Below are 44,361 nucleotides of genomic sequence, written 5' to 3'. Positions count from 1 at the left end.
CCAACCCCTCTCGCTCAGATGGCGATTGCGGCAGCTCAGAGTTTATTTTGAGTTAAATGATTTTAGTTGGGACTATGTCGAAAAGAGATTCTCAGTTATTAACTGAGAATCTCTTTTGTAAAGCAGGAAAAGCCCACACAGTGTGTCGCTGAAGGGATATATCAGATAGGCCAATTATAAAAATGGACCTATCTGATATATCCTGAGGTTTAGGTTATAATCGGGCAAAGGAGCTGTCTAATTTTTGTGGAGAATAAACAATCTCTAGGTAAATCCGGCGAAGAATTAGCAGTACGTTTAGCAGTAGAATCTGGTTTGAATATTGTTGCACGAAATTATCGATGTCCCAAAGGGGAAATGGATATTATTGCTCGTGATGGAGAAGTACTAGTATTTATAGAGGTACGCACCCGCCGATCAGCTTATAGAGGGTGGGGCGAAGAAAGCATTACGCATCATAAGGCACAACGATTACAAGCGATTGCATCTTATTATGTAATGCAACAGGGATATTTGAACTGGCCAAGCCTAAGGTTTGATGTAATTGCAATTCGTTGGGTTGGAAAGCAACCAGAAGTGAATTGGATTAAAGCTGCTTTATAAATCATAGTTTAATCACACAATATTCACGAATAGATGTTAAACTTTAATATAAAGACAATGAATTATAATTGTTAATCGGTAGCCCCAAAAGGAGCGTTTGTAAATTGGATCCGATTTTAATCGTTGATGATGAAGAGAAAATTAGAAGTTTGGTAAGGTTATATCTTGAACGAGAAGGCTTTACTGTTGAAGAGGCAGAGGACGGTCGCGTCGCGTTGGAAAAGTTTCGAGCAGGCCAATTTTCATTATTAATTGTAGACCTTATGATGCCAGATATTGACGGATGGCGTGTTTGCCGTGAAGTTCGGGAGATTTCTGCACTCCCCATCATCATGCTGACTGCTCGCGGGGAAGAGTTTGACCGTGTCCTAGGCCTTGAACTGGGTGCAGATGATTATCTGGTTAAGCCATTTAGCACTAAAGAATTGGTTGCAAGGGTCAAAGCCCTCTTGCGTCGATCTAGAGGTCAACTCCAGCCTGTGTCTTCAGAAATAACGGTGGGTTTGCTAAGTATTAACAAAGAACGCCATAAGGTTAGCATTGGCGAGGACTCTATTAATCTAACCCCTCTAGAATTTGATTTGCTTTATTTCTTAGCGAAAAATCGAGGGCGGGTTTTCTCACGTGAACAGCTTATGGAGACCGTATGGGGATATGATTTCTATGGAGATGCCCGTACAGTTGATACTCATGTCAAAAAACTGAGAGAGAAGCTGTCCCATCCCAGTGTAAAAGGGATGTTAGTTACAGTATGGGGTGTGGGATATAAATTTGATCCTGATCAGGTACATTAAATGGTAATAAAAACACAACGTTCATGGTCGATTTCTATGAAACTTTGGTTTGCTATGACTATTCTAATCCTTGCAGTTTTAGGGGGATTAGGGTTTACACTTACATGGCTTTTTGGGGATTTTTACCTGCAACAGAAGTTGAATTCCCTTCGATCTGAAGCCATTGAGATTTCTGCGCAACTAGCCACTGAGCCTAGCTGGAGTGGACGATTAAACCTGTTAGAATCCCTGAAATTAACTTCTGGAGCGCAATTGGTATTGCTAGATCCACAAGGCAATCTGGTGGTCATGGCAGGATCGATTACCCAGCAAGGGTCACAAAATAGTATAGAATGGTTTCCTAAAGGATTATCAGGCAGCTCAATAAGCGGATGGTCTCGAGATTTACAACCTTCTGATTTTTTTACCGAGGGATATTTAGAACAGGTTTTGTCCGGTCAAACTATTTCAATCAAGGCCTTGCCGGTTAATGGAGGGGCACAAGCAATGTTGCTGGCAGCTACCCCAGTAGGTATAAACCCTGTAAGAGGAGTTGTGTTATTGGGGAGTTCTCCAATCCCAATTCAGGAGAGCATTGCGACCTTTCGTCGCTTAATCCTCTATGCTTCTTTGATTGCTGTTTTCTTGGCCACAGTTATTAGTCTTATTTTTGCGCAGCATGTAACTCGTCCTCTTGGCTTGATGCAGCGGGGAGCAACGCGAATGGCTAAAGGCGACTTTTTGCCCATTCAAGGTGTGACCAGCAAAGATGAAATCGGAAAACTAGCTGAGGTCTTGAATTCGATGGGTGAAAGCTTAAAGAACCATATGGCGTGGCTTTCCCAAGAAAAAAACTTACTTCAAGGAATTGTCGAAAGTATTAGTGATGCAGTAGTTATGATGAGTTGCAATGGCTCAATTCTCTATGCAAATGACTCAGCTAAAGCCTTATGGCAAGAAAATGACATAGAGGTTACCGAACGCAAGACCCAAATTGTAACCATCCTTCAAACTATGGCCCAACGGGAAGATCAGGCCGAAAATTTTGAAATGGCTACTATAGGAATTCAAGTGTTGCAGATCGTTATGGCTCCAATGGCAGAGAACGATGGAATACGCGGGCATGTAGCTGTTTTGCGTGATGTCACTGCTTCTTTGCGGGCTGAAAAGTCTCGACGTGAGTTCTTGGCCAGCGTTACACATGAACTTAGGACTCCACTGCATTTAATCCAAGGGTATTTGGAGGCAATCCAAGATGAAGTTATACCAAAAGACCAGAACGAAGAATATATTGACTTAGTCTTGGAAGAAGCCAAACGTCTGGCCCGCTTAGTGCAAGAGTTACAAGAAATTAACTGGCTCGAACGGGGACAGGTTATTCAACCTGTTGCTATCGATCTGGAGAATTTTATGGTAGATATTGACCAGCGCTTTCAAGGCAGGGCGCAAGAGTTGGGCGTGAATCTGGAAATTTGTAAGGGCTCTGGACAACTGTTAGCAGACCCTGATCGTCTCCTACAAGTATTTATTAATCTTTTAGACAATGCTTTGGGTCATACCCCACGTGGAAAGACGGTTAGGGTATTAATGGTGGAGGAGGAGCAAAATGAGATATCTTTGGCAGTTCAGGATGAAGGGGAAGGAATCCCCAAAGAAGCTTTACCCTATATCTTTGATCGCTTCTTTAGAGTGAATAAAGCACGGTCCCGAAAAGATGGAGGTATGGGATTAGGACTAGCGATTGTGCGCCAAATTGTGGAAGCACATGGAGGTAATGTCCGTGTAGAAAGTGACATGGGAAAAGGAACGACCTTTTGGATTTCCCTTCCGCGGTAGTAACTTATTATAAAAGGTTCATCGTCCCCTTCTACTTTAAAATTGTGGGAGGGGACTTTTTCATTTAATAAACGAGAGAATGTTCAAAATAACTAACAATCTTTGATTAATATGGAAGGAATAAATAAAACTAACGAGAACTTTCTATCTTTAAGGAGGGATCGCATGTTCGCTGCAGTATATGGAATGACTGTCCTCGGCTTGCAAGCGCACTTAATTCGAGTGGAAGTTGACGTGGCAAATGGATTGCCAAGTTTTGACATAGTTGGCCTTGCAACTACGTCTGTAAGAGAGGCACGAGATCGAGTAAGATCAGCAATACGAAATTCAGGCTATCAGTTCCCTTTACAAAGGGTCACGGTAAACTTAGCTCCTGCAGATTTACGTAAAGAAGGATCAGGTCTAGATCTGCCGATAGCGATAGGGATACTTGCTGCAACAGGACAATGCTTGTCATCATCACTTGAACAATATGTTTTTTCTGGCGAATTGTCTTTGGAAGGTACACTTCGTCCAGTTCCAGGGATACTTACAATGGCTATTTCATTAGAGCGAGAAAACCAATCCTTTATTCTAATCGTCCCACCGGAAAATTTAGCGGAAGCTCGTTTGGTGGCAGATTTAGAAACCCATAGTTCAGCTTCTCTGGATCAGATTATTAAGGCAATTTCTAAGATGGGTGACTTCGAAGATGCTATTTTATCTAGAGTAACTCAACCTGAATTAAGCGGGACTAAGGTTGACTGGTCAGATATTCATGGGCAACAACAGGCAAAACGGGCTTTAGAGATTGCTGCAGCAGGTGGGCATAATGTAGTGTTGCAAGGGCCTCCAGGGTCTGGGAAAACTCTTCTGGCAAAAGCTTATTCGGGGATACTTCCCTTATTGAGTGATCAAGAAAGCATTGAGGTCACACAACTTTACAGTGTTTCAGGGATGCTAAGTTACAACGGATCGTTAGTGCAAGAACGCCCCTTTCGAAATCCTCATCATACCGTGACCAAGGTCGGAATGATTGGCGGGGGGAGGAATTTACGCCCGGGTGAGCTTAGCTTTGCAAATCACGGTGTTCTATTCTTAGATGAATTTCCGGAGTTTGCACGCGAAGTCTTGGAGTGTTTGCGGCAACCACTGGAAGATCGAGAGTTGACAATTACGCGGCAGGCAGGGAGTATCACCTATCCTGCCCAAGTAAGTGTTATAGCCAGTATGAATCCCTGTCCCTGCGGTTATTATGGTGATCAAGGCCGCGTGTGTTCGTGTACACCGATGCAAATCCAAAATTATCGCGGGAGGCTCTCCGGGCCCCTGTTGGACAGGTTTGACATGCATGTTGAAGTACCAAGGCTGAATTACTCTGAATTAAAGAATAACATTGATAATGAGTCTTCGATTGTGGTTAGGGAGCGAGTGATGGCAGTCCGTCAAATACAATGGGTCCGTCTGGGGTCTGTAAAAACCAATGCGGAGATGACGGCAAAGGAAACTAAAGAATTCGGCAAGTTGACTCCGAGTGGGGAGTCTCTCTTACAAAAGGTTTTCGACAGTCAACATCTAAGTGCCCGCGCTCATGATCGGATTTTAAGGGTTGCTCGCACGATTGCTGACCTAGGTGGATCTTCAAATATTCTTCCGGAACATTTAGCTGAGGCAATACAGTTTCGTGCTTTATAAACAGTCATGAACATGGAATTCATCTACTTGATACAATAGCGCTTGGCCTTGTCTATTAATTCTCAACCTAGTTGAGTAAATGCGAAAGCCATATCTCTCTAATCTAACCAAATTAAGCAGTGCACTAAGTTATATGGTTTTATAGTATTATGAAGTTGTAATAGTCGCTTTTCATCATTGTCTAAGTATGTTTTTTAGCGAGCTTTATTTTTCTGGAAGTCTTTGAAGGTGCCGGGATTGCTCACCATGGGAATGAAATTTTCGGGATGAACGGTTTTAGTAAAAAATTTCACTTGTAGATAAGGAGAAGTTTATGATAAACTTATTGGTAATAGTTGGCTATATAAAAGATGGAATATAGTGGAGGAGGAAAAATCATGATTGCTGAAGTAGACAAAGAAGAGTGCATTGGGTGTGAATCATGCCCTGAATTCTGCCCTGAGGTATTTAAGATGGAGGCCGATGGCCTAGCGGTAGCTTATACAAATCCTGTTCCCACTGAGTTTGAGGAAGCCGCTAAAGAAGCTGCCGAGGGTTGCCCGGCACATTGTATCAGCCTTACGTAAATGATCGGATAGCTTAAAAATGCAAGAAGAGGACGTAACGAGAGTTTTTCGTTACGTCCTCTTCTTGCATTTTTAGTGGATAACAGGTTTATACCAAATTGTAAGAACCCACTCGATAATGGGAGTGCGCTTCATAGTAGGAGACAGCTATGCATTGTGATTATTTGTATAAATGATCAAATTATTGATTTTAAGGCGAAATATAAAGAAATATCTTGTCTAAGTTAGAGGTGAAAAGAAGGATATGTTGAATAAGCTAACTGATAAAGTGATAAGTGTTTTTGTTGGAGTGAAGAAACAAGCTTCCTGCAAATGCAATAAGCTTATGAAAATGGAGTAAACATCTCAAAATTACCACATTAATAAGGAATGGAGATTGTTTTCAAGTTGAAGTAAGCTCTTTAAATTTTGAAACTATAAATTATTACGCGTTACATAGAGACGCTGGGGGGAGATGAATTTGTCATCCTTCTCCCAAAGACTAATAACGAAGACGTCGAAGGGAATTGTAAAAAGAATAAGAGAACAATTTTCCAATATCGTAGTAAATACTATTCGTGTCAGCATATCATTTGGGTGGGAGACAAAAACAGATGAGGACATAATAAAAGTTCTCAAAAGTGCTGAAGATGCTGTACCAACATAAAATGATTGAGAACGAAGGTATAAGGGATAATACTATTAATACCATTATTAATACCTTGCATGAAAAAATCCGAGGGAAGAACAACGCTCAAAGAGAGAGTTAGCCAAATATGTCAGGACATAGGAAGTGCGATAGGTTTACTCGAAATTGAAGTAAACTTGTAGGTTTGTTGCATAATATGGGAAAAATCGGCTATTGCAGAACATATACAAGCTTTGCAAGAGACACTAAAAGGTTCTGGTACACAGTTCGATCCTACAATTGCAAGAGTTTTTACAGAAAAGCTGTTAGAGAAATGATGAGGTAAAATAAAGAGAGCGAATCCAACTAGAATGTTTTTGGATAGTTGCTTTTTTTCTTTGCTTAATGGGTTTTTATATGTCCGAATAGCTATGGTAAAGCTAACTTAAAAATATTTGCATTTCACAGAATTGAACATGTCCAAATCTGTTGTCGTTTCATATATTAATAGTGAGAGTGAAGCTTAAATATTTGTAACTCTACTCTAACTTAATTGAGGAGGATGAAAATGGCTCTCTTAAACTACAACAGAAGTATTCTAACAAATCAAACGAACACGTCCGCTATTGTGCTTACTGGGATAGATCAACTAATTTTGGAATTCGGTCTGTTTGTATCTCAAGCACTAAACTTTGTAGAATTGCTAACAACGGTCGGTTGGACAGTGACAGACCCAAGTCCTTTGGAACCGGATCAACCAATTATTGAGCTTACGATTCAACAAGATGGTGTTGTAGTTGCATCAATCAACCAAGAGTCGATTGAAAATGGATCAGATACGCCACTAGAGAATTTGTCTACGTTCCAAGCTGTACTGACCAATGTTCCTGCTGGTCATCACGTTTATCAATTATTTGCTCGCAACCTTCAGACTGTTCAAGGGACTATAACTATCATTGGGCCAGCCAATATTTCTGGTAAAGTAATCAGTTAACCCAAACTATAAGAAGCAAGGAGATTCGCTCTTGCTTCTTATAATATATAGAATGAATACCAAAACAATTTCTAAGACATGGGATATTGAAGAGATCTAGTCTTAAGGATTAAATGATGATGCATCAATCGTACTTAGCAGGGATAATCCATAATCGAACAGCGTATCCTAAGCAGTAAACAAACAAAGAGGTGATAGGAATGTCATTAATCTCTAATGAGCCATACCGCATGTTAGATCCTTTTTGGAATGAGATGGATCGGGTTTTAAAGCGTGGAAAAGAAAGCTTTACGGATGGGTTGTATCGTATAGATATAGAAGAAACTCAGAAAAAGGTTATCGTGACAGCAGAAATTCCGGGCATCGAAAAACCTGAAGATCTCAGAATTACCTTAAACGAAAATCAACTGATGATTCAAGGCGAAATTCGAAAAATAACACACGAAGAGGATGATGAAAGCGTCTCGCGTCATTCTGAAAGGTATTTCGGGAAATTCTCAAGAGTGCTGACACTCCCTGCTTTGGTTAAAACTAATGGAGCTCACGCAAGTTACCGGAATGGCCTGTTAAAACTTAGCTTTTTAAAAGACGCTCATCCAGCGGCACGTCGTATAGAAGTTGATTTTCACTAATCGTTTCTAGAATCAGGGGTTACTTAATCTTTAGTAAAGACTCCAGTTTATAAAAAGTAGAGCCGAGCATTAAATGCTCGGCTCCGGGTATTACTAATTTTGAACTGACAAAAGAATGGAGTTTCTAATTATTAAGTCATGTTCTTTCCGGGCAGATTACGTTCGGCCATTTCAATAGCCATTTTCACCATATTGCCGCAATTCCTTGAAGAAACTCCTCCAAATCCCTCTTGGTGAAGGGTTCCCGCAAAACCTAACTCTTGAGAAATTTGTTCTTTCAATGCGTCAGACATGATGCTACTACGTCGTCTTGACATAAAGGAAACCTCCTTTCAAATTGGGGTCAGTTTCTTTCAACAACGATATGATGAAAGTATTATTAGTATAGCTTTTTTTCAAGACAGTATGTAGTTAACTCTTGAATCTTATTGGGAATTTAGGAATGAATTTGCATTTTGCTTCTTGCGAGTTCATTGGCTTTTTAGTAGAAAAAGGATATAATGTGAGAAAAAATAGCAATGGAGTGAACCTTATTGCCATTATTGTTTGGAACCGCTGGTGTCCCGCTTTCCTCGAAGGATCGTTCCAGTGAAGGAGGGGTACGCCGTATACGGGAGTTAAATCTCGGAGCCTTAGAAATAGAGTTTGTCCAAGGCGTTCGAATGGGTGAAGAGAAAGCAAGAAAAGTTGGTATAGTTGCCAAAGAGGATAACATCGTTTTAAGTTGTCATGCCCCTTACTATATAAATCTCAACTCCCGTGAGCCAGAGAAAATTACTGCAAGCAGGGATCGAATAATACATACCGCACGTATTTCGCAGATTCTTGGTGTTCGGAGCGTAGTTTTTCATCCAGCCTTTAATCATGACAATCCGTCCGAGGTGGTCTTAGAACGGGTGGTCAGAGAACTTTTACTTGTACGGGAAACCCTCGATGCAGAGGGGAACGATGTCGTCCTTCGTCCAGAAACAACAGGTAAAGGGACTCAATTCGGGGATCTTATCGAAACTGTCAAAATTGCTAAAGAAGTTCCAGGGGTATTGCCCTGTATCGACTTTAGCCATCTTCACGCGCGAACTAATGGAAGGTACAATTCATATGATGAATTTTGTGAGATATTAGATGTGACTGCAGAGAGTCTAGGGGATCAATGGGTGAAAAATGTTCATTTTCATATATCAGGAATCGAATATGGACTCAAAGGTGAGAAACGCCACCTTGTTTTGAAGGAATCTGATTTGCGCTTTGAAGAATTGATGAAAGCGTGTCATAGTTTTGGGGTGGAAGGATTAGCAATTTGCGAAAGCCCGAACTTGGAAAAAGATGCATTGCTCTTACAGCAGACCTATCGGGCACTTGGGTAGAATAGTAAAAAGTTCTGTTTGTCAAAGTATCGGTCTTTTGTTGTAGCTTAGTGACTGCAAAATAAAACCTCATAAGAAGGGGTTAGGAGTAAAGGAGTAGGAGGAGATAGGATGAATTATTCTGCAGCTCATGAGGTGGCGCTTGAAAAGTTTCGTGCTTGTTCCTTAGAAGATATGGCACGTTGCTCTGGCTATTCTATTGAGGATGATGCCTTAATTATTGAATTCTTGGGACACCATTTTAAGATTGACTATCCCAGCGGGAACTTTGTGCCTATTCAAGCTTCAGACGGTGAATTGCCGATTGCTACTCAAATATTGATTCTGCATTACATTACAAATCTCGGTAAGCCCTTCGAAGTGGGGACACTCATTTCTTATAAAGAATTACCGGGGGGAGCAATTTATATAAAACCTTTTAACGGTCGGGCCATTGATCCGCTTGTCCGAACTTTTGGTTCTGATCCGGATAGCCTGCTTAAAGTAGTATCACATTTGGGCGGGAAATCTAATGGGCTTGGGGATGTAGGGGTCACATATCGAGTGTTCCCGCGCATTCCTTTAGCCTTGATTCTCTGGAGAGCTGATGATGAATTTCCTGCGTCTGGCAATATTCTGTTCGATGCCTCTGCCCCTTCAATTCTGCCTACTGAGGATTTTGCAGTCTTAGCCAGTATGGTTGTTTTTGGACTTAAGAGGATTAAAGCGACGTTATCGGAGGGCATAGCCTAAGAGACTTCCCCCTAACGATTATTTAAATCTATTGCTAATATTATTTGCATACGGAAACTTAGAAACCCCCTAAAATCCGAGCAAGATTTTAGGGGGTTTTTCTCCCAGATTATAAAATTATACTCTATTGAGATTGGGAGGCATGTCATGGATAAGATTGTTTTGGACAACGTCAAAGAAACATTATTTATTTGACTAGCAATTCACTTTACACTGTAGGGGCTTCCATGCCAAATTGGCCCCAATCTTCTCGAGATGGTCCCATAATTCCAGGTACCCTAAGTCCCGCCTGTCTCATAAGGACAGTCATTTGCCCCCGATGATGGATCTGATGATTAATAAGGACATTTAATGTAGTTCCGATAGTCCATGATTCTCCGTACATATCCCGTTCTTCTAAAAGAGTCTGATCATTCCAATGCGTTTTAATTTCCGTAAGCATGGCCTTATTGACTTCTCTGTATGAAAAGGCAATTGTTTTTGCAGTATTTGGTACTGGGGCATTCTCTTTAATATCTCCAAATACTAGACCAGTTTTCTCGAGCATTTCAGGGATTGTTGTCACAATATGCCAAGCGATGCGTCCTAATGTACGATCGTCTATGGTAACAGATTGATTAAGGGAGTCGTCGGTTAAACTATCTAGAATTTTTGAGGTTGATTCCGATTCCTTTTCCCAACTAAGCAGAAAAGTGGCTAAAGAGGTAAACATATACATATTCCTCCTAAATTAAATTACCTTAATATTACCAGTATCCACCTAATGCGTCAATAAATTTAAGACTGTGTAATGACAACAGGGCTAATAGTATCATAATTGTCCGAACTTACAAATGAAGAGTAACGATCTTGGCGAATAGAACTCTTCGAGAAAGTTTCGCGAGGAGTGAATTGGAATTGAATAACGAGAGATTTTATCGCAGATCACTGCTTTGCATGATTTCAGGGTTGGTCAGGAAAAAGTAAATTAAGAGGTTAAGGAAGAATTATTGAATTTGAATAAAATTGGGAAAAATTCAGATGGAAACAGCTCACCTTAGAATAGTAAAGAAAAACTAAGTTCGATTTTGAACTTTGTCTATATGAGACAAAGTTTTTTTGATTAATATAAATTTTTTTAAAAGAGTTTTTTGCTGCTCTTTTAAATAGCAATCTTTTTACTACGTGATTGCATTATTACTTCCTCAGATGTTCACACTAAGTCAGGGAGGAATGTTATATGCATACATTATGGAAAGGATCCATTAGTTTCGGCTTAGTTAATGTTCCTGTAAAAATGCATGCAGCTACAGAATCACAAGAGTTTAAGTTTAATTATCTGCATGAAGACTGTAAGAGTCGCATACGCTCGATCAAAAAATGCCCTGCCTGTGATATAGAGGTTAGTACAGGTGATTTGGTAAAAGGATTTGAATATGAAAAGGATCGGTATGTTGTTTTAAGCGAGAATGACGTGGCATCGTTGGAACAACCTATGAGTCGTTCGATCGATATTCTAGATTTTATTAACCTTACGGAGATTGATCCGATTTATTATCAAAAATCGTATTATCTTTCACCAGAAGAGACTGCCATGAAAGCCTATAAATTACTGTGTCAATCAATGGAGGAAAGCGGGAAGGTCGCGTTAGCTCGGGTAACTATGCGTTCCAAACAGCATTTAGCCTGTCTGCGGGTTTTTGAAAAAGGTCTTGTTATGGAAACAATGCATTACCCGAAGGAAATTCGTCATATGGACGTTGTTTGGGACAGTGTGGTCCCGACAGAAGCAGAATTGACCATGGCAAGACAATTAATCGAGAACCTGGTGCGTCCGTTTGAACCCGAGAAATATCATGATGAATTGCATGAACAAATGGTTGAGCTAATTGAAAGCAAAATAGTCGGAGAAACCTATCAAGTAGATATGCCGGCTAAGGGTGGAAAAGTTGTCGATCTTATGGAGGCTTTGCGAGCAAGCATTGATCTTACAGAAAATGGAAATGATCAATTAAAGGCCGCGGACAACGAAGAAGAGCCTGTTGAACCTCTTAAGTCTAAAAAACGGGTTCAGGCTGAAAAACCAATAAAAGCAGTTGAATCCAAAGAGTTAGCTGCATGTGTAGAAAAAGGTGAAGAATCAGAGATTGAAAAACTAACAGATCAAGATAAATCCACAAAAAAGCCAAAATCTACGTTGACCCCGCGAAAAAGAACAACTCGACGTGCGAAGGAAGCATAGAAATGGTCAAACCAATAGGTAAATCAAACAAAGTGAAAGAGGTCCCGTTCGAAGATGGCCTAGACATAAATGAACAAAAGGATATTCTGGAATTCCCGTTAAAGTAATGGAACCAAAGCGTGTTGAGGCTATGCCACCAGGGGATTTTATATATCAGTTAAATGGAATGAGATGGATTGTTTATAAAATCTAAAAAAGAAACTCTGTTTCAGATGGTGATTAATGATGAATTGCATTATGTAGGCTCGGTTTCGAGCGGGGTAAGCTGCATATTGTGCAGTGAGGTTGAAGAATCAATGCAAGAAAGGGCATCTAGCTGGATTAAACATGGGCTTGGTCCTTTCTGTCCGAGATGAAACAATTCGCTGGGTTGAGCCTACCCTGCTTCTTAAAAAGCGGTTTTTAGAATGGACCGATGAAGGGAAATTGCGATATGCCCAAATTACTGATTATTTTGCATAAAGATGGAAGATGCGACAATATTCTGCGCAGGAGAAGTATTCCCTTGTCCCGAAAAGGAGGCTAAGGAGGATACACGTACTATGGGGATAGAAAAGGAAAAAACAGTTAGAGCAGCATTTCGTGCAATTAATGGCGTTGGAAGCCAGCGATTGAGACACCTTATAGCCTGCTTTGGCAGTGCGGTTAAGGCTTGGGAGGCTTCCGCGAGTAAATATCTTCAATTGCCTAATCAGGAAAAATGGATTAAAGAAGTATTGAAGGCAAGGCTGTCAATCGATCCTCAGAGGATTGGAGAAACACTGCTAAAACAGGGGATTTTGATTATTACCCCAAATGAGCCTGATTATCCATGCTTACTAGCGGAGTTGGCTGATGCTCCGCCGCTTCTGTATTATCGTGGGCACCTAAGAGGAAATATGGAAGGCCTGGCGATTGTAGGATCTCGAAAAGCAACCGCTTATGGTAAAGCAGTTGCTAAGATGCTTGCCCGGGATGCTGCTTCTAAAGGTATGGTCGTTGCCAGCGGACTGGCTAGGGGAATTGATACTGCTGCGCATCAAGGGACCCTGGAAGCAGAAGGGATAACTTGGGCCTTTCTTGGATGCGGTCTTGACCAAATATATCCGCAAGAAAATAAGAGACTAGCGGAAGAAATATTAAAAAAGGGTGCATTAATAAGTGAATTTGCACCTGGCTCTCCACCGATTGCAGCTCATTTTCCGGCTCGTAATCGCTTAATCAGCGGATGTTCCCGAGGGGTTGTGGTCGTGGAAGCAGCGGAAAGAAGCGGGGCCCTGATTACAGTTGATTTTGCGCTGGAACAAGGAAGAGAAGTATTTGCAGTTCCGGGACCGATTTTTAGCGAGGTGAGTCGAGGGTCTCATCACCTAATTCGCCAAGGAGCAAAAATTGTTGAAGGGATCGAAGATATTTGTAATGAGCTGCCTGCATGGTCAAACTATGCGGGTCAAATTACGTTGTTCAAAGGAGCTTTGCCTCAGGGAGTTGAAAGTTCTGACGCTGGGGAAAGCGCTTCAGAACATGAGACAATCTTGAGGCAGTTAAGTGATGTGCCCCTTCATATTGACCAAATCACAATGAACTCTCCGCTGACGGTATCGGCCATTTCACTGGCCTTATTAGAGCTTCAATTAGCTGGAAAAGTCACACAATTGCCGGGTCAACATTATGTATTAGCTAGAGAACGCTAGACATACTACTAAAAAGGCGTTAAGATAGGGCTTAGTTTTACCAAATGTTCACCAAAGTACTGAGAATAATCCAATCTGGATATAAGTGAAGTATAAGAATAATTTAAATGGTCCTAATTCTAGAGTTATTATTTAAGAAAACAATTCGAGTTCGAACTTCCGCAGCTTGTTACGATTTTCGGAGAAATGATAATTAAGAGTTTTCTAAAGTTTATTTGAGGTGAAATAATGTCAAAAACGCTTGTAATTGTTGAGTCCCCCGCCAAGGCAAAGTCAATCAGCAAATTTTTAGGAAGCCGTTATACTGTCAAAGCCTCAATGGGGCATTTGCGTGATTTACCTAAAAGTCAGTTGGGTGTGGATTTAGAAAATGACTTTGAACCAAAATATATTGCTATACGCGGACGAGGCGATTTAATTAAAGATTTGCGTGCTGCGGCTAAAGGGGCAGATAAAGTCTTCTTAGCTTCTGACCCTGATCGCGAGGGGGAAGCGATTGCCTGGCATCTTTCTCATCTGTTGGGACTCAACCAAAGTGATAAAAATCGGATTGAGTTTCATGAAATTACTAAACAAGCTATACAGTCTGCAATTAAACATTCTCGTCAGATCGATCAAGATCGAGTGGATGCCCAGCAAGCCCGCCGGGTATTAGATCGCTTAGTAGGCTATCAATTAAGTCCTTTGCTTTGGCGGAAAATCAAGAAAGGATTAAGCGCCGGTCGGGTCCAATCCGTGGCGGTCCGTTTGGTTGATGATCGGGAAGAGGAAATACGGGCATTTGTATCGGAAGAGTACTGGAGTTTAATGGCAAATCTTCAATCTGCCGGAGGAAAATTTCTAGCAAAGCTGTTGAAGAAGTCGGGAAAAAAAATCTCTATTTCCAGCAAAGCTGAGATGGAGGCTATCTTAGCCGATTTAGCAAAGAAAGAGTTTCAAGTTTCCGATGTCCGTACGAGAGAAAAGAAAAGGCTTCCTGCGCCACCTTTTATTACGAGTAGCTTACAACAGGAAGCTCACCGTAAATTGGGCTTTTCACCAAAGCGTACGATGATGTTGGCACAGCAATTGTATGAGGGTCTTGACTTGGGCAAAGAAGGTACCGTTGGTTTGATTACATACATGCGTACAGACTCTGTCAAAATTGCTGAAGTAGCACAAGAAGAGGCAAAAGAATGGATTCTGACTAACTGTGGAAACGAGTATTATCCTCCGGAACCGCGTCAGTTCGCCAATAAGGGGCGGGCTCAAGAAGCACATGAAGCAATCCGTCCCACTTTGCCATTGCGTACTCCAGATTTGTTGAAGGGGATTTTATCAAGAGATCAATTGCGTCTGTACCGCTTGATCTGGGAACGTTTTATGGCAAGTCAGATGAGTGTGGCCATTGTGGACACATTGACTGTCGAATCCCTTGTGGATGAATACTTATTTCGTGCTAATGCATCTACCGTTCGTTTTCCCGGATTTCTAGCGATCTATGAAGAAGGCAAAGATGAAGACGAGACAATGGATGAAGAGCAAAACTCTTTGACCCTTTCTGTTTCTCCGGGAGAAAAACTAAAACTGATTAAACTTCAAGAAAAGCAGCATTTTACAGAACCGCCGCCGCGTTATACCGAAGCCTCTCTCGTCCGTAAGATGGAGGAGGAAGGGATCGGAAGACCAAGTACTTATGCACCAACCATTGAAACTATTCAGACACGGGGCTATGTTGTTAAAGAGGAAAAACAGCTCCTTCCTACGGAACTTGGGGACATCGTGATAACCTTATTAAAGGAACATTTCCCGGATATCTTAAATTTGGAGTTTACGGCTAACTTAGAAGAAAAGCTCGACCTTATCGAAGAAGGAAAAGCTCCTTGGAAAGCTGTGGTCAAAGACTATTACACCCCGTTTTCCGTGACCTTGGCTGAGGCTGAAGAGAAGATCGGCAAGGTGAAGATTGAGGATCAGGTCTCAGATGAGATTTGTGAGAATTGTGGTCGAAATATGGTGATCAAGATGGGGCGTTACGGCAAATTCTTAGCATGTCCTGGTTTTCCAGAGTGCCGGAATACTAAACCTCTCTTTGAAGAAGTGGGCGCTAATTGCCCAACCTGTGCTAAACCCCTGGTAGTTCGCCGTTCAAAGAAAGGGCGTAAGTTCTACGGTTGCCTTGGCTATCCAGAGTGCGATTTTGTTTCTTGGGAAATGCCGGCTCCCGACCCTTGTCCGGAGTGTCAGCAATTGATGGTGATTAAATCATCAAAACGCCAAAAGAAGCACGTATGCACCAATCCGGAATGTCGCCATACAATAGTGCTTGAAGAAAGCTAGTATTAGAATGTTTAAGAACGTATAGGAGCGAATAATTACATGCATAAGTCTATAACTGTCATCGGAGCAGGTCTTGCAGGTTCGGAGGCTGCCTGGCAACTTGCCGAACGAGGGGTTAGGGTTGATCTATTTGAAATGCGTCCGACCAAAATGACCCCCGCTCATCAAACGGATCAATTTGCGGAACTTGTCTGCAGTAATTCGCTTCGAGGGGCTGCAATCGAGAATGCGGTAGGGTTATTAAAAGAAGAAATGCGCCGTTTAGGGTCCTTGACCATGAGTTCGGCGGATCATAACGCGGTTCCCGCTGGCGGCGCTTTGGCTGTCGATCGGGAACTGTTTTCGAATGAAATTACTAAACGGTTGGAACAACATCCCAATGTAAGTATTCATCGTGAGGAAGTGCGTACGATTCCGCAAACTGGAATTACAGTAGTAGCCAGCGGCCCATTGACCTCAGATGACTTAGCAGAAGATATCCTAAGGCTGACAGGCGAGCAAGCCTTAGCCTTTTACGATGCCGCTGCGCCAATCGTTACCCTCGAATCCATTGATTTGGACAAGGCTTTTTGGGCTTCGCGTTATGATAAAGGAGAAGCGGACTACCTAAATTGTCCCATGGCCCGAGAAGAGTATGATTCCTTTTATAAGGCGTTAATAGAGGCAGAGATGGCTGAGGTTCAAGGATTTGAACAAGGTAAGGTCTTCGAAGGTTGTCTGCCGGTAGAAGTCATGGCTAAGCGCGGTCCCCAGACGCTGACGTTTGGCCCTTTAAAACCTGTGGGGTTGGTGGATCCGAGAACTGGAAAAAGGTCTTATGCCGTCGTCCAGTTGCGCAAAGAAAACCAAGCGGGAACCCTGTTTAATTTGGTTGGGTTTCAAACTCATTTAAAATGGGGAGAACAAAAGCGAGTGTTTTCTTTAATTCCCGGTTTAGAGAAGGCCGAGTTTGTGCGTTATGGTGTGATGCATCGCAATACCTTCCTCAATGCTCCAAAAGTTCTTAAGGCAGACTTTAGTCTGCATCTTAAACCGGATCTTTTCTTTGCCGGTCAAATGACTGGGGTCGAAGGATATGTAGAATCTGCTGCCAGCGGGTTTCTGGCAGGCCTTAATGCGTGGCGAAGGCTTAGTCAGATGAACACCTTGGTATTTCCGCCTGAAACGACTTTAGGGGGCTTAGCGCGTCATCTGGAGGGTTCTCCAAGTCAAAGTTTTCAGCCAATGAACATTAACTTTGGTCTATTACCTCCTTTAGCTGAACGGATAAGAGACAAGCGTGAAAAGAATACCAAGATTTCCGAACGGGCTTTGGAGGCTTTAGATGAGTTTTGTGCTCGAGAGGATATGGGGAGGCCAGTATGCTCGTTGATGAAGCTTTAAGTTTATTTGTGGGCCATCAATATTCACAGAATCGATCGGAGTATACCGTTGTTGCATATCAAACGGATCTGAACCAGTTTTTTAAGTTTGCAGCGCTTGAACTGGGTCAAGAGCCCGAAACCCTTACTGTGGACCAAGTGGATATCTATATTGTTCGCAGTTTTCTAGGTGCTTTGTCAGAACATGGATTGGCTAGAAAAAGCATGGCTCGCAAGCTCGCTGCGTTGCGCTCATTTTTCAAGTTCTTATGCTATAAGGAAATACTTCAAAATAATCCGGTACAGCGGGTGGCGAGTCCGAAATTAGGACGCAAACTCCCGCATTTTCTATATCTGGATCAGGTAGAGGGGCTCCTCGGTGCACCGGATGGGACAGATTTGTTGGGTTGTCGGGACAAAGTAATTCTTGAGCTTCTCTACGGTTCGGGACTAAGAGTAAGTGAACTGGTTGGTTTAGATCGAAATAATCTTGACCTGGACAGCGGATTGATTCGGGTTCTCGGAAAAGGAAGCAAGGAGAGAGTGGTTCCAGTAACCAACTACTCTATTGCGGCCATCAAAGCCTATTTAGGAATGCGCGCAGATCAAGATCAAGCGCTTTTGCTTAATTATCAAGGAACGCGTTTAACTGAGAGGTCTGTTCGCAGGATCTTGGATAAACTGGTCGCTAAGATCAGTTTGGAACAACACGTACACCCTCATATGCTTCGGCATTCCTTTGCTACCCATCTCTTAGATGGCGGGGCCGATCTAAGAAGTGTTCAAGAGTTACTCGGACACAAGAAACTCTCGTCTACCCAAATTTACACTCATTTAACCCGTGAACGACTCAAAGAAGTTTTTAGTCAAGCTCATCCCCGTGCAAAAGTACCGAATAAAGATAAAAAAACGTAAGTTTTCTCAAAAAAAAGTAAATTTACTACAATTCAACTTGACATGCTGAAATAGCCCTAGTAAACTTTATATAAGGGGGGGTTATTATGTTTCATGCAACAACTATTGTCGCTGTGAAGAAAGGGGAACACATAGCTATAGCGGGTGACGGTCAAGTAACTATGGGGCAGGCGACCATTATGAAACATACGGCCCGTAAAGTTCGTCGCTTATTTCATGGAAAAGTCATTGCAGGGTTTGCCGGATCCGTTGCGGATGCGTTTACTCTTTTTGATAAGTTTGAACAAAAACTTGAAGAATATCATGGAAATCTTCAACGTTCAGCTGTAGAGTTGGCGAAGGAATGGCGAACAGACAAAATGCTGAGGAATCTTGAAGCCTTGCTTATAGTTGCCGACACGCAAAACCTTTTGATTGTGTCTGGTTCGGGTGAAGTAATTGAACCGGATGATGGAATCGCGGCCATCGGATCCGGTGGAAACTATGCTTTAGCAGCGGCGCGTGCCTTAACCAAGCACTCGGATCTATCAACATCAGAGACTGTACGGGAAGCAATGCTGGTAGCTGCCTCAATATGTGTCTATACAAATGAGCAAATTATTGTCGAAGAGTTATAGGGGGTGTGATTATGGATCACTTGACTCCGCGTCAAATTGTCCTTGAATTGGATCAGTACATTATCGGACAAAATACAGCAAAGCGGGCTGTTGCGGTTGCTTTACGCAATCGGTATCGACGTTCTTGTTTACCGGAACAGTTGCAAGAAGAGGTTATACCTAAAAACATTTTGATGATAGGTCCAACAGGTGTAGGTAAAACAGAGATAGCACGACGACTGGCAAAGCTCGTACGAGCCCCCTTTATTAAGATCGAAGCAACAAAGTTTACTGAAGTTGGCTACGTAGGGCGGGATGTGGAATCAATTATTCGCGATTTAATTGAAATATCCTTGCGCATGGTAAAGGCAGAGCGTATGGACCAATTTCAAGCTCAGGCTGCGGTCAATGCCGAAAAACGTTTACTTGAATTGCTCGTTCCAGAAAAACGCACAGAGAGTTCATCCAACAACCCCTTTCAAATGTTATTCGGACAGTCATCAAATCAAGAAAAAGAACCTGACGTAAATCCTGAAATCGAAAAAGAGCGTAAGCTTGTAAGAGAACACTTGCAATGTGGAGAGCTAGAAGAGAAGGTTATTGATATTTCAGTTGAAGAAAGTATGCCTCTTTCCGATATGCTGGGCAACAATAACATGATGGAAATGGGTTTAAATATTCAGGATATGATGTCTGGTATGCTCCCGAAACGCCACAAAAAGAGAAAAGTCACTGTACGCGAAGCTCGAAAGATCTTGATCCAGGAAGAAGCTCAGAACTTGATTGATCATGACGAAGCTGTGCAGGAAGCAATTCGGAGAACTGAACAAGAAGGAATTGTATTCTTAGATGAGATCGATAAAATTGCTGGGCGTGAAGGTACAAGCGGTGCGGATGTTTCCAGAGGAGGAGTCCAACGTGACATTCTGCCGATTGTTGAAGGATCAACTGTTGTAACGAAGTACGGCCCGGTTAAAACTGACCACATCTTATTTATTGCTGCGGGAGCCTTCCATGTTAGTAAGCCATCCGATCTTATCCCAGAACTTCAAGGCAGGTTCCCGATTCGGGTAGAACTCGAGTCGTTAAGCGTCGCTGATTTTAAACGCATTCTAACAGAACCTCAATCCTCGCTTATTAAACAATACAGCGCTTTATTAGGAACTGAAGGGATAAACGTAGATTTTACAGAGAATGCTATTGATGAATTAGCAGAAGTAGCTTACAAAGTTAATTCTACGACGGAAAACATTGGAGCTCGCCGACTTCATACAATTGTCGAAAAAGTGCTTGAAGAATTATCATTTGAAGCTTCTGAACTGCCGGAAGACTACACAGTGACCATTAATAAGGAGTATGTTGAACACCGCTTGGGTAATGTGGTAAGAAACCAAGACTTAGCACGCTATATATTGTAGAAACACGTAAATAAAAACTAAGAGGTACTAAGAGGTAAATTAAAGGAGGATATACTTATGGAAACAACATTATTAGAAAAAACAAGAACCATAAATAAGTTAATTCAACGGGCTGCCGGTAATCCTGTAGATTTTGAGGAGATGGCGAAAGTTCTCCGACAAGCAGTAACTGCTAACTGTTACATTGTTGGACGACGTGGGAAAATCCTGGGGTACAGTTTTATGGAGGGTTTTGCTTGCGGAATTATGGAAGACATTGTTGTGCACACCGAGCGGTTTCCGGAAAGTTATAATGAGGGTCTGATGAAAGTTACCGGAACTACTACGAATACGACACAAGTTGCCAATGGCTGTATCTTTAATAGTACCGAGCCCTGTGGATTCACTAATAAACTGACAACCACTGTACCTATTTTAGGTGGAGGAGAACGAGTTGGGACCCTTGTGCTCGCTAAGTATGATGTGGAATTTAATGAGGATGATCTTGTGCTTGCCGAATATGGTGCAACTGTTGTAGGTATGGAAATTTTGCGTGTTAAGGCAGAACGTGCAGAAGAAGAAGCTCGTAAAAAAGCTGCAGTTCAAATTGCGGTAGGAACTCTATCGTACTCTGAACTCGAAGCTGTTGAGCATATCTTTGCCGAGTTGGGCGGCGGGGAAGGACTTTTGGTTGCCAGCAAAATTGCTGATCGAGTGGGAATCACTCGTTCCGTGATCGTCAATGCTTTGAGGAAATTTGAGTCTGCTGGAGTGATCGAGTCAAAGTCATTAGGGATGAAAGGTACTTATATCCGAGTCCTGAACGATTATTTGCTCGATGAACTGGAAAAGCATACTAAACACATGAAATAGGCCTTTTAAAGAGGAGGTATTTCGATGGAAGAACATGATTATGTTTACCAAATGAGACCCCTTATCATTCCAGGCCTCGTGTTTCTTATTCTATACCCCCTGATTATTGGGGGAGTGCATGTTTTCAGCAAGTTGCCAACCTTGGAACTAAGGGTACTCATAGGAATCTATGTAATTTCCGGACTTGGAATAATCACCTTGTGGGTCGTTGGAAAGAGCAAACGTATTATTATGGATGGCGGGCAAATTGTCTTTAGTTCGTTACTGGGCGTGCACATTCTTGAGCCGAAAGATATTCGACGGGTTGCCTTTTATTTCGATGATAAAGGGCAGGAGATCGCCCAGATTCGGACGAGCCAAGAGTTATACTATGTAAGTGAATTCTATTTCCCTTTTCCTGAGCTTATGAGTGATTTGGAGATCTTTATTCAACAGTACGACATACGTTCAAATCTCACGAGGTTTGCTAATTAAGCATAGCACTTTGAGGTGAATTTCGTTGCAAAGCCAATAAGAATATGCTAATCTAGTAACAGTGTGATTTAATGACACACGCAGTGGGATCAAGGTGCCAGTTCCTTGTCGGGAGTCAAGGGGTACTTTGAGATGAACCTGCGGTGGAAAAAACAAAAAGAGAGTAGGTTATATCAATGGCAGTGATTTCTATGAAACAATTACTTGAAGCGGGTGTTCACTTTGGACATCAAACACGTCGGTGGAACCCAAAAATGGCGCGCTATATTTTTACGGAGCGCAATGGAATCTATATTATTGATTTGCAAAAGACCGTCAAAAAGGTAGATGAGGCCTATAACTTTGTTCGGAATCTTGCTACTGAAGGAGGTACCATGCTGTTTGTTGGTACCAAGAAGCAAGCGCAAGAATCAGTCAAAGACGAAGCTGCAAGATGCGGCATGTACTTTGTCAATGAGCGTTGGCTCGGAGGAATGCTGACCAACTTCCAAACAATCCAAAAACGTGTTGATCGTTTGCGTGTTTTGGAACGCATGGAGGCTGAAGGCGTTTTTGAAGTGCTTACAAAAAAAGAAGTTTCTGCACTGCGTCATGAGATGGAAAAACTGGAGCGCTTCTTGGGTGGTATTAAAAACATGAAAAAACTTCCGGATGCTCTGTTTATCGTTGATCCGCGCAAAGAGCGCATTGCTGTTGCAGAAGCACGTCGTTTGCATATTCCGATTGTTGCAATCGTAGATACTAACTGCGATCCAGATGAAATTGATGTTGTTATTCCGGCTAATGATGATGCCATTCGTGCTGTCAAGTTGTTAACTGCGAAAATGGCTGATGCTATTATCGAAGGCCAACAAGGTAACGAGGAAGAAGCTGAGGAAGCCGGAGAAGCAGTCGAAGCGTAAACGAAAAGGTAAAAAGCGAAGCGCGAGGTTCGAATTTCGAACCTCGCACGTTTCGTAACTTACTATTACTAATAAATACTTATAACAAATTCACTTATGGTTTATCTTTTACTCATCACATATTGATACTATGTGTCGAACCTTGGCGCATTATGTATCGCTTTTATGACATCGAATAGGAGGGTTTAACATGGCAGAGGTTACTGCAGCTCTAGTTAAAGAGCTTAGAGAGCGAACCGGAGCAGGCATGATGGATTGCAAAAAGGCACTTACGGAATGCGGTTGTGAAATGGAGAAGGCCTGTGATTATCTCCGTGAGAAAGGACTGGCTGCTGCTGCGAAAAAGGGTGCGCGTGTTGCTGCAGAAGGGCTGATAGAGGCCTATATTCACGGTGGCGGACGGATCGGTGTCCTGATTGAAGTGAACTGTGAAACAGACTTTGTTGCACGTGGGGATGAATTTAAAACATTGGTTCGTGATCTTGGTCTGCATATTGCAGCGGCAAATCCACAATATTTGAACAAGGAAGAAGTTCCTGCCGATGTACTCCAACATGAGAGAGATATTTTGAAGGCGCAAGCCCTTAATGAAGGAAAACCTGAAAAAATCATCGAAAAGATGGTAGAAGGTAGGATTGAGAAATTCTATAAAGAAGTATGTTTATTAGAACAAGCTTTTGTTAAAGATCCTGATAAGAGTATTAGTGAGCTTGTTCTAGACAAGGTAGCTAAAATTGGTGAACGCATCGTCATTCGTCGCTTCACTCGTTACGAGTTAGGTGCTGGTATTGAAAAACGACAAGATGATTTTGCTGCAGAGGTTATGAAAGAACTAAATCGATAAGTGACCTGACAATCAATCTAGAGAACACCCAGGTGTTCTCTTTTTGAAATGTGAAAGGTTTCCTCTCAAACGAATACAATTAAATTGATGGGGGTTAATCCATGGAAAAGCCACGGTATAAACGAGTTGTCCTTAAGATAAGTGGGGAAGCCCTTGCAGGTAATCAAGGTTTTGGCCTTCAACATGATATGCTGGTTTCCGTTGCGGAGCAAGTGGCTGAAATTCGAGATATGGGGGTTGAAGTTAGCCTGGTTGTTGGTGGGGGGAACTTATGGCGTGGTATTACGGGTAGTGCTCAAGGAATGGATCGTTCTCAAGCCGATTATATGGGCATGTTAGCTACCGTGATGAATGCTTTGGCTTTACAGGATGCTTTGGAAAAAGCAGGGTCCGACACTAGGGTCTTATCAGCAATCGAAATGCGACAAGTTGCAGAACCTTATATTCGTCGGCGGGCCATCCGCCACATGGAAAAAGGGCGGATTGTAATTTTTGCTGCTGGAACCGGTAACCCTTACTTCTCTACGGATACTACGGCAGCTTTAAGGGCAGCGGAAATCGAAGCGGAAGTTATCTTAATGGCTAAACGGGTGGATGGGGTATATGATTCAGATCCGTTTGTTAATCCTTCAGCCCAGAGATTTGATCGTTTAAGCTATCTGGATGTCCTTAGTCGAGGTCTAGGAGTAATGGATTCCACAGCAACTTCACTTTGTATGGATAATAATATTCCGGTAATAGTTTTTGACCTTACGAAACAGGGTAATATTCGGCGTGTACTTATGGGAGAATCGATTGGAACTTATGTTGGGAGGGATAATCAATGATTTCAGAAGTGATTAAAGATGCGGATGAGCGTATGCATAAGGGAGTTGATGCATTGCGCAGAGAATACTCTACGATTCGCGCGGGTCGTGCCAATCCGAGTGTTCTGGACAAGGTCATGGTTGAATATTATGGATCGCCTACCCCTATTAATCAACTGGCTAATGTTTCTGCTCCTGAGGCTAGAATGTTGCTCATTCAGCCCTGGGATAGAACCGTTCTTCCTTCTATTGAAAAGGCAATCATGAAATCGGATCTAGGGCTTAATCCGTCAAGTGATGGAAATGTAATACGTCTCATGATTCCGCAACTCACGTCAGAGCGCAGAACGGAATTAGTAAAGACGGTTAAAAAGAAGGCTGAAGAAGCACGTGTTGCGGTACGTAACGTGCGTCGAGACGTCAATGATCAGTTGAAGAAGCTGGAGAAAGATCACGACGCTTCTGAAGACGAAGTTAAAAGAGCCCAAGAAGAAGTACAAAAAATGACGGATAAGATAATCAAAGAAATTGAACGTGTAATGGAAACCAAGGAAAGCGAAATCATAGAAGTATGATTCAGGCATGGATCGGACGCGATTGGAATCGGGTTAAGCCTGAAATTGAAAGGTTGGATAAACCTTACGCTTTCCAAACCACACGTCCTCATGGTAATATAGAATCGTGGGGAAACTGCCGGGTTGTTCGCGTCAGAGAGTTTGCTGACCGTGTGGAAATTATATTGGCGCACGAAAATTTTTCGCAGAAACAGACATTGACCCCCTAACTTATAAGGGGGTCAATGTCGTAATTTGAAGTCAATACTCGATGTTCGTAGTTGATATTCGTGGTTTGAAACAACGAACTACGAATATGCCCACTGGCAGCGATCTAAGTGGTTGGGAGTAAAACGTAGTATAAATATGGATATTCTAAGAATCGAACCACGAACATCGAATCGGGGGTATAATGATGTGGCCTAAGGCTTGGAAACTAAATAAGGTGGATTCAAAGGATCAGATTGCGCTGGAACGCCTTCCTCGCCATATTGCCATTATCATGGATGGGAATGGGCGATGGGCTAAAAAGCGAGCACTTCCCCGTTCAATGGGACATCGGGCAGGAGTTGAGGCGCTGCGAAAAGTAGTTAAGACCTGTTCTGATTTAGGGATTGAGGTCTTAACAGTGTATGCGTTTTCCACGGAAAACTGGAGCAGGCCTAAGGACGAAGTGGGTGTGCTCATGACTTTGCTTACGGAGTACTTGAGAAAAGAACTTCAAGAACTTCATGAAAACAATGTAGTCATTCGTGCTATAGGCGGAATTAATGATCTGCCTCAAGAAGCCCAGCGAGAATTGGACAATTCGATAAAACGTACTCGAAATAATACAGGCCTTATTCTTAACATTGCTTTAAATTATGGTGGGCGATCCGAGATTGTTGACGCTGTCAAGAAAATAAGTAAAGATGTTTTGAATGGGAAACAGCAAATCGAAGATATTGATGAAGGACGCTTTAGTAATGCGCTCTCTACAAGAGGGTTGCCGGATCCCGACTTAATGATTCGAACCTCAGGAGAGATGAGGCTAAGCAACTTTTTGCTCTGGCAACTAGCGTATACTGAAATTGTTGTAATTGAAGAATTGTGGCCTGATTTTGGGGAAAAGGCTTTACTTGCTGCGATTATAACGTACCAGAAACGGGATCGCCGATTTGGTGGAATACATACAGATTGAGGATAGCACATGTTTATAAGAACATTGAGTGCACTGATTGGTGCCCCAATTTTACTGACATTAATCTATTTAGGGGGACCTTATACGGCTTTCTTGGTCGCTATATTAACCTTGCTGGCCTTGCGAGAATTTTTACTAATTGGGGTTCGAATGGGTGTGAATCCTTGGTATATACAAACTACGGTAGCCACCGCCGTTTGGTTGACTAGTTTGTTCACTGGTAGGGAAGAATGGATAATGGCGGCTCTTCTTTTCTGGTTTTTGATATGTCTTGGTCGTCTCGCCCTGACATATCCTAAATCGCCGCTTTCGGAAGCTAACTTTAATTTATTGGCTGTTGTTTACTCAGTGGTCTTGCTTTCCCATCTTTATTTACTTCGGCAGATTCCGCGAGGAATCGAGTGGACTTTCCTTACAATCTTTTTGGTATGGGCAACGGATACCGGCGCATATCTTATAGGGAGACAATTTGGACGCCGTCCTTTGGCACCTAACGTGAGTCCAAAGAAAACGGTGGAAGGTTCTGCAGGTGGATTGCTATTCTGTATCGTTGTAGCCATTGGGGCCTGGGGCCTCATCGGTGGAGCTTCTTTGATCATATATCTCGGTTTGGGAGTAATTATCGGAATCAGCGCTCAAGTTGGGGATCTATTTGAGTCGGCGTTGAAACGAGGCGCAGGAGTTAAAGATTCTGGAAACCTCATTCCAGGGCATGGTGGGATTTTAGACCGCTTTGATAGTCTGATATTTGCCCTGCCATTGGTATACTATGGAATAATTTTATTATCTTGAGGTGAAGATATTGAGTATCCAGAAACACCCTCTGTGGGCAAATATCAACAGGCTGGCAATTGTGACAAGTCTCCTTGTAATTCTGAAAGTTTTTACATACTTTTTTCAAGAATTTTTGCCGGTTTTCGGTGAAGTTATTAGCAAGCTGTTTAGCGCTTTTTTACCCTTTATAATTGCTCTTGTTATTGCCTTTTTACTCGAACCGCTCCTTGTTAGGTTAATGCGAGGTATACGAATTCGTCGGCCATATGCAGCGGTTCTTTCTTTATTATTGACGGTTGCAGGATTAAGCCTTTTTGTTTTTGTAATTGTTGCCCGTCTTTATACAGAATTATCCGAGTTGGCCATTAATCTACCTAATTATGGGTATCTGGTGGATCTTGTTTCAAAGCAAGTAGAGACTGCGGAAAGGTTTGTTGAGGTAAACCCCCAAATTCAAGACACCTTGTTTACGGCGACACAAACTCTGGCCAGCACTCTTCAAGCATGGGCTAAATCGGCAAGTTCATTCTTACTTTCTTTTCTGACCGCTCTGCCACGTGTATTCATTATTTTGGTCGTGTCTATTGTGGCAACATTACTGATAAGTTCAAGTTATCCAAATGTAAAACAATTTATTTCAAACTTGTTTCCCAGCCGTTGGCATTTAAGAGCTCAGGCGATTAGTGAGGATTTGGGTGTAGCTGTTGAAGGGTATTTGCGGTCACAAGCAATCTTAGTTTCTGTAACTTCGCTGGCAACCATAGGCGGTTTACTGTTGATGGGAAACCGCTATGCGGTTACGCTTGGAGTTATGGCTGGACTGTTGGATATTGTCCCAATTGTAGGGACAGGAATGTTATTTGTACCTTGGGCTGTCGCACTTTTTATTATGGGATCCTTCGGAGAAGGGCTAAAGTTATTGCTGATGTGGATTGCTATCATGGTTGTTCGGCAGTTTCTAGAGCCAAAAGTTTTATCCAAAGCAATTGGAATTCACCCACTTCCAACGCTTATTTCAATGTATGTTGGACTACAATTAATAGGTGGCTTCGGTCTTATTGTAGGACCCGCATTCGTAATATGTTATGAAGCTGTGCGGAGAGTCAGCGTTTTTGGACCTCCAAAAGTGTAGATGATTAGTTGCTGGGATGAATTTACTATGAATAATAAGCTATTATTAAGCAGGAAGAGATGATTCTCGTTGAAAACGCTTACTATATTGGGATCAACAGGGTCAATTGGACGCCAAACTCTAGATGTTGTCAGTCATGCCGAAGGACGCCTTAAGATTCATGCCTTGGTGGCTGAAAAAAGTGTCCAGCTTATGGAAGAGCAGGCCCGTTTATATCGCCCTGAAGTGATCGTGATGATGGAAGAGACTGCCGCGCGTGAACTTCGTGGAAGGTTGAAAGATTTACCAATCAGAGTAGATCAGGGAATGGAGGGGATTATCAACTCTGTCACCGCTCAACAGGTTGATACAGTGGTTACCGCTCTGTCTGGGAGGGTTGGTTTGGAACCTACCCTAGCTGCTATTGAAGCTGGTAAAATGATTGCTTTAGCAAATAAAGAAACCCTGGTGGCAGGCGGAGACTTAGTAATGTCTTCGGCTCGGAAAGTGAATTGCAAAATTCTTCCCGTGGATAGTGAACATTCTGCCATTTTTCAGTGTTTAGAGGAAAGTTCAGAAACCATTGAGAAAATTATTTTAACCGCATCTGGGGGACCTTTCTTTGGCTGGAACAAGGAGAAGTTGGCGACTGTCACTTTGGAGAAAGCGCTCTGCCATCCCAACTGGGATATGGGGGCTAAGATCACGATTGATTCTTCAACAATGATGAACAAGGGGCTTGAAGTGATCGAGGCGCATTATTTGTTTAATATGGAGTATGATGGGATAGAGGTGCTGATTCATCCCCAGAGTGTAATTCACTCTATGGTGGAATATCATGACGGCTCAGTGCTTGCTCAGTTAGGCAGGCCTGATATGCGCTTACCAATACAATATGCCTTAAGTTATCCAACGCGTTGGAAGAATCCATTTGAACGGCTTAATCTTCGAGGAAAAACTTTAACGTTCCATCAACCTGATTTAGATACATTCCCTGCCTTAGCCTTAGCTTACCATGTTGGACGACGAGGAGGAACTCTCCCCGCCGTTATGAATGCTGCTAACGAAATTGCTGTTTCAGCATTCCTGCATGAGCAGGTCTCGTATCTGGGAATTCAAGAAATTGTTGAAAAAGTATGCTCTGAGCACCATGTTTTAGATAACATGGATTTGGGAAGTATACTCGATGCAGATACTTGGGCACGTCGGCGGGCGGAAGAACTAATTTCGATCTCGATGCCCGGGTCACGATGTTTGAGTCTTAGAAGGACCATTAAGCATTAACCAAGAAGTATGAAATCAAAACAGTTGATGATATAGTACTCTTAGTCAGCATTAAGTATTAGATATTTGTATATGATGTTCGAACCACAAACTGCGAACCACGAACATCGCTAAAGGGGGGGGTAAAGTGTTAACGACACTCGCCATCGTTTTTGTTTTTGGAAGCATGGTCATGATTCATGAATTTGGACACTATATTGTCGCGAAATGGATTGGAGTCAAAGTAATTGAGTTCAGCTTCGGTTTTGGTCCGAAAATTGTGGGTTATCAAGGGAAAGAAACGCTTTACGCTCTGCGCGTTGTTCCTCTAGGGGGGTTCGTCAAACTTCATGGTATGGATGCAGAAATCGATGAAAAAGGCCAAGCGGTTATAGCCTCGAACAAAGATGCAAGAAGTTTTATGAATAAGCCCGTTTGGCAACGTATGGCTGTAATTGCGGCCGGACCTTTAATGAATTTTGTTCTGGCGATTATCATGTTTGTAAGTGTCTTTGCTTATATGGGGATTCCAGCACCAGACAGCAGTAATATGATTGGCACGTTGGTTAAAGATAAACCTGCTGCTGCTTCAGGGATTCTACCGGGTGACAGAATTATTGCAGTGAACCAAGAACTAACGCCGGATTGGGCTAGTTTGACAGAAGCCATTCATTCTAAGCCGGATCAAATGTTAAGCTTAACGATAGAACGAGGCGCAGATGAGGAACGTCGAACTATATCTGTAAAGACGGATAAGGATGCACAATCAGGGTTCTGGATTATTGGGATTGGACCGGAGGTAACTTATGTGCACGCTTCAATTATCGAGTCAACCCGCGTGGGGATTGAACGGTCAGTAGATTTTACAAAGCTGATTATCGTGACCTTAACGCAAATGATCACAGGGAAGATTCCGGCAGACGTAGGCGGCCCGGTTATGATTGCTCAAGTCATTGGAGAAGGAGCTAAAGAAGGTTTTTCTAACTTATTAGGGTTGACGGGAATATTAAGCATCCAATTGGGCCTTATTAACTTATTCCCTATCCCTGCCTTGGATGGAAGCAGGCTTGTATTCCTTTTAATTGAAGGATTAAGAGGTAAACCTCTTAATCCAGAAAAGGAAAATATGATACACTTGGTTGGCTTTGTGTTACTCATGGGATTAATGCTTGCCGTAACTTACAAGGATGTCTTGCGCCTATTTGTCAAAGCCGGCTAATATACAGGGGGAACTGAGTCATGATACAGAGAAAAATGACCAAACCGGTACAGGTTGGGTCTGTGACAATCGGCGGTGGGAGTTCGATTGTCGTACAATCAATGACCAATACGGATACCCGTGATATTTCCAGCACCTTGGCACAGATTTACACCTTAGCTGAAGCCGGGTGTGAAATTGTGCGTCTTGCTGTTTTGGATGCAGATGCGGCGAAGGCATTAAAAGTAATCGCCGCAACAAGTCCACTCCCTGTAATTGCAGATATTCACTTCGATTACCGTCTGGCTATTCAGGCAGTTGAACAAGGGATTCATGGATTAAGATTAAATCCTGGCAACATAGGTGCCCGCTGGAAGGTACAAGAGGTAGTGCGTTCAGTGAGGGAACAACAGATCCCTATCCGTATCGGGGTTAACGCTGGATCACTGGAAAAGGAATTTCTAGAAAAGTATGGAGGACCTACTGCGGAAGGGATGGTCGAAAGTGCTTTAGGGCATATTCGGTTGCTTGAGGATGAAGGTTATAATAAACTAAAAGTTTCTCTCAAAGCCTCTTCTGTCCCCCTAATGCTTGAGGCTTATCGCAAGATACATGAGGTTATTGATTACCCCTTACATTTAGGGGTCACCGAAGCAGGAACTGTACGCTCAGGGGTAGTGAAATCAGCCATAGGAATTGGGACACTGCTTGCCGAAGGGATCGGGGATACGATTCGAGTGTCTCTAACCGGAGACCCCGCGCGAGAAATTCCGGTGGCCTTAGAAATTTTGCGTGTCCTAGACCTGCGCCAGCGCAGCGTGGAGTTAATCAGTTGTCCGACTTGTGGTCGGACACAAGTTGATCTAGCCGCCTTGGCAGAGAAAGTCGAGGAGCGGTTATTACTGCTTCCTTCGTTGGACAGGCCCTTAAAAGTTGCAGTTATGGGATGTGCAGTCAATGGGCCGGGAGAGGCTCGTGAAGCTGATTTCGGAATTGCCGGCGGAAAAGGTACGGGGCTTTTATTTCGCAAGGGAGAGATAGTAGCCCGTTTGCCGGAACAGGAATTGTTAGCGGCCCTGCTCCGCGAAATTGAGGATTATGTTAGAGATCATATGAAACTTCAGTAGTCGTACGTAGTTTTCTTTATAATTTATAGTCAATTGATCAATTAAAAGGTAATTAAGTTAGTATTAGATAAAATAGGAAACGTAGTAACATTAAGATGATTTTGGAAAGGAATGGACAACATGCTCGTCAGCCAACTATTAAATCCTACACTCCGCGAGGTTCCAGCTGAAGCTGAAGTCATCAGCCATCAATTGATGGTCAGAGCAGGTTTGATTCGCAAGTCTGCGTCTGGATTTTACACCTATTTGCCTTTGGGGTTAAGAGTATTGAGAAAGATTGAAACCATTATAAGAGAGGAAATGGATGCTAAAGGGGGACAAGAAGTCCTTATGCCTATTATGCAACCAGCTGAATTATGGAAAGAGAGCGGACGCTGGGATGTATATGGCGCAGAGTTGTTTCGTCTGAAGGATCGTCACAATCGTGAGTTTTGTCTTGGACCTACCCACGAAGAAATTATCACAGACCTTGTTCGGGGTGAAATTCGATCCTATAAGCAACTGCCGATGCTCCTATATCAAATTCAAAACAAATATCGCGATGAGCGGCGCCCTCGTTTCGGTTTAATGCGCGGTCGTGAATTTGTCATGAAAGACCTTTATTCGTTTGATCGTGATGAAGCAGGCCTTCATGAGAGTTATCAAAAAATGTACGATGCTTATTGCCGGATTTATTCCCGTTGCGGATTAACCTATCGTCCGGTTGAAGCGGACCCAGGTGCTATTGGAGGGACTGGTGGATCACATGAGTTTATGGTTTTGGCTGATTCTGGGGAAAATTCAGTGGTGTATTGTTCAGAGTGTGATTATGCCGCCAATACGGAAAAATCCGAGTGTCGTCCCCAAATTATCGAGGATGTATCCCCTGAAGGACAGCGGAAGTTAGTGCCAACACCGGGAGTCAAGACCATTGATGACATCAGTAAGTTTTTAGCTGTACCGAAAAGTACCTTAGTTAAGTCGTTACTTTATCAAGGGGACGAGAAGACATTTTTAGTGTTGATACGCGGAGACCGTACACTAAATGAAATAAAAGTAAATAATGCTTTAGGCGGGTTTGTATCCCTTCAACTGGCCTCTCCTGAGTCAGTAGAGAAGATTTTGGGTTGTGAGCCAGGTTCTGTAGGCCCTGTTGGAGTGCCTGATGGGCTTATGGTCATTGCAGACGAAGAGGTTCCCCTCATGAAAAAGATTGTGTGCGGAGCGAATAAGGCGGATCATCACTATGTGGATGTTGTCCCCGGTCAAGACTTCCGTATAGATCAAGTTCTTGATTTACGAATGGTTGAGCCGGGTGAAGCTTGTCTTAGATGCGGTGCTCTACTTAAAGAGGCCAGAGGAATTGAAGTAGGCCAAGTTTTCAAACTTGGAACCAAGTATAGCAAAGCATTAGGAGCAAACTTTTTAGATGAAAACGGTGTGGAGAAAAGTTGTGTGATGGGTTGTTACGGTGTTGGAGTAAGCAGAACGATTGCTGCTTCCATCGAACAAAATCATGATGACTTTGGAATTATCTGGCCCGTGCCGATTGCTCCTTACCAATGTATAATTGTACCAGCGAGTAGCAAAGACGCCTTAGTCGTTGAGACAGCTGATAAACTTTATCAAGAGCTCAAGGGTCTTGGAGTGGAAGTTGTTCTCGATGACCGAGATGAACGTGCTGGTGTGAAATTTAAAGATGCAGATTTGGTTGGATATCCCATAAGGGTGACCTTAGGAAGCAAAACCTTGGCCAATGGTCAGGTTGAACTCAGAGAGCGTAAATATGGTGAGACACATTTGGTGAAAATCGAAGACCTCACTCTAAAAGTGAAGGCAATTGTTGAGAAGGCTTTATTATATTAACAAAACAGAGAGACACCTACTTACATAGGCAGGTGTCTCGAACGTTAATTAATCTTGGAGGGTGAGATATGAACTGGCACTCCAGTTTAGCCATCTTTAGAACTTTTTGTTCTTCAGATTTCTCTTGTATAAAGTTATATATAAACCTATAATATTAATTAACTCCAGTGAACTCGTTCAGCTAAAGCTGAATATCGAGCTTTCGGTGACGATTATCTCTTGTGGAGAGTATCGCCGAATCCGCTGAATCCAAAATGTACACGCAGCGGCTAGAAACACCCAGTTGGAGAAGTGGGTGTCTCGGAATTGTTAAACTGAATATTGCTGGATGATATTTGCGGGAGAGTGGCTGATAGCCTGCCGAAGAGGTTGTACTTTCAGGAGCTTGAATTCAAGCGGGACCGTAAATGGACAGGACTCTGGAGAGACCTAAATGATGGGCGCCGAAGGGGCAACGCAATGATGCTTTGCTAATCTCTCAGGCAAAAGGACAGAGTATTTATGTATATTTAAAAAGACGCATTTTCAGGCGACTTCTTAAATATACTAATAATGCTAATAATATCCAGAGTCAAATCGCTAAGATTTGGCTTTTTTTATATAGAAAGTTGCAACTGTATAAGCTTCTGGGGATTAGAAAGATTAATTAAGGAGGAACAAAAAATGCAATCATTTCACAATGCTATTATCTGGTTGAACGATTATCTCTGGGGACCCCCAATGCTGGTCCTGCTTTTCGGTACGCACTTATTCCTAACCTTTCGTACTCGATTTATCCAAAGGCACATTTTCAAAGCCATCAAACTTTCTGTAACTAAGGATCCGACTGCTGAAGGGGATGTAAGTCAATTTGGTGCCCTCACTACTGCATTAGCAGCTACTATTGGTACAGGTAACATTGTTGGAGTATCTACGGCCATTGCCCTTGGCGGTCCAGGTGCAGTGCTTTGGTGCTGGCTAACCGGAGTATTCGGCATCTCAACAAAGTACTCTGAGGCTTTATTAGCCGTAAAATATCGGGTTAAGACCTCCAATGGTACAATGCTCGGAGGTCCAATGTATGCACTGGAAAACGGTTTAGGACAAAAGTGGTTAGCTGTGTTATTCTGTATCTTCACTGCGATTGCCGCTTTTGGTATTGGGAACACAGTTCAAGCTAATTCGATTTCCTCAATGGTAAATGAGACCTTTAACATCCCACATTATATCACCGGTTTCATTATGGCCGCTCTCACGGGTATTGTCATTATCGGCGGAGTAAAATCCATTGCTCGAGTGTGTGAGAAACTTGTACCTTTCATGGCAATTTTATACGTCATTGGTTGCATCGCTATCTTAGCTTTGAATTCTTCGTACGTATTACCTGCTATTTCCTTAATCTTTGAATCTGCCTTTACCCCACAGGCAGCTGGCGGTGGTTTCATTGGAGCGTCCATCATGATGGCAGCTCGTTATGGTATCGCACGCGGTTTGTTCTCCAACGAGTCGGGATTAGGATCTGCGCCAATCGTGGCAGCAGCGGCTCAAACTAGAAACCCTGTTCGTCAGGCCCTAGTTTCTGCCAGCGGAACTTTCTGGGATACTGTGGTAGTCTGCGCAATGACCGGTATCGTCGTAGTGAGCAGTATACTGAGCAACCCAGTTGCAGCGGAAGGGTTAAAAGGTGCTGCTTTAACCAAAATGGCCTTTGCTCAAATTCCAGTAATTGGTCCGATTGTTCTAACCTTTGGACTTTTAACCTTCGTATTTTCAACCATTTTAGGTTGGTCTTATTATGGGGAGAGAGCTATTGAGTACTTATTCGGAAAAATAGCAATCATTCCGTACCGTGTAGTCTGGGTGCTTGCCGTATTCTTTGGGTCCATAATGACTCTTCAACTTGTTTGGGATATGGCGGATGCTATGAATGCACTGATGGCCATTCCGAATCTTATCTCATTGCTTCTCTTAAGTGGAGTTATCGTAGCAGAAACGAAAAAGTATCTATGGGAAGACAATTTGGATTGCATCTCAACAGATCCAATTCCAACCATCAAAAAGTAAGTATTAAAACACAAAAAGACGGCCCTTTTATTAAGGGGTCGTCTTTTTTGTATCAAGTAAAGGCGCAATTCTATTACTTCCTTTTTTCCTTGTGAGATACTCTGTAAATGAATAGTGATGTAAATAACCATTATGAGAGGGAATAAGCATACCAAGAAATTCTCCGAAAATAAGCAGGTTGAGTCATTTAATGACTTAACCTGCCGAGGAAGGTCTGGGTTCGTTTTTCTTGGGGGTTACTAAAAATCTGAATAGGTGAGCCCTCTTCAACAATACGGCCTTCGTCTATGAAGATCACTCTGTCTGCTACTTCTTTGGCAAAGCCCATTTCATGAGTGACGACAACCATTGTCATTCCGTCCTCTGCCAATTGCTTCATTACGGTGAGAACTTCTCCAACCAGCTCAGGATCAAGAGCTGAAGTTGGCTCATCAAAGAGCATAATTTTCGGATGCATAGCCAATGCTCTGGCAATGGCTACTCTTTGGCCTTGTCCTCCAGACAGCGTCCCTGGGTAGCAGTTTTGTTTATCCAAAAGACCAACCTTCGTGAGCAGCTCCCGGGCGGTTTTGACAGCAAAATCTTTCTTCTGATTAAGCACGTGAACGGGGGCTTCGATGACATTCTCCAACACAGTCAGGTGAGGGAATAGATTGAATTGCTGGAATACCATTCCCACCTGACGGCGAATTCGCTTGAGACTGCTTGATTTACTTTCCAGAGGTACGCTGTCAATCAAGATTTCTCCCGCTGTAAGTGTTTCCAGTCCATTTAAACAGCGCAGAAAAGTGCTCTTCCCCGAACCACTCGCTCCGATCAGCACTACAACCTCACCAGCAGATACTGTCGCATCGATTCCATCGATAACTCGATTCTTGCCGAAATCTTTGACTAGCCCCTTAACATTAATCATCGACTTCTCCGGAAGACTAAGATTATCGACCTTTGATTTTTTCGGCATATATGCCAAATTCATATCAATTCCCCCTTGTCCGGATTTCTCTAGATAATCGCCACTCCAGGCTGCGTAAAAGCGCTGATATCACTGTGGTCATCAGTAAATAGAGTACGGCAGCGGCGGTGTAGAATTCCAATGAGGCGAACGTCCTACTGGCAAAGCGCTGGGACGTTTGAAGGAGATCCGACATGGTAATGACTGAACATAGCGATGAATCTTTTAAAGTAATGATAAACTGATTGCCTAATGACGGTATCGAAATCCGCAAAGCTTGGGGGAAGATAATCCTGCGCATGGTTAAGAATTTGCCCATGCCAAGAGAGAGGGAAGCTTCAGTTTGCCCTTCTGGAATTGCCTCAATTCCCCCCCGAAAGACTTCGGCAAGGTATGCCCCGCTGTTGATTCCCAGTCCAATTACAGAAGATGCAAAAGCACTTAATGTAATACCAAGCTGTGGTAAACCGAAATAAATTAGAAAGAGCTGAACAAGCAAAGGGGTTCCCCGAATCAGCCAAATGTAGAAATGGGCAATATAGCGCAGAGGTGTGTGAGATATCTTCATGAGAGCTGCAACGAGACCCAGAAGGATGCCGAATGCAATTCCCAGTACAGCAAGTTCTATAGTTAACCCCGCCCCTTGCAACAAAAAAGGCAGATATTTAGGGATGATACTAAAGTCAAGATTCAAAGCAACATACCTCCAGTCTGATCAGATCGGAAACCCCTTGCTGATTGACCTCGGCATTAACGAATATCCGCACTGAAATATTTTTCGCTAATTTTTTGATAGCTTCCGTCATCCATCATTTCAGCCAAAGCACTGTTCACAGCCTCCAGTAATTTAGGACTGTCTTTGCGAATCGCAATGCCCATCTTCTCTGCATATAACAAATCGCCCACCAGTTTATAAGGGTAATTATTCTCTTTAATTGCATTTAAACCTACAATCTTATCAGTAATAACGGCATCTAGTCTTTTGTTGGACATATCATTAAAGGCATCAGGGTCACCTTTATAAGTCTTTACAGTAGCCCCCAATTCACGAGCTTTCGTTTCAAATGTCGTCCCCAGAACAACCCCGACTGTCTTGCCTTTGAGATCGACCCCATCACTGATTGTCGAGTCCGAGGGCACAATAATTTGGGCCCCTGAACGGTAATATGGGGTGCTGAAATCTACCTTTTCCAATCTCTCGTCCGTTATTGCCATACTCCCTAAGATCATGTCGAATTTGCTAGTTGTCAAGCCGGCAATGAGTCCGTCCCATTCAGTTGCAATCGGTGTTGGGTTGACGTTAATTCTATTGGCAATCTCTTGGCCTATTTCAACATCAAATCCAGTAAGCTCGTTCTGCTCATTAAAATAGTTAAAGGGTGGGTACTGGCCACTCATAGCATATGTCAATTTTCCGTCGACCTTAATCCGGTCCAAGGTGGTTTTAGTGGGCGTGTCAGAATTGCTTTTTGATGTACCACAGCCGGCTATTATCAACAAGATTAGGGTAATGAGGATTAGAACATTAAATTTTTTCATTTTTCTTCTACCTCCTATGTACCTTTTTGTACCTTTTTTCGTTTGATAGAGCACGAGTTCAAACTTCTTCTATACAAGCATAGAACCGAACCACCTCCCAGAAACAAACAACTTCTGTATAAACAAAGAGTTGTTTGTAATTGAAGTATACCATATTTTTATACATAAGGCCATTATGTATCTCAACAATTTCCCATTTCGAGGGTTTTGATACTTTAATAAACGTATATAGAAAATTTATACAAATATATTTCTACAAAAGTTTTTGTTGACATATATTTACCAACAACTTATTATCTTAATAAAGGTTGTCAGTTACGTTAGGATATTTCTCACAAGGTTTTCTAAAGAAAGATAAAAGCTCGGGGCTATCCTGAAATAAGGGTAACTGACGAGGAGGTAACAAATGAATGAACAAAGACGACAAACCTTATGGCCTGATATAAATAATGAGCAATGGAATGATTGGCACTGGCAAATGTCTAACCGGATTACAAACCACAAAGAATTACTGCAGGCTATGTCTGTTCCCTCCGAGGAAGCTGATCAGATTGAGAGGTGCCTGGAAAATTTCCGAATGGCAATCACTCCATACTATTTTTCCCTGATGGATCCCCAGAATCTAGAGTGCCCTATTAGAAAACAGGCAATTCCTTCAATCCACGAATTGAGCAAATCCTCATGTGATTTAGAAGATCCACTGCATGAAGAAGCTGATTCTCCGGTGCCAGGATTGACACACCGTTATCCAGATCGAGTGTTACTCTTGGTAACTGATCAATGCTCAATGTACTGCAGACATTGCACCAGAAGGAGAATGGCTGGACAAACAGACAAAGCTTTACCATTGACTCAATTTAAGCTTGCCTTGGACTATATCCGTTCCAACCCTCAGATTCGTGACGTCCTTATCTCCGGCGGGGATCCGTTGACCCTATCTGATGATCGACTGGATTATGTTTTATCCAACCTTCGTTCAATTCCTAATGTTGAGATTATCCGCATCGGGACAAGAACCCCAGTAGTTTTGCCGATGCGAATTACGGATAAGCTAATTCAAGTTTTGCAAAAATACCATCCAATCTGGATCAACACCCACTTTAATCATCCCAAGGAATTTACGATTGAAGCACGCAATGCCCTAAACAAACTGGCTAATGCGGGTATTCCACTTGGAAACCAATCGGTTTTGCTTAGAGGAATCAATGACTGTCCTGTGATTATGAAAAAGCTGGTTCATGAACTCGTGAAGTGCAGAGTAAGGCCCTATTACTTATACCAATGCGACTTATCTAGTGGGATTGAGCACTTTCGGACTTCTGTCAGTACTGGTTTGGAAATCATTGAAATGCTTAGAGGACATACCTCTGGCTTTGCTGTGCCTGCCTTTGTTGTCGATGCCCCGGGAGGTGGAGGTAAAATTCCTCTTCAACCTAATTATTTGATTTCCCAATCAAATGACAAAGTAATCCTTCGTAATTATGAAGGAGTCATTAGCGTATATCAGGAACCCGAAGATAAAACAAGTCGTTGCAAGACATGTAAAAACACCTGCAGCAGTTCCAAAACTCGGAAAGTTGGTCTTGCTAAATTGCTGAAAGGTGGGCTGATTAGTCTAACACCCCAAGAAAACATGCGGCAGGAGAGGAGAAAAAAAGTATCCGGCGGTTGCGGGGGTGGAGCAAATGTTTAATACTAGGGGCGAAGTAAGTTCATCAAGTCTCATTTCTGTAGATGAGAGGAATAAACGCCTAGTCGTCAACGGATACACACAAGGAACTGAGCCTTCTCTATTTAGTCGGGAGCTTATTGATCTGGCAATAACAAATGAACTGGAGAAAATTTGGCTGTGGGCCTTGCCCGGAGATGTACCTGAATTTTCAAAATGCGGCTTTCATATTGAAGGAAACATCTTTCGTTATAACTATGAGGAATATGCAGTTAGCCTTGCCTATTACGTGGTTAAGACAAGAGGACTTTCAGATAAGATACAAACAGAGAATGATATTGTTTATACGGTTAGAATGGAACCAATTAAACAGTTACAAAGTTTGCCAATAGGAATGGAATTAAAGATTTTAGATGAAACCTTTGCTCGGCAAATATCGCAAGTATTAACAAAAGTCTTTGTAAGCTATCCATCTCCTGTGGAAAGTTCTCAGTATATCCGTTCATTGATGCATAATGGAAATATTTTTGCTGGAGCTTTTTCACAAGAAAAACTGATTGGGGTAGCAGCGGCTTACCCCGACTATCTTTTTAATCGTTGCGAAATGACGGATTGTGCAACGCTCGAAGAGTACCGTGGACATTCACTGTCCGAACGTTTACTAGGTATTTTAGAGCAGGAAGTTCAAAAGCATGGCTCATTTATACTCTATACATTAGCTCGTGCTCAGTCTTATGGGATGAATAGAGTATTTTATAAACTTGGATACAGATATCAAGGGCGACTGATTAATAATTGCCATATTGCAGGTTCCTTTGAAGACATGAATTTATGGGTTAGATAGGCCAAATTTCCATTCCATTGTGGAGCACAGATTTTCCTTTTTTAGGCTATGGTTGTGGAAACCATGATTAATAAGCAAATATCTTTACTGTAAAATGGTATAATCCGTGCCTCAAGGTATCAAGGCAATGGATATATGCCGTTTTACGTTATTGCCGTATGGACATCAAAAGTTACATAGAAGTGAGTTTAAACAACAGCACATTGACACTTCTCTATATCGTCGTATAATGGACATAGAGAAGTGTCAATGTATGTTACGCAATTTCAATCGCTGAGGTGAGAATTTTGAAAGAGGATTATGGGGTATACGCCATGTATTTGAAAGCCCTGTCAGATGAAACGAGGCTTAAAATATTTGACATGCTTTCCGATGGAGAACTGTGTGCATGCGATATTCTAGAGGAATTCAACATCACCCAGCCTACCCTTTCGTACCATATGAAAATATTAAGCGAAAGTGGTTTGGTAGACAGCAGGCGTGATGGAGTTTGGATGAAATACTCTATTAATATAAAGAGCCTTGAAGCATTAAAACAGTTATTTGATAACATTACACTAAACATGGATAGTACATCGTTGAGTCTTTCGTTTTCAGCAATAAAGTACTAGAAGAACAAGAAGAGCTAACACTAAGGTCATAACTGGATTCCTGAAAACGTGATAACCGCTCTTCTTGGACAAGATAAATGGTATTCTGTTTTGGTAGCAACATACATAGGAGTCCCTATGTATGCAGATATTTTCGGATATTGTCGATCGCCGAGGCTTTAGATGCAAATCGGTATTGGTACTGCCTTTACTTTCATGATGGGAGTAACGGCTCTTTCACTTCCATCAATGATATTGCTTAAAAAAGTGGTCAAGAGTAAGCTTCTCGTTGCTTTTGAATCACAACATTATTTAATTGGTCAAACTTAGAGCAGGTTGCACAGTTCTAACGAATATGCTATATTAGTATAAGGAAATTTGTAGTCTTGATGGTAAGGAGTGGGTTCTAGCCCGCTCCTTCGTTTGTCCAATTCGTAGCGTAAGTATAACTTGAGGACATCTTCGTAAGACTATGAGGAGAATGTCCCATACGTTACGTTTTAAAGGAGCGAATTCATATGAATGAAGCAATAGAACAACAGATCGCGTCTATGGTTGAACCACTGGTAAAAGAAAAAGGCCTCGAATTAGTCAATGTAGAGTACGTAAAGGAAGGTGCGCATTGGTATTTGCGCCTTTACATAGATAAAGACGGTGGCGTGGATATGGATGATTGTTCAACTATCAGCCACATTGTAAGTGAAATGGTTGATCAAAAAAATCCTATTCCGCAAGCCTATATGTTGGAAGTGTCTTCTCCTGGACTTGAACGTCCTCTCAAAAAGGAAGAGGACTTTGTTCGTTTTCAGGGAAGTTTAGTTAATGTTCACACCACTTCCCAGTTTCAAGGGTACAAGAAATTTTCTGGAAATCTTGTTGGACTAATCAACGATGAGATCGTTTTAGAATACAATGATGAGCGTGTCGCCATTCCACGCACGTTGGTAAAGAAAACTCATTTGGCACTGGATTTTTAGATTATTGTTTACAACAGAATAAGGAGGAAAAAGGAAAAATGAATATGGAGTTCATCGAGGCCCTTCACGAGTTAGAAAAAGGACGGGGAATTTCTGCAGAAATTCTATTTGAGGCGATTGAGGCTGCACTGATTTCCGCATACAAGAAGAATTTCGGGTCATTACAAAATGTACGAGTTCTTATTGATCGTTTAACCGGTGAGTTTAAAGTTTATGCCCGTAAAACCGTTGTCGATCTTGTGGAGGATGCTCGGACTCAGGTTAGCTTGGTGGAGGCGCGTAATCTTGACCCGAATTATCAACTTGAAGACATTGTGGAATACGAAGTAACTCCTCGTGAGTTTGGGCGAATTGCTGCGCAAACTGCGAAGCAAGTTGTCGTACAACGTATTAGAGAAGCAGAACGCGGCATGATTTATGACGAGTTTGTCAATCGTGAAGGGGATATCGTTACCGGAGTTGTACAGCGGTATGAACAGAAGAATGTCATTGTTGATTTAGGGAAAGTGGAAGCTGTACTTCCTGCACAGGAACAAATACCGGGAGAAGGATATCAATCGTTTGAGCGTATTAAAACCTATGTTGTAGAGGTTAAGAAAACGACGAAGGGCCCACAGATTATGCTTTCTCGAACACATCCGGGCTTAATAAAACGTTTATTTGAGCTTGAAGTTCCTGAGATACATGACGGGATCGTAGAAATAAAGGGAGTTTCTCGTGAAGCTGGAGCTCGCTCCAAAATCGCAGTTTATTCACGTGATCCAAACGTTGACCCTGTAGGAGCATGTGTTGGCCCCAAGGGAGTTCGCGTACAGACTATTGTCACAGAATTAAAAGGAGAAAAGATTGATATTGTAAACTTCTCAATCGATCCCCAGGAATTCGTAGCTAATTCCCTGTCTCCTGCCAAAGTCTTACAAGTATATCCGAAACTCAATGAAAAGGTTGCTATTGTTGTGGTTCCGGATTATCAGCTTTCTTTGGCGATTGGAAAAGAGGGACAAAACGCACGCTTAGCCGCCAAGCTTACGGGTTGGAAGATTGATATAAAAAGTGAATCTCAAGCCATCGCTCATAATATCATTCCCCAAGGACAAGAAGAGTATGAAAATTATGATGAATATGGCGAATATGAGGAATACTCTGAATATGATGAGTACGCAGAATCCGATGGCTATCAAGAGTATCAAGAAGACACGGTTACACAAGGGTTAAAGCTTACCGAAAACGCTGAATATAATGAGGATGAAACATATGTTGGATATGCAGAGGAGCTGGAGCTCCTTGAAAATGGTGTTGATCCGATAGTTACTGAAGCTGTCACGGATAAAATAGTCGAGGATTTATTACCTGGCATCAACGAGCGTCCTAAGGAGAAAAAAAAGAGAGGGAAGGGGTGATGGTATGAAGACACGAAAAGTCCCGATGCGGATGTGCTTAGGGTGCCAAGAAATGAAGCCCAAAAAAGAGCTTTTGCGAATCGTTAGAACCCCAGAAGGAATTGTAGAGTTGGATCCCACTGGAAAACGGAATGGTCGTGGCGCATACCTTTGCTCTAATTCTATCTGTTTTGAAACCGCCGTTAAAGAGCGTCGCTTCAGGAAAGCTTTTGGAGTTGATGTAGATCCAGCAGTTTTTTCTCACTTGGAAGGAAAAATATCTTTGTGAATACACGTACCCAATCTTTAATTGGAATTGCTCGGCGGGCCGGAAAAATCGCTTCTGGAGATGCTCAAATTGAGGCCATGGTTAAAAAGAGAAAAGGATTTCTTCTTATCATAGCGGAGGATGCTCACGGAGCACAAAAAAAGTATACTCTGTGGGCTAATGATATAAAATTACCGGTATATGTCACTGGTACAAAGCTAGAACTAGGACGTTCTATAGGACTTTCGCCGCGTTCAGCAGTGCTTATTTTGGATCAAGGGTTTGCTAAGGCTATATTACTAGCAAGGAGCTGATGCTTGGAGCGTAATGTGGGAGCCGATTATGTGGGGGTGGTTAAATGAGTATTCGTGTTCATGAATTAGCAAAAGAATTGAATTTTAGCAGTAAAGAAGTGATGACAAGACTCGTGGCTATGGGAACTGATGTGAAAAACCATTTAAGTACGGTCGATCAAAATGACGCAGATCGATTAAGGAACCAACTGAAAGGAAAGGAGATAAATTTGGAGCATTCTGAACACAAAAATACTGAGGAAAAAAGGCCAATAGTATCTGAATCAGCACAAGAAGGTAAACTGAAAGCAATAGAACGACAGTCACAAGGTCCTCGTCAGGGTACAGAAGAGCAGTCTCAAAATAATCCTGAATTAGAAGGACGTCCGCAAGGCCCACGACCAGGGTATCAAGGCCAGCCGCAAGGTCCGCGACCGGGGTATCAAGGTCAGCCGCAAGGCCCACGACCAGGGTACCAAGGTCAGCCGCAAGGTCCGCGACCAGGATATCAAGGCCAGCCGCAAGGTCCGCGACCAGGGTATCAAGGCCAGCCGCAAGGTCCGCGACCGGGATATCAAGGTCAACCGCAAGGC

The 44,361-nt window shown here is 42.5% G+C and carries 43 protein-coding genes, 1 pseudogene and 1 riboswitch; of the genes and pseudogenes, 39 read left to right on the top strand and 5 right to left on the bottom strand.

The window, feature by feature from the left end; genetic code table 11:
• Positions 1-246: 246 nt before the first annotated feature.
• From LJE72_RS08675 to LJE72_RS08645, 7 genes are all read left to right on the top strand, one after another.
• Entirely contained in the window at positions 247-603 is a 357-nt protein-coding gene (locus tag LJE72_RS08675; protein ID WP_229247212.1) for a YraN family protein, read from the top strand.
• Between the two features lie 104 nt (positions 604-707).
• Complete coding sequence (locus tag LJE72_RS08670) at positions 708-1,397, top strand: response regulator transcription factor (protein WP_229247211.1); 690 nt, start codon at positions 708-710, stop codon at positions 1,395-1,397.
• Positions 1,398-3,212, top strand: a complete 1,815-nt coding sequence (locus LJE72_RS08665) for an ATP-binding protein (RefSeq protein WP_229247210.1) — start codon at positions 1,398-1,400, stop codon at positions 3,210-3,212.
• Positions 3,213-3,377: 165 nt separating this feature from the next.
• Positions 3,378-4,886 (top strand): YifB family Mg chelatase-like AAA ATPase, encoded by a 1,509-nt coding sequence (locus LJE72_RS08660; RefSeq protein WP_229247209.1) that lies wholly within the window; start codon positions 3,378-3,380, stop codon positions 4,884-4,886.
• A 377-nt stretch (positions 4,887-5,263) separates the two neighbouring features.
• A complete protein-coding gene (locus tag LJE72_RS08655) occupies positions 5,264-5,452 on the top strand; it encodes a ferredoxin (protein ID WP_073032908.1) in 189 nt (62 codons plus the stop codon).
• A gap of 1,175 nt (positions 5,453-6,627) precedes the next feature.
• Positions 6,628-7,053, top strand: coding sequence for a hypothetical protein (locus LJE72_RS08650; protein WP_229247208.1), 426 nt, complete (start codon positions 6,628-6,630; stop codon positions 7,051-7,053).
• A 200-nt stretch (positions 7,054-7,253) separates the two neighbouring features.
• The gene (locus tag LJE72_RS08645) at positions 7,254-7,685 is read left to right on the top strand and encodes an Hsp20/alpha crystallin family protein (protein WP_229247207.1); all 432 of its coding nucleotides are present in this window, start codon (positions 7,254-7,256) and stop codon (positions 7,683-7,685) included.
• Positions 7,686-7,816: 131 nt separating this feature from the next.
• On the opposite strand, the gene LJE72_RS08640 is transcribed toward LJE72_RS08645, so the two are convergent.
• Entirely contained in the window at positions 7,817-8,002 is a 186-nt protein-coding gene (locus LJE72_RS08640; protein ID WP_073032902.1) for a protein sspF, read from the bottom strand.
• A 216-nt stretch (positions 8,003-8,218) separates the two neighbouring features.
• Between LJE72_RS08640 and LJE72_RS08635 the strand changes: the two genes are divergently transcribed.
• Positions 8,219-9,049, top strand: coding sequence for a TIM barrel protein (locus LJE72_RS08635; RefSeq protein ID WP_229247206.1), 831 nt, complete (start codon positions 8,219-8,221; stop codon positions 9,047-9,049).
• A gap of 111 nt (positions 9,050-9,160) precedes the next feature.
• Positions 9,161-9,781 (top strand): DUF3786 domain-containing protein, encoded by a 621-nt coding sequence (locus tag LJE72_RS08630; protein ID WP_229247205.1) that lies wholly within the window; start codon positions 9,161-9,163, stop codon positions 9,779-9,781.
• 208 nt (positions 9,782-9,989) lie between these two features.
• Here the strand turns inward: LJE72_RS08630 and LJE72_RS08625 are convergent, their stop codons facing one another.
• Entirely contained in the window at positions 9,990-10,493 is a 504-nt protein-coding gene (locus LJE72_RS08625; protein ID WP_229247204.1) for a DinB family protein, read from the bottom strand.
• 507 nt (positions 10,494-11,000) lie between these two features.
• Here LJE72_RS08625 and ku point away from each other — a divergent pair.
• The 21 genes from ku to LJE72_RS08520 all read left to right on the top strand — a co-directional run bounded on the left by ku (position 11,001) and on the right by LJE72_RS08520 (position 35,257).
• Entirely contained in the window at positions 11,001-12,002 is a 1,002-nt protein-coding gene (gene ku / locus LJE72_RS08620; RefSeq protein WP_229247203.1) for a non-homologous end joining protein Ku, read from the top strand.
• Between the two features lie 542 nt (positions 12,003-12,544).
• On the top strand, positions 12,545-13,675 hold the full coding sequence (gene dprA, locus LJE72_RS08615) for a DNA-processing protein DprA (protein ID WP_229247202.1): 1,131 nt from the start codon (positions 12,545-12,547) through the stop codon (positions 13,673-13,675).
• Between the two features lie 228 nt (positions 13,676-13,903).
• Positions 13,904-15,994: a type I DNA topoisomerase gene (gene topA, locus LJE72_RS08610; RefSeq protein WP_229247201.1), complete on the top strand. Its 2,091-nt coding sequence runs from the start codon at positions 13,904-13,906 to the stop codon at positions 15,992-15,994.
• A gap of 39 nt (positions 15,995-16,033) precedes the next feature.
• Positions 16,034-17,377, top strand: coding sequence for a methylenetetrahydrofolate--tRNA-(uracil(54)-C(5))-methyltransferase (FADH(2)-oxidizing) TrmFO (gene trmFO, locus LJE72_RS08605; protein ID WP_229247200.1), 1,344 nt, complete (start codon positions 16,034-16,036; stop codon positions 17,375-17,377).
• Positions 17,356-18,270, top strand: a complete 915-nt coding sequence (gene xerC, locus LJE72_RS08600) for a tyrosine recombinase XerC (RefSeq protein ID WP_073032893.1) — start codon at positions 17,356-17,358, stop codon at positions 18,268-18,270. Before trmFO ends, xerC begins: the two co-directional genes overlap by 22 nt.
• A gap of 86 nt (positions 18,271-18,356) precedes the next feature.
• Positions 18,357-18,887, top strand: coding sequence for an ATP-dependent protease subunit HslV (hslV, locus tag LJE72_RS08595; RefSeq protein ID WP_229247199.1), 531 nt, complete (start codon positions 18,357-18,359; stop codon positions 18,885-18,887).
• 11 nt (positions 18,888-18,898) lie between these two features.
• Positions 18,899-20,284 (top strand): ATP-dependent protease ATPase subunit HslU, encoded by a 1,386-nt coding sequence (gene hslU / locus LJE72_RS08590; protein ID WP_229247198.1) that lies wholly within the window; start codon positions 18,899-18,901, stop codon positions 20,282-20,284.
• Between the two features lie 57 nt (positions 20,285-20,341).
• A complete protein-coding gene (gene codY, locus LJE72_RS08585) occupies positions 20,342-21,136 on the top strand; it encodes a GTP-sensing pleiotropic transcriptional regulator CodY (RefSeq protein WP_229247197.1) in 795 nt (264 codons plus the stop codon).
• Between the two features lie 24 nt (positions 21,137-21,160).
• On the top strand, positions 21,161-21,610 hold the full coding sequence (locus tag LJE72_RS08580) for a hypothetical protein (protein WP_229247196.1): 450 nt from the start codon (positions 21,161-21,163) through the stop codon (positions 21,608-21,610).
• A gap of 176 nt (positions 21,611-21,786) precedes the next feature.
• Complete coding sequence (gene rpsB / locus LJE72_RS08575) at positions 21,787-22,512, top strand: 30S ribosomal protein S2 (RefSeq protein ID WP_073032885.1); 726 nt, start codon at positions 21,787-21,789, stop codon at positions 22,510-22,512.
• 190 nt (positions 22,513-22,702) lie between these two features.
• Positions 22,703-23,356 (top strand): translation elongation factor Ts, encoded by a 654-nt coding sequence (gene tsf / locus LJE72_RS08570; RefSeq protein ID WP_229247195.1) that lies wholly within the window; start codon positions 22,703-22,705, stop codon positions 23,354-23,356.
• A 101-nt stretch (positions 23,357-23,457) separates the two neighbouring features.
• Complete coding sequence (pyrH, locus tag LJE72_RS08565) at positions 23,458-24,183, top strand: UMP kinase (protein WP_229247194.1); 726 nt, start codon at positions 23,458-23,460, stop codon at positions 24,181-24,183.
• Complete coding sequence (gene frr / locus LJE72_RS08560; RefSeq protein WP_073032882.1) at positions 24,180-24,737, top strand: ribosome recycling factor; 558 nt, start codon at positions 24,180-24,182, stop codon at positions 24,735-24,737. The genes pyrH and frr overlap by 4 nt, the downstream gene beginning before the upstream one ends.
• Positions 24,738-25,131: 394 nt before the next feature.
• A complete protein-coding gene (locus LJE72_RS08555; RefSeq protein WP_229247223.1) occupies positions 25,132-25,896 on the top strand; it encodes an isoprenyl transferase in 765 nt (254 codons plus the stop codon).
• Between the two features lie 9 nt (positions 25,897-25,905).
• Positions 25,906-26,688, top strand: coding sequence for a phosphatidate cytidylyltransferase (locus tag LJE72_RS08550; RefSeq protein ID WP_229247193.1), 783 nt, complete (start codon positions 25,906-25,908; stop codon positions 26,686-26,688).
• 10 nt (positions 26,689-26,698) lie between these two features.
• Positions 26,699-27,802 (top strand): sporulation integral membrane protein YtvI, encoded by a 1,104-nt coding sequence (ytvI, locus tag LJE72_RS08545; protein ID WP_229247192.1) that lies wholly within the window; start codon positions 26,699-26,701, stop codon positions 27,800-27,802.
• Between the two features lie 69 nt (positions 27,803-27,871).
• Positions 27,872-29,065 carry a 1-deoxy-D-xylulose-5-phosphate reductoisomerase gene (locus LJE72_RS08540; protein ID WP_229247191.1) on the top strand — a complete coding sequence of 398 codons (1,194 nt, stop codon included), beginning with the start codon at positions 27,872-27,874 and terminating at the stop codon, positions 29,063-29,065.
• 127 nt (positions 29,066-29,192) lie between these two features.
• Positions 29,193-30,263, top strand: a complete 1,071-nt coding sequence (gene rseP, locus LJE72_RS08535) for an RIP metalloprotease RseP (protein WP_229247190.1) — start codon at positions 29,193-29,195, stop codon at positions 30,261-30,263.
• A gap of 23 nt (positions 30,264-30,286) precedes the next feature.
• Positions 30,287-31,369, top strand: coding sequence for a flavodoxin-dependent (E)-4-hydroxy-3-methylbut-2-enyl-diphosphate synthase (ispG, locus tag LJE72_RS08530; RefSeq protein WP_312038907.1), 1,083 nt, complete (start codon positions 30,287-30,289; stop codon positions 31,367-31,369).
• Between the two features lie 120 nt (positions 31,370-31,489).
• Positions 31,490-33,214 (top strand): proline--tRNA ligase, encoded by a 1,725-nt coding sequence (locus LJE72_RS08525; RefSeq protein WP_229247188.1) that lies wholly within the window; start codon positions 31,490-31,492, stop codon positions 33,212-33,214.
• A gap of 409 nt (positions 33,215-33,623) precedes the next feature.
• Positions 33,624-33,718: riboswitch (glycine riboswitch) on the top strand.
• A 159-nt stretch (positions 33,719-33,877) separates the two neighbouring features.
• Positions 33,878-35,257: an alanine/glycine:cation symporter family protein gene (locus tag LJE72_RS08520; RefSeq protein ID WP_229247187.1), complete on the top strand. Its 1,380-nt coding sequence runs from the start codon at positions 33,878-33,880 to the stop codon at positions 35,255-35,257.
• A 187-nt stretch (positions 35,258-35,444) separates the two neighbouring features.
• Here the strand turns inward: LJE72_RS08520 and LJE72_RS08515 are convergent, their stop codons facing one another.
• From LJE72_RS08515 to LJE72_RS08505, 3 genes are all read right to left on the bottom strand, one after another.
• Complete coding sequence (locus LJE72_RS08515) at positions 35,445-36,170, bottom strand: amino acid ABC transporter ATP-binding protein (RefSeq protein WP_229247222.1); 726 nt, start codon at positions 36,168-36,170, stop codon at positions 35,445-35,447.
• A 64-nt stretch (positions 36,171-36,234) separates the two neighbouring features.
• Positions 36,235-36,903: an amino acid ABC transporter permease gene (locus LJE72_RS08510; protein ID WP_229247186.1), complete on the bottom strand. Its 669-nt coding sequence runs from the start codon at positions 36,901-36,903 to the stop codon at positions 36,235-36,237.
• Positions 36,904-36,959: 56 nt separating this feature from the next.
• Positions 36,960-37,748, bottom strand: a complete 789-nt coding sequence (locus LJE72_RS08505; RefSeq protein ID WP_229247185.1) for an ABC transporter substrate-binding protein — start codon at positions 37,746-37,748, stop codon at positions 36,960-36,962.
• A 406-nt stretch (positions 37,749-38,154) separates the two neighbouring features.
• Between LJE72_RS08505 and kamA the strand changes: the two genes are divergently transcribed.
• From kamA to LJE72_RS08460, 9 genes and pseudogenes are all read left to right on the top strand, one after another.
• Entirely contained in the window at positions 38,155-39,441 is a 1,287-nt protein-coding gene (kamA, locus tag LJE72_RS08500; RefSeq protein ID WP_229247184.1) for a lysine 2,3-aminomutase, read from the top strand.
• Complete coding sequence (gene ablB / locus LJE72_RS08495) at positions 39,434-40,261, top strand: putative beta-lysine N-acetyltransferase (protein ID WP_229247183.1); 828 nt, start codon at positions 39,434-39,436, stop codon at positions 40,259-40,261. The genes kamA and ablB overlap by 8 nt, the downstream gene beginning before the upstream one ends.
• A gap of 287 nt (positions 40,262-40,548) precedes the next feature.
• On the top strand, positions 40,549-40,872 hold the full coding sequence (locus tag LJE72_RS08490; protein ID WP_282437875.1) for an ArsR/SmtB family transcription factor: 324 nt from the start codon (positions 40,549-40,551) through the stop codon (positions 40,870-40,872).
• Between the two features lie 27 nt (positions 40,873-40,899).
• Positions 40,900-41,148: pseudogene (locus LJE72_RS08485) on the top strand (permease); the annotation flags it as partial.
• A 221-nt stretch (positions 41,149-41,369) separates the two neighbouring features.
• Positions 41,370-41,828, top strand: coding sequence for a ribosome maturation factor RimP (gene rimP, locus LJE72_RS08480; protein ID WP_229247182.1), 459 nt, complete (start codon positions 41,370-41,372; stop codon positions 41,826-41,828).
• Positions 41,829-41,866: 38 nt separating this feature from the next.
• On the top strand, positions 41,867-43,228 hold the full coding sequence (gene nusA, locus LJE72_RS08475) for a transcription termination factor NusA (RefSeq protein ID WP_229247181.1): 1,362 nt from the start codon (positions 41,867-41,869) through the stop codon (positions 43,226-43,228).
• 4 nt (positions 43,229-43,232) lie between these two features.
• Positions 43,233-43,496, top strand: coding sequence for an RNase P modulator RnpM (gene rnpM, locus LJE72_RS08470; protein WP_229247180.1), 264 nt, complete (start codon positions 43,233-43,235; stop codon positions 43,494-43,496).
• The gene (locus LJE72_RS08465) at positions 43,493-43,789 is read left to right on the top strand and encodes a L7Ae/L30e/S12e/Gadd45 family ribosomal protein (RefSeq protein WP_229247179.1); all 297 of its coding nucleotides are present in this window, start codon (positions 43,493-43,495) and stop codon (positions 43,787-43,789) included. The genes rnpM and LJE72_RS08465 overlap by 4 nt, the downstream gene beginning before the upstream one ends.
• A gap of 44 nt (positions 43,790-43,833) precedes the next feature.
• A partial coding sequence (locus LJE72_RS08460) for a translation initiation factor IF-2 N-terminal domain-containing protein (RefSeq protein WP_229247178.1) occupies positions 43,834-44,361 on the top strand: 528 nt, incomplete at its 3' end.

The organism is Desulfosporosinus shakirovi, from assembly GCF_020595055.1.
GTDB classification, from domain to species: Bacteria; Bacillota; Desulfitobacteriia; order Desulfitobacteriales; family Desulfitobacteriaceae; genus Desulfosporosinus; species Desulfosporosinus shakirovi.
This window is presented reverse-complemented; position numbering and strand designations above follow the sequence as displayed.

Coding starts and splice junctions, on each gene's coding strand:
- rimP (WP_229247182.1), top strand. CDS start 41,370: ATGAATGAAGCAATAGAACAACAGATCGCGTCTATGGTTGAACCACTG.
- nusA (WP_229247181.1), top strand. CDS start 41,867: ATGAATATGGAGTTCATCGAGGCCCTTCACGAGTTAGAAAAAGGACGG.
- LJE72_RS08520 (WP_229247187.1), top strand. CDS start 33,878: ATGCAATCATTTCACAATGCTATTATCTGGTTGAACGATTATCTCTGG.
- LJE72_RS08515 (WP_229247222.1), bottom strand. CDS start 36,170: ATGATTAATGTTAAGGGGCTAGTCAAAGATTTCGGCAAGAATCGAGTT.
- LJE72_RS08550 (WP_229247193.1), top strand. CDS start 25,906: ATGTTTATAAGAACATTGAGTGCACTGATTGGTGCCCCAATTTTACTG.
- rpsB (WP_073032885.1), top strand. CDS start 21,787: ATGGCAGTGATTTCTATGAAACAATTACTTGAAGCGGGTGTTCACTTT.
- rnpM (WP_229247180.1), top strand. CDS start 43,233: ATGAAGACACGAAAAGTCCCGATGCGGATGTGCTTAGGGTGCCAAGAA.
- trmFO (WP_229247200.1), top strand. CDS start 16,034: ATGCATAAGTCTATAACTGTCATCGGAGCAGGTCTTGCAGGTTCGGAG.
- frr (WP_073032882.1), top strand. CDS start 24,180: ATGATTTCAGAAGTGATTAAAGATGCGGATGAGCGTATGCATAAGGGA.
- LJE72_RS08555 (WP_229247223.1), top strand. CDS start 25,132: ATGTGGCCTAAGGCTTGGAAACTAAATAAGGTGGATTCAAAGGATCAG.
- LJE72_RS08655 (WP_073032908.1), top strand. CDS start 5,264: ATGATTGCTGAAGTAGACAAAGAAGAGTGCATTGGGTGTGAATCATGC.
- xerC (WP_073032893.1), top strand. CDS start 17,356: ATGCTCGTTGATGAAGCTTTAAGTTTATTTGTGGGCCATCAATATTCA.
- pyrH (WP_229247194.1), top strand. CDS start 23,458: ATGGAAAAGCCACGGTATAAACGAGTTGTCCTTAAGATAAGTGGGGAA.
- kamA (WP_229247184.1), top strand. CDS start 38,155: ATGAATGAACAAAGACGACAAACCTTATGGCCTGATATAAATAATGAG.
- tsf (WP_229247195.1), top strand. CDS start 22,703: ATGGCAGAGGTTACTGCAGCTCTAGTTAAAGAGCTTAGAGAGCGAACC.
- dprA (WP_229247202.1), top strand. CDS start 12,545: ATGGGGATAGAAAAGGAAAAAACAGTTAGAGCAGCATTTCGTGCAATT.
- LJE72_RS08625 (WP_229247204.1), bottom strand. CDS start 10,493: ATGTTTACCTCTTTAGCCACTTTTCTGCTTAGTTGGGAAAAGGAATCG.
- LJE72_RS08580 (WP_229247196.1), top strand. CDS start 21,161: ATGGAAGAACATGATTATGTTTACCAAATGAGACCCCTTATCATTCCA.
- LJE72_RS08650 (WP_229247208.1), top strand. CDS start 6,628: ATGGCTCTCTTAAACTACAACAGAAGTATTCTAACAAATCAAACGAAC.
- LJE72_RS08640 (WP_073032902.1), bottom strand. CDS start 8,002: ATGTCAAGACGACGTAGTAGCATCATGTCTGACGCATTGAAAGAACAA.
- LJE72_RS08645 (WP_229247207.1), top strand. CDS start 7,254: ATGTCATTAATCTCTAATGAGCCATACCGCATGTTAGATCCTTTTTGG.
- LJE72_RS08630 (WP_229247205.1), top strand. CDS start 9,161: ATGAATTATTCTGCAGCTCATGAGGTGGCGCTTGAAAAGTTTCGTGCT.
- hslU (WP_229247198.1), top strand. CDS start 18,899: ATGGATCACTTGACTCCGCGTCAAATTGTCCTTGAATTGGATCAGTAC.
- LJE72_RS08505 (WP_229247185.1), bottom strand. CDS start 37,748: ATGAAAAAATTTAATGTTCTAATCCTCATTACCCTAATCTTGTTGATA.
- LJE72_RS08525 (WP_229247188.1), top strand. CDS start 31,490: ATGCTCGTCAGCCAACTATTAAATCCTACACTCCGCGAGGTTCCAGCT.
- hslV (WP_229247199.1), top strand. CDS start 18,357: ATGTTTCATGCAACAACTATTGTCGCTGTGAAGAAAGGGGAACACATA.
- ablB (WP_229247183.1), top strand. CDS start 39,434: ATGTTTAATACTAGGGGCGAAGTAAGTTCATCAAGTCTCATTTCTGTA.
- ku (WP_229247203.1), top strand. CDS start 11,001: ATGCATACATTATGGAAAGGATCCATTAGTTTCGGCTTAGTTAATGTT.
- LJE72_RS08660 (WP_229247209.1), top strand. CDS start 3,378: ATGTTCGCTGCAGTATATGGAATGACTGTCCTCGGCTTGCAAGCGCAC.
- topA (WP_229247201.1), top strand. CDS start 13,904: ATGTCAAAAACGCTTGTAATTGTTGAGTCCCCCGCCAAGGCAAAGTCA.
- LJE72_RS08665 (WP_229247210.1), top strand. CDS start 1,398: ATGGTAATAAAAACACAACGTTCATGGTCGATTTCTATGAAACTTTGG.
- codY (WP_229247197.1), top strand. CDS start 20,342: ATGGAAACAACATTATTAGAAAAAACAAGAACCATAAATAAGTTAATT.